The organism is Paracoccus mutanolyticus (genome assembly GCF_003285265.1).
Lineage (GTDB): Bacteria > Pseudomonadota > Alphaproteobacteria > Rhodobacterales > Rhodobacteraceae > Paracoccus > Paracoccus yeei.
In genome coordinates, this window is sequence record NZ_CP030239.1 from 1964756 (window position 1) to 2018232 (window position 53477).

Sequence of the window (53477 nt, forward strand, 5' to 3'; positions counted from 1 at the left end):
GGGACTATCTGGACGGAGCCATCGGCACCCGCGTCGGGACCGGCCGGTCCAAGGCGGCGCAATACGCGTCCACGCTGGCCGCCATCGAGGCGCGCTACGGCGTCCCGCGCGAGATCGTGCTGGCCGTCTGGGGGATGGAATCGAACTTCGGGGCGGGCCGGGGCAGCACGCCCATCGTGCCGGCCCTGGCCACGCTGGCCTATGACGGGCGGCGGGGCGAGTTCTTTGCCGGCGAACTGGTCGCCGCGCTGCGCATCATCCAGGCGGGCGACGTGGACAGCGCCCATATGGTGGGCAGCTGGGCGGGCGCCATGGGGCACACCCAGTTCATGCCCAGTTCCTTCCTGTCGCATGCGGCCGACTTCAACGGCGACGGGCGGCGCGACATCTGGTCGGACGATCCGACCGACGCGCTGGCCTCGACCGCGCATTACCTGCGCCAGAACGGCTGGCAGCCCGGCCAGCCCTGGGGGGCCGAGGTGATCCTGCCCTCGGGCTTCGACTACAACCAGGTCAGCAAGTCGGTCGAGAAATCGGGCAGCCAGTGGACCGCGATGGGGGTCAGGACGGCAAGCGGCCGGCCGGTGCCCTCGGGCGCGATCATCGCGCCGGCGGGGGCGCGGGGGCCGGCCTTCCTGATCACGCGAACTTCCGGGCGATCCTGAAATACAACGCCTCGGACAGCTATGCGCTGGCGGTCAGCTTCCTGGGCGACGCGATTGCCGGGCGCCCGGGCATCCAGGCGCCTGGCCGCGCGGCGACCGCACCCTGTCGCAGCGAAAAGGCCGAGATCCAGCGCCTGCTGATGGCGCGCGGCTTCGACACCGGCGGCGCCGACGGCAAGCTGGGCGCGAAGTCGGTCGAGGCGGTCAAGGGCTTCCAGCGCTCGCGCGGGATGGTGCCGGACGGCTATGCCGACGCAAACCTGCTGGCGCTGCTGCGCGGATAAGGCGCGCACCACCGTCGCCCGGTTTTCGGCCATCTGCATCCGGCATGGACCAAAAACCGGGCAACTAACAAAGCCTTGCGCGCAAACTGCCCCGGAACGTGGCAGCGCCGCCCGTTTCCTGCCCTGATCCCCTTGCCGTCATGCGGCACCAACAAGAGGGAAACAGGGATGAACACGTTCACCAGTGCCTGCGCCGGTCTTGCCATTCTGGCCGGTTGCGCGGGCGCCGCCTGGGCACAGGACGACACGATCAAGATCGGCGTGCTGCATTCGCTGTCGGGCACGATGGCGATTTCGGAAACCACGCTGAAGGACACCGTGCTGATGATGGTCGACCAGCAGAACGCCAAGGGCGGCGTCCTGGGCAAGAAGATCGAGGCGGTCGTGGTGGACCCGGCCTCGGACTGGCCGCTGTTCGCGGAAAAGGCGCGCGAGCTGATCTCGGTGACCGGCGTGGACGCGATCTTTGGCTGCTGGACCAGCGTCAGCCGCAAGTCGGTCCTGCCGGTCATCGAGGAATTGAACGGGCTGCTGTTCTATCCCGTGCAATACGAGGGCGAGGAGTCGTCCAAGAACGTGATCTATACCGGCGCCGCCCCGAACCAGCAGGCGATCCCGGCGGTCGATTACATGATGGAGGAACTGGGCGTCGAGAAATGGGCGCTGCTGGGCACCGACTACGTCTATCCGCGCACCACGAACAACATCCTGGACGCCTATCTGAAGGGCAAGGGCGTTGCGGCGGGGGACATTTTCGTCAATTACACCCCCTTCGGCCATTCCGACTGGTCCAAGATCGTCGCCGACGTGGTGGCGCTTGGCGCGGATGGCAAGAAGGTCGGCGTGGTCTCGACCATCAACGGCGACGCGAACATCGGCTTCTACAAGGAACTGGCGGCGGCGGGTGTCTCGGCCGACGACATCCCGGTCATGGCGTTTTCCGTGGGCGAGGAGGAACTGGCGGGTCTGGATACCGCGAACCTGGTCGGGCACCTGGCGGCCTGGAACTATTTCGAATCCGCTGACACCCCCGAAAACAAGGCCTTCATCGATGGCTGGCACACGTTCACCGGCGACGACAAGCGCGTGACCAACGACCCGATGGAGGCCACCATGATCGGCTTCAACGCCTGGGTCGCGGCGGTGGAAAAGGCCGGCAGCACCGACACCGACAAGGTGCTCGATGCCATCGTCGGCGTCGAGGTGCCGAACCTGACCGGCGGCACGGCCAAGGTCCTGCCGAACCACCACCTGACCAAGCCCGTGCTGATCGGCGAGATCCGCGAGGATGGCCAGTTCGACATCGTCAGCCAGACCCCCGAGGTGCCGGGCGACGCCTGGACCGACTTCCTGCCCGAAAGCGCCAAGCTCGACAGCGACTGGCCGGGCAAGCAATGCGGCATGTGGAACACCGAAACCAACGCCTGCGTGCAGGTCAAGTCGAACTACTGACCGCTGACGGGGCGGCGCCCGCCGCCCCCCTTTCCGGGTCGCGAGGATTTCATGCGCTTCATTTTCATTGCCCTGGCGCTCATGGCGCTGGCCTTGCCGGCTGCGGCCCAGGCCCCCGACCTGGGGGCGGTGATCGCCCAGCATCGCGGCCAGATCGAAAAGCCCTCGCGCCAAAGCATCGGCCCGGTGGTCCAGGCCATCGCCGCGACCGGCCGGCAGGGCACGGTGCTATGCGCCTGTGTCATCGACGTCTGGTCGCGCAAAATCCGTCGGGCGTCTCGACGTCGATGGCGACCGGCTGACCGATGCCGCGACCGGGGCCGACCTGCCCTCGGCCGAAGTGACGCTGCTGCGGCCGAACTCGGGCGTGCGGGGGGTGATCTCGGACGCGCTGGCGGGGGCGGCGCTGTCGGACCCCGATCCGGCGCGCCGGGCCCAGGCGCTGGATGCGCTGTCGCGCCGCGCCGACGCCAGCCAGCTTGCCCTGCTGCGCGCGGCGCTCGACGATCCCGACCCTGGCCTGGCCGCCCGCAAGGCGCGGCTGGAACGGTTGCTGACGATCCAGCACGACCCCGACCCGGCGGCGCGGATCGCCGCCATCGAAGGCTTTGGCGGCGACACGGGGCTTGATTTCCGCGCCGCCCTGAACCCGATCCTGGCGACCCGCCGCGTGGCGCTGGAAAGCGTCCCGCCGGGCGCCAATGTCGCGGCGGAACTGAGCCCGGGCGACGACATCTCGCGCGATGCCGCCTATGCCATGCTGGTCGAGGCCGGGCTTGCCCCCGCCCGCCTGACCCCCCAGGCCGAACGCGCCATGCTGGCCCAGCACATCCAGGGCGGCATGGTCGGCGGCGTTCCCCTGGCGCAGCTGGGCCATGATGCCGCCCGCGACCGCGCCTGGACCGCGCTGGAGAGCCAGGGCCTCGTCCAGCCCGCCGCCAGCGAGGACGAGGTGACCGCCGCGCTTGACCGCTTTCATTTCCTGGACGTCTATGCCGAGCCTGACCAGACCGTCACCGACGCCGCCCGCGCCGCCCTGCGCGGGACGCAGGCGCGCATCGGCCTGATGCAGGCCGCCGACCTGTCGCTGGACGCGCTGTCGCTCGCCTCGATCTATTTCCTGGCGGCCATCGGCCTGGCCATCACCTTCGGCGTGATGGGCGTCATCAACATGGCACATGGCGAATTCATCATGATGGGCGCCTATACCGGCTATGTGACGCAGCAGTTCATCGCCGACCGAACGTTGTCGCTGGTCGTGGCGCTGCCGCTGGCCTTTATCGTCACCTTCGCCGCCGGCGTCGCGCTCGAGCGGCTGGTGATCCGCCACCTCTACAAGCGCCCGCTGGAAACGCTGCTTGCGACCTTCGGCGTCAGCATCGCCCTGCAACAGCTGGCCAAGAACATCTTCGGCACGCAGGCGCGGCCGCTAACCGCGCCCGCCTGGCTGGACGGGGCCTGGACGTTGAACGACATCGTCGGGGTCAGCTATATCCGCATCGCGATCTTTGTCCTCGCGCTGGTGTTCCTGGGGCTTTACCTGTTCATCATGAACCGCACCCGGCTGGGGCTCGAGGTGCGGGCCGTGACCCAGAATCCCGGCATGGCGGCCAGCATGGGCATCAGCCCCGACCGCATCAACATGCTGACGTTCGGCCTGGGTTCCGGCATCGCCGGCATCGCCGGGGTGGCCATCGGCCTGTTCGCTAAGGTCACGTCCGAACTGGGCAGCGACTACATCGTGCAAAGCTTCATGACGGTCGTCGTGGGCGGGGTCGGCAACATCTGGGGCACGCTCGCCGGCGCCGCGCTGATCGGCTTCCTGCAGAAGGGGATCGAGTGGCTGAACCCCGCCAACACGCTGGCCGCGCAGACCTACATGATCCTGTTCATCATCATCTTCATCCAGTTCCGGCCGCGCGGCATCATCGCCGCCCGGGGCCGCGCCGCCGTGGGGGCCTGACATGCGCAAACCCTTGGTGCTTCGCCATCCCTCGATCCTGGTGTTCCTGGCTGTGCTCGCGGTCTTTACCCTGGCCGTCACCATGCTGTCGGCGGGCTATGGCACGGGCGCCGATTTCCACCAGCATGGTCAAGACGCTGGGCAAGACCCTGTGCCTGGCGCTGGCCGCCGTCGCCATGGATCTGGTCTGGGGCTATGTCGGCATCCTGTCCCTGGGCCAAATGGCGTTCTTTGCGCTTGGCGGCTACATGATCGGCATGTGGCTGATGGTCGCCCGGACCGAGGGCATCGTCACCGGATCGCTGGCGAACCTGCCGATCCCGCCGACCGAGGCCGAGATTTCCCAGGCCGTCGCCACGCAGATCTTTGGCGTCGTGGGCTCGGACCAGTTCCCGGCGATCTGGGCGCTGTCGGGCTCGCTCATCGGCCAGCTGGCGCTGGTCGTGCTGGTGCCGGGGCTCTTGGCGCTGGTCTTTGGCTGGCTGGCCTTCCGTTCGCGGGTGAACGGGGTCTACCTGTCGATCCTGACCCAGGCGATGACGCTGGCCCTGGCGCTTTACCTGTTCCAGAACGATTCCGGCCTGCGCGGCAACAACGGGCTGTCGGGGTTGCAGAACATCCCGGGGCTGGAGGGCGTGGGGCAGGAACGGCTGTCGGTCTGGTTCCTCTGGGCCTCGGCCCTGGCGCTGGGACTGGGCTATCTCATGATCGCCTGGGTGGCGTCCGGCAAGTTCGGCAGCGTCGCCCGCGCCATCCGCGACGACGAGGCGCGGGTCCGCTTCCTGGGCTATTCGGTCGAGGGCTACAAGCTGGTGATCTTCGTGCTGGCGGCCGTCATCACGGGCATCGCCGGGGCGCTTTACTATCCGCAGGCGGGCATCATCAACCCGGCCGAGCTTGCCCCCATCGCCTCGATCTATCTGGCGGTCTGGGTGGCGATCGGCGGCCGGGGCCGGCTTTACGGCGCGGCGATCGGGGCGGTCTTCGTCTCGCTGGTGTCCAGCTGGTTCACCGGGGGCCGCGCGCCCGACCTGAACCTGGGCTTCTATACGGTGAAATGGGTGGACTGGTGGCAGGTGCTGCTGGGCCTGTCCTTCGTGCTGGTCACGCTGTTCGCGCCCAAGGGCATCGCCGGGCTGGTCGACCTGCTGGAAGGGCTGCGTCCCCCGAAACGCGGCGGCGCCCCCCTTGGCCCCGACATGGGCGCATTGCAGGAACGCGAGGCCACGGAATGAGCGCGCTTTTGGAAGTCATCGGAATCTCGGTCAGTTTCGACGGGTTCCGGGCGATCAACAACCTCAGCTTCGCCATCGCCGAACGCGAGCTGCGCGCCATCATCGGCCCCAATGGTGCCGGCAAGACCACCTTCATGGATATCGTGACCGGCAAGACCCGGCCCGACGAAGGCCAGGTCCTGTGGGGCGAAACGTCGCGCAGCCTGCTGAAGATGAACGAGGCGCAAATCGCCCGAGCCGGCGTCGGCCGCAAGTTCCAGCGCCCCACGGTCTTCGAGGACCAGACCGTGGCCGAGAACCTGACCATGGCGCTGAAGGCGGCGCGGGGCCCGTTCAGCGTGCTGTGGTGGAAACCATCGGCCGACAGCGTGGCGCGGGTGGCGGAGCTGGCCGCCGAGGTGGGGCTGGCCGACCAGCTTTCCCGCAAGTCCGGAGAGCTGTCCCACGGGCAAAAACAATGGCTTGAGATCGGGATGCTGCTGGCGCAGAAACCGCGCCTGCTGCTGGTCGACGAGCCGGCCGCCGGCATGACCCTGGCCGAGCGGGAACAGACCACGACCCTGCTGCGCCGGCTGGCGCAGCGGCACGCGGTGGTGGTGGTCGAACATGACATGGATTTCGTGCGGCGGCTGGAGTGCAAGGTCACCGTGCTGCATGAAGGCTCGGTCCTGGCCGAGGGCAGCCTGGACCACGTCACCGCCAATCCACAGGTTGTCGAAGTCTATCTGGGAAGGGGCTGACATGCTGGAAGCGACCGGAATCACGCTGCATTACGGCGGCAGCCAGATCCTTTACGGCGTCGACCTGATTGCCCGGCCGGGCGAGGTCACCTGCGTCATGGGCAACAACGGCGTCGGAAAGACCAGCCTTCTCAAGGTCCTGTCCGGCAGCCACCCGCGGTCGGGCGGCAGCCTGCGGCTGAATGGCGAGGAGCTGGGCCGCGTCAACGCCCAAGCCATGGCGGCGCGCGGCCTGGCCTATGTGCCGCAGGGGCGGATGATCTTTCCGCTGCTGACCGTGCGCGAGAACCTCGAGACCGGCTTTGGCCTGCTGCCGCGCGGCGAACGCCAGGTGCCCGAGGAGATTTTCCAGCACTTTCCGGTGCTTGCCGAGATGAGCCACCGGCGCGGTGGCGATCTGTCGGGCGGCCAGCAGCAGCAGCTGGCCATCGCCCGGGCCCTGGTCACGCGGCCGCGCGTCCTGCTGCTGGACGAGCCGACCGAGGGCATCCAGCCCAGTATCATCCAGCAGATCGGCCGCGTCATCAAGGGCTTGCGCGACAGGGGCGACATGGCGATCGTGCTGGTCGAGCAGTTCTTCGACTTCGCCTATGACCTGGGCGACCGCTTCCTGATGCTGGAGCGGGGCCGGGCGGTTATCTCGGGCAGCCGCGCGGAGGTGGCGCGCGACACGCTCAAGGCGCGGCTGGCGGGACTGGGCGCGGCGGCCTGAGGGCGCGCAACAAGCGTGCGCCGGGGGCGCAACGCCCCCGGCCCAAGCCATTCAAATGCAACGAAAACCGCCTGTGACATGCGTACACCGCGCGTACACAGGGCGTACACCGTGCGTCGGACGCGTCAGGGGCTAGACAGCTTCATCATCGCGATCCCCGCAACGATCAGCGCCGCCGCCAGAACCCGTCCGGGGCTCAGCCCCTCGCCCAGCAGCAGGACGCCCAGCACGAAGGCGCCGACCGCGCCGATGCCGGTCCAGACCGTATAGGCCGTCCCCAGCGGCAGCGAGCGCATCGCCAGCGCCAGCAGGCCGAAGCTGGCCACCATGCCGACCAAGGTGACGATGCTGGGCACCAGCAGGGTGAAGCCCGCCGATTTCTTCATGGCGAAGGCCCAGACGATTTCCAGGATGCCTGCGGTGAAAAGATAGAACCAGGCCACGACACAATCCTTGTCCTGCCGGGCCGTCCCGCGCGTTTGACCGTGATGGTGGGGCCGTCCCCGCCGCCACTATGAAACAGGCCGGGGCCAAGGACAAGCGCCGCCGCCACGCGCGCGCCACGCCCTCCGGCGAGACGATCCCAGGGCTTCTTTCGTGCGCAAATATCCTTGAGGGCTTCCGAGTGCCCGGAAAAAGGTGTGGCGCGCCTTTTTCAGCGAGGAAGGGGCCGACAGGTCTGATCGGGGGGCAAGGCGCCCCGGCCCGGCGCGGGCCGACAGGCCAGAGCCCTCAGGCCAGCGTCCCCAGACTTGGACCTTCAGGCCAGATAGTCGCGGAAATCCGCGAAGACCTGTTCATAGACGGCGCGCTTGAAGGGCACGATGGCGCCGATCAGGTCGCCCGCGCGCATCCATTGCCAGCGCAGGAACTCGGGTTCCTCGGTCTTGATGTCGACCTGCGAATCCTCGCCCAGGAAGCGCATGGCGAACCATTTCTGCTGCTGGCCGCCGTAGCGGCCCTTCCAGATCTTGCCCAGAAGCTCGGGCGGCAGTTCATAGGTCACCCAGCGGGGCGATTCGGCCAGGATCTCGACCAGGTCGGGGTCGGTGATGCCGGTTTCCTCGCCTAGTTCGCGCAGCGCGGCGTCGCGCGGGGTCTCGCCCCGGTCGATGCCGCCCTGGGGCATCTGCCAGGCGCCGCCCGGCTCGCCGCCGCCCTGGTCGATGCGCTGCCCGGCAAAGACCAGGCCCTGGTCGTTGATCAGCAGGACGCCCGCGCAGGGCCGATAGGGCAGGCCCGAGGGGCCCACCATCAGGTTGTCGTGGATCGGGTCGGTCATTGCCGCGACGCGCCCCCGCTGTCCTGGTCCTGCGTCCCGCCGGGGGCGTCGCCATCGGCCGCGCCCTCGCCGGTCACGGCGGGCTTGACGCTTTCCGGCACGGCATCGGCGCGGAAATCGACCGCGGACAGGCCCTTGAGGATATCGACCGCATAGGCGAGCTGGTAGTCCTCTTCGCGCAGCTTGGCGGTGGCCTCGACCTGGCGGGCCTCTTCCTCGATCTGCTTCTTCTCCTCGTCCGACACGGCGTCGTTGTTCAGCGCGCCGCGCAGGTCGGCTTCCGAGTTCGAGAATTTCGAGGCGCTGCGCGGGGTGTCGGCGTCCTCCTCGTCCTTGGGCTTGGGCGCGGGCTGTTCGACGATGATGTCGGGCTGGATGCCCAGCGCCTGGATCGACCGGCCCGAGGGCGTGTAATAGCGCGCCGTGGTCAGGCGGATGGCGCTGTCGGGTGTCACCTGCATCACCGTCTGGACCGAGCCCTTGCCGAAGGATTTCGTCCCCACGACGATGGCGCGGCGGTGGTCCTGGAGCGCGCCGGTCACGATTTCGGACGCGCTGGCCGAGCCCCCGTTGATCAGCACGACCATCGGCTTGCCTTGCGCAAGATCGCCCAGCTTGGCGTTCCAGCGTTCCGATTCCTCGGGCTTGCGGCCGCGGGTCGACACGATCTCGCCCTTGTCGAGGAAGGCGTCGGACACTTCGATGGCCTGGTTCAGAAGGCCGCCGGGGTTGTTGCGCAGGTCGAGCACGAAGCCCGTCACCTTGTCGATGCCGCCGGCCTGCTGGATCGCCTTTTCCATCTCGGTCCGCAGGGTCGACATGGTTTCGTCGTTGAAGGTGGTGACACGCAGGACGACCGCATGGCCTTCGATGCGGGTCTTGACCACGGTCAGCTTGATGATGTCGCGGGTGATGGTCAGGTCGAAGGGCTCTTTCTCGCCCTCGCGCAGGATGGTGATCTTGATTTCGGACCCGACCGGGCCGCGCATCTTCTCGACCGCCTCGTCGAGGTTCAGCCCCATCAGCGATTCGCCGTTGACATGGGTGATGTAGTCGCCGGCCTTGACGCCGGCTTCGGCCGCCGGGGTGTCGTCGATGGGCGAGATGACCTTCACCAGGCCGTCCTCCTGCCCGACCTCGATGCCGAGGCCGCCGAAGCTGCCGCGGGTCTGGGTCTGCATGTCCTCGTAGTCGCGGGCCGACAGGAACGAGCTGTGCGGGTCGAGCGAGGTCAGCATGCCGTTGATGGCGGATTCGATCAGCTTCTTGTCGTCGACCTGTTCGACGTAATCCGAGCGCACGCGTTCGAACACGTTGCCGAACAGGTCGAGCTGTTCATAGACCGAGGCGTTCTTGCCGGTTTCCTGCGCGATCAGCGGGCCGGCCAGCTGCGTGGCCGCGACCGCGCCTGCAAGGGTGCCGATCGCGCCGGCCAGAAGATAATGTTTCATTCGGTTGCGTCCTGCGCGGTTGCGTCGCCTGTCTGGGCCACAATGGGATTCATCACGAACCATTCCGCCGGGTCCAGTGTTTCCTTGCCCTTGCGGAGTTCAACATACAGTGTTTCGGTCTGTCCAGCGCCGGTGCCGGTGGCGGCGTCGGCGACGAACTGGGCGCCGAACTCCTGCGCGGGGGGCTCGGTGCCGCCCATCAGGCCGACCGGCTCGCCCGCCACCAGCACGTCGCCGGTTTCGCCGAAGACCTGCGCCAGCCCGGCGAATATCATCAGATAGCCGCGCGCGGGTTCAACGATCATCACATTGCCGTAATCCAGCAGCGGGCCGCGATAGCGGATGGTGGCGGCCCAGGGCGTGGTGACCAGCGCCGCGGGGCCGGTCGCGATGACCAGGCCGGGCCGGGCGACGCCGGCCGCGTCGGGTTCGTTGTAGCGCCGCAGCACGGTTCCGATCACCGGCAGGGCCAAGCTGCCCTGGGCCCCGTCGAAATCGGCCATGGGGGCGCCGACGTCGTTTTCCATGCGGCGATTCCCGAGCGAAGGCGTCGAGCGTGTCGGCCGACTGCACCAGCTGGCGCAGCTCCTCGGGGTCCTCGCCATAGCGGGCGGGCATGTCCGAGCGGTCGGTGGTGGCCGAGGCCAGCAGGCGGCGCGCCTCCTGCACCTGGCCACGGCCCTGGGCCAGGGTGTTCGCGGCGTTCAGCTGGATGGTGCGGACGGTGCGGATTTCCTGCAGCTTGTCCTGCATGGCCTGCGCCTCGGCCTGCAGCCCCGGCGCGACCGAGGACAGGATCATCCCCGCCCGGGCCGAGGATTCGGGCCCCGAGGGGTGCAGGAGCAGCATGGTTTCGGGCGAGCGCTGCATCGAGGTCATCACCCCCAGCACACGGCCCAGGCTGTCGCGGCGGGCGTCGAACTCGGCGCGGATCTCCTGTTCGCGGACGCCGGCGCGGCGCAGCCCCTCGCGCAGGGCGGCAAGGCCCTGTTCATAGGCGCGGATCATCTGCGTCAGCGAGGCGACCTGATCCTCCTTGGTCAGGGCCTGGTCGAGCTGGCCGGTGGCCTGGCGCAGCATCTCGGCGGCGCGGGCGGCCTCGTCGGCGGCCTGGCCCAGCGGCTCGGCCGGCTCGGCCGGCTGGGCGGGGACGGCGGGGGCGGCCAGGCCCAGGGATGCGGCCAGCAGCAGGGCAAGGGCGGGACGGCTCATCGGACGATCAGCGACCGGCCGGTCATCTCGGGCGGGAGCGGCAGGCCCATCAGGTCGAGGACCGTCGGCGCGACGTCGGCCAGGCGGCCGTTGCGCAGGCTGGCGCCCTGGGGGCCGCCATAGACGATGACCGGCACCGGGTTCACGGTATGGGCGGTGTGCGGGCCGCCGGTTTCCGGGTCGATCATGGTTTCGCAGTTGCCGTGGTCGGCGATGACCACGGCCGCGCCGCCCGCGCGCTCCAGCGCGTCCAGCATCTGGCCGAGGCCGCGGTCCACCGCCTCGCAGGCGCGGACGGCGGCGGGCAGGCTGCCGGTATGGCCGACCATGTCGGGATTGGCGTAGTTCACCACGATCAGGTCGTAGCCCGCCTCGATCGCGCCGACCAGGCTGGCGCTGACCTCGGGCGCGGCCATCTCGGGCGCCAGGTCATAGGTCGCGACCTTGGGGCTTTGCGGCATGAAGCGGTCCTCGCCGGGTTCGGGCGTCTCCTTGCCGCCGTTCAGGAAGAAGGTGACATGGGGGTATTTCTCGGTCTCGGCCAGGCGGAACTGCCTGAGGCCGCGCTGCGCGACCCAGGCGCCGAGCGTGTTTTCGACCTGCCGCTTGGGATAGGCGGCCTGCATGTATGCGTCGTGTTTCGCCGAATAATCCACCATGCCCAGCAGCGCCGCCCATTGCGGCCGGGTGCCGGTGTCGAAGGCGTCGAAGCCCGGCTGGCCGATGGCGGCCAGGATCTCGCGCGCGCGGTCGGCGCGGAAGTTCAGGCAGAAGAAGCCGTCGCCGTCGCGCGCGCCTGCGTAATCGCCGATCACGGTGGGCTGGATGAATTCGTCGGTTTCCTCGCGCGCATAGGAGGCGGTCACGGCCTCGACCGGATCGGCGGCCGAGAGCCCCTCGGCCCGGACCATGGCGGCGTAGGCGCGGGCCACGCGCTCCCAGCGGTTGTCGCGGTCCATCGCGTAGTAGCGCCCGATCACGGTGCCGATGCGCGCGCCTTCGGGCAGGGCGGCCCGCAGTTCCTTGACGAAGGCCAGGGCGGAACTCGGCGGCACGTCGCGCCCGTCGGTGACGGCATGGACGACGACCGGCACGCCCTTGTCGGCGATGGCGCGGGCGGCGGCGATGACGTGCTGGATATGCCCGTGCACGCCCCCGTCCGACACCACGCCCATCAGATGCGCCGTGCCGTGGCTGGCGCGCAGCTTGCGCACGAATTCCCGGATCGCGGCGTTTTCGTAGAAGCTGCCATCCTCGATGGCGAGGTCGATCTGGCCCAGGTCCATCGCCACCACCCGGCCGGCGCCGATGTTGGTGTGGCCGACCTCGGAATTGCCCATCTGGCCGCGCGGCAGGCCCACGTCCGGCCCGAAGGTCACCAGCGTCCCATGCGGGCAATCGCGCATCAGCCGGTCGAAGTTCGGCGTCCGGGCCTGGTCCGGCGCGCTCTGGTCGGGGCGGTTGGAAATGCCCCAGCCATCGAGGATGCACAGGACGACGGGTTTCGGATGGGTCATGGGTGCCTCGTTCGCGGGTCGGCGCTTTCTACGCCCGTGCGGCGCGCGGGGCAAGTTCGGCGCACAGCCTGGGGGCGGTTCGATGCCGGATCAGGCCAGCGCCGGATCAGGCCTGCGGCGTGATCGTGACCGGGATGCCCCGGGCCAGGGTCAGGGCGATGCTGCGTGCGCTGTCGCCGGGAAGACGGCTGCTGTCGCAAGCTATCAGCGTTCTAGGACGATGGTCCGACCGGACGCACGCCATGCCAGCAATCGGCGGTGATCCCTTCGGCGTTGGCCGGTGCTTTTCGACCACCTGCTGGGTGACGCTGGCCCAGCGCGGCATCCGACCCTCTGCCGGTTCTCGAGGGTGCGCCGCCAATGACCCCGAGGAGTAAGGCCAGATGACGCCGATTACCAACCGCTATGACTTCGTCTTTCTCTTCGACATCAAGAACGGCTCAAGAACGGCAATCCGAACGCGATCCCGACAACGGCAACATGCCGCGCATCGACAATGACACGCAAAAGGGTCTGGTCACCGATGTCGCGATCAAGCGCAAGATCCGCAACTATGTCGAACTGAAGCACGACGGCGCGCCGCCCTACCGCATCTACATGCGCGAAACCCGCAGGATCGGCGAGATCGAAAGTCTCCAGAAGCCGCAGAACCTGGACATATTCGCGTCGGCCATGGCGGTTCGCGCCTCCATCAGCCGGCGCAACGTGGCGAACTCCTCTATCCCAGATCCCGAAACGGTCGGACTGGTGCGGCAGTTCTGCGAAGATTGGCGCACCCTGCGAGTTTCTCTGCAGAGCGGTGCCTGCCAGCGGCAGTCCGGCCTCGCGCGCGATCTGCTCCAGCAGCCTCGTGTCGCTGATGTTCTCGGCGAAGATGACCGCGGCCTTGCGGTCCCGGACCGAGGTCCAGGCCGGATCAGGCCCGCGGCGTGATCGTGACCGGGATGCCTCGGGCCAGGGTCAGGGCGACCATCGAGCTGCCCCGCGCCTCGTCGATCAGGGCAAGGCCGAGGCTGCCGTCCGCCAGCCGGCAATCGACCGTGAGTTCCGCCGAGGTCGCGACGACCGGATCGCCGTCCAGCTGCAGCGCGACGCGGACCGACAGCGCGGCGATGGCGACGCCCCGGCGTTGCGCCAGATAGCGCAGGTCGTTGCACAGGCAGGCCCCCAGCGCGAGCGCCAGCAGCTGGGCGCCGTTGAAGCCCAAGCCCGCGCCCCCCGCCGCGCCCTCGGGGCGGTCGGCCACGACGACATGCCCGCCCGACCGGCCCACGGCCGCCTGCGTTCCGGGCAGATCGGTGAACTCGGCAAGGACCGTCGGCATCGCAAACATCCCGGGCTGGGGCTTGCGTCGATGCTAGCAGGAATGGCGGCTTCTGTCAGCCGGTCAGGCCGGGGCGGCACCCGCGGCCTCGGCCGCGATCTCGGCCCGCGATTTCCTGCCGCGTTCGGTCGCGGATTTCAACTGGCCGCAGGCGGCCATGATGTCCTCGCCCCGCGGCGTGCGGATGGGGCTGGCATAGCCGGCCTTGTGGATGATGTCGGCGAATGCCTCGATCCGCTCCCAGCTTGAGCGCTTGTAGGCCACGCCCGGCCATTCGTTGAACGGGATCAGGTTGATCTTGGCCGGGATGCCGCGGATCAGCCTGACCAAGCGGCGGGCGTCCTCGTCGCTGTCGTTCACGCCGTCCAGCATGACGTATTCGAAGGTGATGCGTTCGCTGTTCGACAGGCGCGGATAGTCGCGCAGCGCGTTCAGCAGCGTCTCGATGTTCCACTTGCGGTTCACCGGCACCAGCATGTTGCGCGTCTCGTCGGTGGTGGCGTGGAAGCTGACGGCCAGCAGGCAGCCGATCTCCTCGGCCGTGCGGGCGATTTCGGGCACGATTCCGCTGGTCGACAGCGTGATGCGGCGGCGCGACAGGCTGAGGCCTTCGCCGTCTATCACCACCTTCATGGCGTCGCGGACGTTCTCGAAATTGTAAAGCGGCTCGCCCATGCCCATCAGCACGACGTTGGAGACCAGCCGGGTTTCGTCCTTGGGCGCGCCGGGCTGCGGCCATTCGTCCAGGTCGTCGCGGGCGACCATGACCTGACCCACGATTTCCCCCGCCGTCAGGTTGCGGACCAGCTTCTGCGTGCCGGTGTGGCAGAAGGAACAGGTCAGCGTGCAGCCGACCTGGCTGGAAATGCACAGCGTGCCGCGGTTTTCCTCGGGGATGTAGACGGTCTCGACCTCGTGTCCGCCGCTGATGCGCAGCAGATACTTGCGGGTGCCGTCGGCGCTGATCTGGCGGGTCACGATCTCGGGCAGGGCGATCTCGAACCGCTGGGCCAGGAAGGCGCGGTAGTCCTTGGCCAGGTTCGTCATCTGCGCGAAGTCGCGCACACCCCAGTGATAGACCCATTGCCAGATCTGGCCCACGCGCATCTTGGCCTGCTTTTCCGGCGTGCCGGCGTCGATCAGCGCCTGGCGCAGCTGGTCGCGGGTCAGGCCGACGATGTTGGTCAGCGCCGTGTCGGGCAGCTTGCGCGGAATGGTCAGAAGGTCTTGGGTGATCGGGGCGTTCATGGCTGGGCGAGGTCCGGGCGGATGGGGGGCGAAGGCGTCTATATAAGGTAAAACGCCCCAAAAGAAAACAGGGGCCGAGGCCCCTGTCCGCACCGCCCCGGTCCGGCGCCTTACTTGCAGGCGGCCTGGGCCTTGTTCGTCATGGCGGTGATGCCGGCCAGGCTGAACGTGTCCTTGGTCACGGTGCCGCGCGCCGAACGCCCGGTCACGATGGCCGAGGAGCCGCCGCGCAGCGCCGAGATCAGCTTGCCATCCTCGGACGGCGATCCGGTCCAGGCGCTTTCGCCTTCGGTGAACAGCTTGAAGACATTGCCGCCCACATTGACCTCGACCGTGGAATCGGGCGCGAAGGGATAGCCGCCTGCGAAGGAGACCTCGCCCGACTGGCCGGGGCGATAGGCGACGTAAAGCCGGATGTCGCCGCGCGTCACTTCGCGCGGATTGCCGTTCGCGTCGGTGTTCTGCGTCGATTTCGGCGCCGAGACGGCCCAGCATTCCTTGGGGCTGGCGGCCGAGAACGCGGTCCAGTCCCCTTCGGACCCGATGGCGTTCGTCGATTCCTGCGCCATCAGGGGGGTGGAAAGCGCGATTGCGAATGCGGTGGCTGCGGCCGCCACACGCGGCGCGGATGTGAACATGCTCTGGCCTCCTGCCATGGTCCGGTTTGTCCGGGCTGTTGCTGATCGTGGTGGCGCATGGCAAGCCCCCGCCACGTTGAAAAACCCGGCGGGAAAATCCATTCAGAAAACGCGCGATTCAGTCAGAGGAAGACGACCCATGACGGCGGCCAGACTTGTGGAATTGTGGCGCGGCGGCCTGTGCGAAAGCGCGCATCTGGGCCATGCGGTGATCGCCGACGCGGGCGGCATCGTCGAGGCCTGGGGCAATCCGGCGGCCGTGATCTATCCGCGCTCGTCCTGCAAGATGATCCAGGCGCTGCCGCTGGTGGAAAGCGGTGCGGCCGATGCGGCGGGGCTGTCCACCGAGCATCTGGCCCTGGCCTGCGCCGCCACCAGGGCGGGGCGGCGCATGTCGGGCGGGTGCGGGCCTGGCTGGCGGGGCTCGGGCTCGAGGACGAGGACCTGCGCTGCGGCGCGCATCTGCCGGCCGACCCGGCCGAGCGCAAGCGCCTGGTCTGTTCGGACGAAAGCCCCTGCCAGGCGCACAACAACTGTTCGGGCAAGCATGCGGGCTTTCTGACGCTGGTGCGGCATGTGAAGGCCGGGCCGGAATATGTCGCGATCGACCATCCCGTGCAGCGCGCCGTGCGCCGCGCCTTCGAGGAGGTGACGGGCGAGACCGCCGCGGGCTGGGGCATCGACGGCTGCTCGGCCCCGAACTTTGCCTGCACGCTGGAAGGTCTGGCGCGCGCGATGGCCGCGTTCGCCCGGCCCGGCCCCGGCCGGCGGGGCGAGGCGCAGGCCCGGCTGGTCCAGGCGATGATCGCCCATCCCGACCTGGTCGCGGGCGAGGGGCGGGCCTGCACGACCTTGATGCGCGCCCTGCGCGGGCGCGCCGCCGTCAAGACCGGGGCCGAGGGCGTCTTCGTCGGCATCGTGCCCGAGCGCGGCCTGGGGATCGCGCTGAAGATCTCGGACGGGGCCACGCGCGGGTCCGAGGCCGCGATCACCGCGCTTCTGCTGCACCTGGGGCTGCTCGACGCCGGGGATCCGGTGGTCGATGCGCTGCTGACCGGGCCGCAGCGGAATGGCGCGGGCTGGTCACGGGCGGGCTGCGCCTGGCGGCGGGCTTTCCGGCCTGATCAGCGACGGCCGCGTCGAAAATCCGCCCATTCGGCGATGCGCGTCGCCGCGCGCTTGGAGTTGCTTGAATGTCTGGATGATTCTTCCGGCATGGCGGAATCCCATGGCGACCCTGTCCTACAAACATTACGCCGACATCTATGCCGACGCGGTGGCCGACGCCACCCGCAGCTGGCCCGGCAGATGGCCGGCTGAGCGATCTGAACCGGCTGACCGGCACACAACGCAATGACGTTCTGCACGGCTCGGCGCAGGACGACGGCATCCTGGGCCTGGCCGGCAATGACACGCTTTACGGCGGGGCCGGCTCGGACTTTCTGCTGGGCGGCACCGGCGACGACAGCCTGCTGGGCGGTGCTGGCACGGACTTCCTGTTCGGCGCGACCGGCAACGACCGGCTGTGGGGCCAGGCCGGTCAGGATGTCCTGGACGGCGGCACGGGCAACGACACGCTGTGGGGCGGTCAGGGCAACGACCGGCTGTACGGCTTTTTCGGCAACGACCGCCTGCTGGGCGAGGCGGGCAACGACCCTGGCGGCGGGCTACGGCAACGACCTGCTCGAGGGCGGGGCCGGGCGCGACACGCTGCGCGGCGACTTCGGCGACGACACCCTGTCGGGCGGGGCGGGCAACGACCTGCTGTCGGGCGGCTGGGGCGCGGACGCCTTTGTCTATGACGGTGGCGCGGACCGGATCATCGACCTCGAGACCGGCCTGCGCGCCGACGGGACCGCGACCGGCGCCCCGGCCGAGCATGTCACCATCGCCGTGGACGGCATCGACGATTACGCCGACCTGATGGCGGTCGCGCGCCAGGTGGGCGGGAACGTGGTGTTTTCCTTCGGCGCGGGCGACAGCCTGGTGCTGGAGGGGGTGCCGCTGTCCCAGCTCGGCGCCTCGATGTTCGACTTTACCTGAACCGGAGCGAGCTTGCCATATTGTGCCAGAACCGCGCGCCGGCTTCGTCGGTGACGCGGGCCCTAGGCGTTTGGGAAAGGACGAAGGCGAAATCCGTCTTTGCCTTCTGCGCAGCGCCCAGCGTGGCCCCGCGACGGGCCACGGCCATCGCCGCGCCCAGAAGCCACAGCGGCTTGCCCACCGCGGCAAAGGCCACCAGCCCGCCCAGGTTCGAGGCGAAGTTCAACAGCTTGGTATGCGCCGTCGCCTTGAGGATGCCGTAGCCCGCCAGCATGACGAAACCCAGCATCAGGAAGGCCCCGGTCCCGGGCCCGAGCAGCCCGTCGTAAAAGGCGATCAGCGGCACCACGCTGGCGGTGAAAAGCCCCGGAGAAAGCCGCCGCGCGCGGTCAAGGTCGTTCAGCCCCGGCTTCAGGGCAAAGAACACCGCGATGGCGATCAGAAGGACCGGCAGGAGATAGCGCAGCAGGTCGGTGGGGATCGCCGCGACGCAGAGCGCGCCCGCCAGCCCGCCGGCGAAGGCCACGGCCGCCGCGCCCTTTTGCGCGCGCAGGTCCACCAGGCCGCGCCGGGCATAGGAGATCGCCGCCGTCGCCGCGCCGAAGGCGCCCTGCACCTTGTTCGTGGCCAGCGCCTGCGCCGGAGGAATGCCCGCCAGCATCAGCGCGGGCACGGAGATCAGCCCGCCGCCGCCGGCGATGGCATCGACGAAGCCGGCGGCAAAGGCCGCGGCCACCAGCATCAGGACAAGATCAAGGGAAAGCTCGAACATGGCCGGGGCGTGATGCGGCGGGGGCGCGGAATTGTAAAGGGCGGCGAGGATGGCGCGGTCGCATGGGTATTTGGAAAACGGTGAAAACCCCTGGGCGGCCCTGATGTCTGCAAGGGCGGCGGAAGGGCTCTCTTTCACTGTTTTCCAAGTACCCATTGCGGCGCCGGCCACGGGCGGGCCGCGCGGGGTGCCTAGCGCCGGGGGTGGGCCGCGCGGTAGACGGCCAGCAGATGGGCGTTGTCCACCCCGGTATAGACCTGCGTGGTCGAAAGGCTCGCGTGACCCAGCAATTCCTGGATCGTGCGCAGATCGCCCCCGGCGGCCAGAAGGTGGGTGGCGAAGGAATGGCGCAGCGCATGCGGCGTCGCCGTGTCCGGCAGGCCCAGGGACTGGCGCATCAGGCTCATGGCCTTGGCCATGACCGAGGCGTTGAGCGGGCCGCCGCGCGCGCCGCGAAACAGCGGCTGGTCCGGCGCGCGGGGATGGGGGCAGAGCTCCAGATAGGCCGCGACCGCCTGGCGCGCGACCGGCAGGACGGGGACCTGGCGTTCCTTCTTGCCCTTGCCGCGGATGGTCAGCGCCTCGCGGAAGGGCCAGTCGGCGCCGGTCAGTCCCAGCGCTTCCGAGATGCGCAGGCCGCAGCCGTAAAGCAGCGTCAGCACCGCCGCGTCGCGGGCCGCGATCCAGGGCTCGGGGTGGGTATGGCCGGCAAGGTCCAGCAACTCGCGGGCCTGATCCACCTCGAGCGGGCGGGGCAGGGACCGGGTAAAGCGCGGCCCGCGCGAGGCGAGCGCCCTGGAGGCGTCGAACCCATGCCGGTCCGACATCCAGCGCAGGAAGCTGCGCACCGCCGACAGCCGCCGCGCCAGCGAGCGCGCGCCCAGGCCCCGCGCCCGCTCGGACGCGGCAAAGGCGCGCATGTCCGTTTGCGTCAGGCTGCCCAGCGTCGCCGGCAGGGCGGGCCCGCCCTGGTGGCGGCCGAGGAAGGACAGGAAAGCCAGCAGGTCGCCCTGATAGGCCTTGATCGTATGGTCCGAGCGGTCGCGCGCGCCCCGTTCGCTGTCCAGCCAGCGCTGCAGCTGGTCGGCCATCAGCGGGGCCAATGCCAGGGGCTGCTCGGGGCCGGTCATGCCCTGGCCCCTTACTCGCGCAGCCACGAGATCAGCACCAGCCGGAACACTTGCCCGAAGAAGCGCAGCAGGTCCGTGCCCTGGGCCGGGGTGAAGCGCCCCGCCTCGGCCGAGCCCATCAGCAGCAGCGCGGGGAAGCGCTGCGGCCCGAGGTCGATGGGCAGCAGCGCCTCGGACCGGATGGGCGCGCGGGCGCCCTCGTGATAGGGCAGGGTTTCGGCGGCCGCGGCGCGCAGCACGATGTCGTCGCCGCGCGGCGTGCGGCGGCCGGCGCGAATCAGCTCGGCGATACGGCCGGCGGGGGTGATGACCAGGGGCCCGGACAGGTCCGCGGCCGGCGCCGCCCCCGATTCCATCAGCAGCCGCAGCGTGTCGATGCGCAGGATCGGCGCGACCGAGCTGCCCAGGTTTTCCAGGAAGCCGTCGAAATCGACCGGCTCGAGCAGCGAGATCACCGCCCGGTGGATGGTGTTCATGCCCGACTGGTTCTCGTAGGCGGCCGAGATCACCGATTCATGGGCCGATTCCAGCCGGTCGAGCCGGCTTTCCAGGGCCTGCATGGCGCGGCCCCGGATGTCGATGACATTGTCGCCCAGGTCCGCGTCGCGCGCGCCGATCAGCGCCCGCATCAGGTCGCGGTCGCCGAGGATCAGGTCCGGGCGGGCCAGCAGGCGGGCGCGGTCCTCGGGGGACAGCGCCTCGGGCGCGGTTTCGGATGTGGGCGCGGGGGCGGCCCCGGGGTCGGCGGGTGCGCCGCTCATCCGATCTTCTGCCCCGTCTTGGCCCAGTCGGCGTTGAACTGGTCGAGCCCCTTGTCGGTCAGCACGTGGCTGGCCATCGCCTTGATGACGGCGGGGGGCGCGGTGATCACGTCGGCGCCGATGCGGGCCGCGTCGGTGATGTGGTTCACCGAGCGGATCGAGGCCGCGAGGATCTGCGTCTGGACGTCGTAGTTGTCGTAGATCGTGCGGATGTCCTCGATCAGCTGCATGCCGTCCAGGTTCAGGTCGTCGAGCCGGCCGATGAAGGGGCTGATGAACGTGGCCCCCGCCTTGGCCGCCAGGATCGCCTGCGCGGCGGAAAAGCACAGCGTGACGTTGACCATGTGGCCCTCGGAGGACAGCGCCTTGCAGGCCTTGAGCCCGTCCCAGGTCAGCGGCACCTTGACCGCGATATTGGGCGCGATCTGCGCGAGGTGCTTGCCTTCGCGGATCATCTCCGGCGCGTCGGCGGCCACCACCTCGGCGCATGACGGGGCCCTGGCCATCTCGCAGATCTCGCGCGTCACCTCGGCGATGGCGCGGCCCGACTTCAGGATCAGCGAGGGGTTGGTGGTCACGCCGTCGACCATGCCCAGGTCGTTCAGCTCTCGGATGGCGGCGGTGTCGGCGGTGTCGACGAAGAATTTCATGCTCGGGCCCCTCCATAGGCTTTGCCCAGGGGTTTAGCGCAAAACCGGCAGGGCGGAAAGTCCGCAGGGGGCCGCTTGCGGGGCCTGTCGCGCCCGTGGCACAGTCCGCCCCTGTCCAGTTTCCTCGGAGACCGCCTTGACCGCCAGACCCCAGCCGCGCCCGCTGCCCTGATGAACCGGCCGCCGTTCTATCCCCAGGGCGCCCGCATCGCCGTGCTGACGCAGGAGGTGGTGGGCATCCTGGACTACCTGGCGCCCGAGGGCGGCGTGCGGCTGGGCCAGCTGGTCGTCGTGCCTCTGGGCCCGCGCCGGGTCATGGGCGCGGTCTGGGGGCGGGGGGTGGGCGATTTCGACCTGGCCCGGCTGCGGCCCGTGGCGCGGCTGATCGACGCCCCGCCGCTGGCGCCCGGGATGCTGGAGTTCATGGCCCGGATGGCGGAATACACGCTGACGCCGCTGCCCGCGATGCTGCGCATGGCGACGCGGGCGCCGGACCTGGACCAGCCGCCCGGGGCCCGGCGCATCGTCCATCGCGCGGGTCCCGCGCCCGAGCGGATGACCGACGCCCGCGCCGCCGTGCTGCGGGTGATCGAGGACCACGGCGGGGCAGGGTTCGCCCCGGGCGAACTGGCGCAGCTGGCCGGGGTCGGCGCCTCGGTCGTCCACGGGCTGGTCAAGGCCGGCACCCTGACCGAGGTGCTGGCGCCGCGCGATCTGCCCTATCCGCGGCTCGACCCCGCGCTGCCCGGAAAGCCGCTGGCGCCCGACCAGGCCGAGGCCGCGGCCGCGCTGCAGGGGGCGCTGCGGGGCCGGGGCATGGCACCACGCTGCTGCGCGGCGTCACCGGCTCGGGCAAGACCGAGGTCTTCTCGAGGCCGTCGCGGAATGGCTGCGCCAAGGCCGGCAGGCGCTGGTCCTGCTGCCCGAGATCGCGCTGTCGGCCGAGTTCCTGGACCGGGTCGAGGCGCGCTTCGGCGCGCGGCCCGGCGAATGGCATTCGGGCATCACCCGGGCCGAGCGGCGGCGGCTGTGGACCATGGCCGCGACGCAGAACGTGGGCCTGGTCGTCGGCGCCCGCTCGGCCCTGTTCCTGCCCTTTGCCGACCTGGGCCTGATCGTCGTCGATGAGGAGCACGATTCGTCCTACAAGCAGGAGGACGCGGTCTATTACAGCGCCCGCGACATGGCCGTGCTGCGCGCCAGCATCGAGGGGGCGCAGGTGGTGCTGGCCTCGGCCACGCCGTCCCTGGAAAGCTGGGTCAATGCACAGGCCGGGAAATACGCGCGCATCGACCTGCGCGCGCGCTATGGCAGCGCCGAACTGCCCGAGATGGGCACCATCGACCTGCGCGCGCAGGAGACCGAGCGCGGCCGCTGGATCAGCCCGCGCCTGGCGGCCGAGGTGGCGGCGCGCAGGGAGCGCGGCGAACAGTCGCTTTTGTTCCTGAACCGGCGCGGCTATGCCCCGATCACCGCCTGCCGGGCCTGCGGCCAGCAGATCGGCTGCGACCAGTGCGACGCCCGCATGGTCGAGCACCGCTTCCAGAACCGCCTGGTCTGCCACCAGTGCGGCGCGACGAAGCCCATCCCCACCGCCTGCCCGAGCTGCGGGACCGAGGGCAAGATGACCGCCATCGGCCCCGGCGTCGAGCGCCTGGCCGAGGAGGTGGCCGAGCGCTTCCCCGAGGCGCGGGCGGCGGTGCTGTCCCGGACCTGTCAATTGCCTGCGCGCTGAAGGAGGCTGATCGCCCTGATGCGCGGGCGAACCGACATCATCATCGGCACCCAGATCGTCGCCAAGGGCCACGACTTCGCCCGTTGCACAGTGGAGCGGCTGATGAAGGTCATGGGGTTGCAAGGCGTTGTGCGCGGCAAGAAGGTCGTCACGATGCAGCCAGATCGCGGGCCCAGCCGGGCGCGAGGGGGACGAGGCGCGGGGGCTGGCGCTTCTGCAGACTATCAGCCCGACCACCCGGTGATCCGCGCGATCCTGTCGGGCGAGGACGAGGCGTTCTGGGATGCCGAGGCGGCGCAGCGGCAGGCGGCGGGGATGCCGCCCTTCGGCCGGCTGGCGGGCATCATCCTGTCCCACCCCGACCAGCCCGTGGTCGAGGATTACGCCCGCGCCCTGGCCCGCCGCGCCGCGCCCCTGCAGGCGGTGGGGGCCGAGCTTTGGGGGCCCGCGCCCGCGCCCATCGCCCGCATCCGGGGCCGTCACCGCGTGCGCATGCTGATCCGCGCGCCGCGCCAGGCGCCGGTGCAGCAGGCCATCGCCGAATGGCTGGCCGGGGCGCCGAAGCCGCCCACCAACCTGCGCCTGTCGGTGGACATCGACCCGCAAAGCTTTTTCTGACGGGCAGGGCCCGCGCGCGCCCCGGTCAGGACGCCCATTCGGGGTCCGTGGTGAAGGCGATGGTCAGCCAGCGGTCGGGGCCTTCGTCGCCGATCTGGTCCCCGACCTCGTCCCGGATCGCGTCCCATTCCTCCAGCGTGCGGGCGGGGGCGCCCTGGGGCACGATGAAGAACAGCTCGATCTGGCGGCCCCGGCCGACCCGCGCGACATAGGCGCGGTGGCCCAGGAACCCGTGCCGCGCGGCGGCGGCCCGGGCGACGCGGTCGACATGGCTTTTCAGGTCCTGCGGCGTGACCAGCAGGATGTCGGCCAGCGCCTGGCGCACGGTCGGGATCGGCATCGGCAGCACGACCAGGCTGACCACGGCCAGCATCGCCGGTCGACATCGGGCGACATCCAATCCCAGGCCGTCCCCTGGATCGCCCAGCCGAAGCCGAAGGCCGTCAGCAGCGCCCCGGTCATCGCGGCCGAAATGGCCCAGGCCTTGGCGTCGAGTTCCAGAAACATCGACCCGATGCGCCGGTTCGCCCGGCGGCCGTAAAGCGCCATGGCCGCCGCCGTGACGACGGTGATGACGGCGTAAAGGATGGCCTGACCGAACGCAGGTCGCGCCCGCCGGCCATCAGGCTGCTGACCGCCGTGACCAGCGCATAGCCTGCCGCCCCGATCAGCAGGCTGCCGCTGAGCCCCAGCACCATCGGCTCCAGATGCCAGAAGCCCATGGTGAAATGCGGCCGCAGCCGGGCCTGGGTCCGCTCGGCCAGCGATTGCGTGATCAGGCGCGAGACCAGCAGGGCCAGCATGGTCATGCTGGCGTCCATGGCCGAATAGATGCCGTCGAAGATGATCGAGGACGAGCCGGTCAGCACGCCGAAGATCACCCCGAACCCGGCCAGCGCAAAGGTCACCGCGATGGACAGGCGCAGGATCGACTGCTCGGACCGCATCCTAGACCCCGCAGCGTTCCAGGAACCCGTCCATCACCCCGGCCAGGCGCTCGGCCCACAGCTCCTGGCCGGCCTCGTCCTCGATCAGGTCGTTCCTGACCTCGATCAGCACGTTGGGGCGGCCGTGGGCGATGGCGTGGCGGTCGATGGAATCGCCCGCCAGATGCCCGGCGTAGGGTTCGTTGTCGCCGGTGATCCAGCCCTGCGCGCGGCATTCGCGGATCAGGGCGGGGCCCAGCCGCGCGTCGTCGTGGGAATAGAGCACGCCGACCGACCAGGGCCGGCGCGGGCGGCCGCGCAGCTGGCGGGTAAAGCTGTGGACGGCGCAGATCGCCCGGTCCGGACGCCGGGCGGCCAGCGCGGCATAGGCGGCGTGATAGGGGCGGTAAAGCCGGTCCAGCCGGCGTTCGCGCTCGGCCGCGTCGGCGTGGCGGTTCGCGGGGATGACGGTGCCGTCATAGATCCGCATCAGCAGGGTGGGGTCGTCCTCGCCCCGGTTCGGGTCGATCACCAGGCGCGAGAAATCCGACAGGATCGCCGGCGCCCCCATCCGCTGGGCCAGCTTTCGCGTCAGCCCCGCCGCGCCCACGTCATAGGCGATGTGGCGGGCCATGTCCTCGGGCGGAAGCCCCAGATCGCCGCCCCCGATCCAGTCGGGAACGCGGTTCGTGGCGTGATCGCAGGTGATCAGCCAGCGCGAGGGGCGGTCCTCGCCCAGGATGGAAAATGGTTCTGCCGTCATGGTCCCTTTGCCTTGCATGGGGCAGACATTAGTGCAAGCCATGTCCACGGGGCCAGTTGCCGCGGGGCGGGGCCTGACGTAAGACAGCGCAGGTGATAGCGCAAACAGTCCGGGGGATCAGGGATGAGACGGCATCGCAAGGTCAAGATCGTGGCAACGCTGGGACCATCCTCCAGCGATTTCGCCACCATCCGCGCGCTTTTCGAGGCCGGGGCGGACGTGTTCCGCCTGAACATGAGCCACGGGACCCACGACGAACAGCGCGCCCGCTATGACATCATCCGCCGGGTCGAGGCGGAATCGGGCCGCCCCATCGCGGTGCTGGCCGACCTGCAGGGGCCGAAGCTGCGCGTCGGCACATTCGCCCAGGGGCCGCACGACCTGCACGACGGCCAGAGCTTCCGCTTTGACCTGGACCCGGCGCCGGGCGACACGGCGCGCGTGCAGCTGCCCCATCCCGAGATCTTCGCCGCGCTGGACGCGGGCGCCGAGCTTCTGGTCAACGACGGCAAGATCCGGCTGCGGGTCGAACGCTGCGGGCCGGATTTCGCCGATTGCGTGGTGACGGCGGGCGGGCCGATCTCGAACCGCAAGGGCGTGAACGTGCCCGACGTGGTGCTGCCCCTGGCGGCGCTGTCGGACAAGGACCGCGACGACCTGGAATTCGCCTGCCAGCTGGGCGTGGACTGGCTGGCGCTGTCCTTCGTCCAGCGCCCCGAGGACGTGATCGAGGCCCGCGAACTGGCCAAGGGCCGCGCCGCGATCCTGAGCAAGATCGAGAAGCCGGCCGCCGTGCGGGCCTTTCCCGAGATCCTGAAGGTCTCGGACGGGATCATGGTGGCGCGGGGCGACCTGGGGGTGGAACTGCCGGTCCATTCCGTGCCGCCGATCCAGAAGCGCCTGACGCGGGCCTGCCGCGCGGCCGCCAAGCCGGTGATCGTCGCCACCCAGATGCTGGAATCCATGATCGAAAGCCCGATGCCCACCCGGGCCGAGGTCAGCGACGTGGCGACCGCGATCTATGAGGGGGCGGACGCGATCATGCTGTCGGCCGAAAGCGCCGCCGGCAGCTATCCGGTCGAGGCGGTGGCGACCATGGACAATGTCGCGCGCTCGGTCGAAAGCGATCCGACCTATCGCGAGATCATCGAAAGCTCGCGCCAGGCCAAGCGCCAGACCGTGGCCGACGCCATCGTCGCCGCCGCGCGCGAGATCGCCGAGACGACCGACATTTCCGCGATCTGCGCCTTCACCTCGTCCGGCACCACAGTCAGCCTGGTGGCGCGCGAACGCCCGCGGGTGCCGATCATCGCCATGACCGCCGAGGAAACCACCCTGCGCCGGCTGTGTCTGACCTGGGGCACGCATTGCGTGCTGACGCCCGAACTGGTGCGCTTCAAGCAGGCGGTGGTCAACGCGGCCAAGGCGGCGCGCGATTTCGGCTTTGCCGACGAGACGAACCAGATCGTCGTGATGGCCGGCGTGCCCTTCAACCAGTCGGGCACGACCAACATCCTGCGCATCGCGCCCTGCGACGAACGCTTGATCTATCGCACCGATCCGGAATAAGTCCCGGAGCCAAGAGATTTAGCAAGGAAAGGGTGGCCCCGATGATCGACCTTCTGCTGCTGGCGGGGGTGGCGCTTTGCGCGCTCTCGGCGTGATGGCCGTCGTTTCGGTGGCGCGCACGCGCGCGCCGCGCGGGGCTGCGCTGGCCCTGGTGCTGGGCATCGTGGCGCTGTTCGCGGCAAGCTGGCTGGACGAGCGGCCCTTTGGCTGGCGCAGCGTCTGCGACGCCTGGGAGCGGCTGGTCAGCGGGAAAAGCTTTGGCGCCGACCCGGTGCTGCCGCCGGCCGAGCCGACCGCCGAACCCGCGGCGCCTGTGGCCGAGCCCGCGCCGGCGCCGGAACCTGCCCAGGAATCTATGCCGGCCCCGGTGCCGGAACCCGCTCCGGCTCCGACGTCCGCTGGGGCGCCCCTGACCCCGGCTCCAGCCCAATAAGGCTTGCCAATTCGCCGGCGCGGCCTTATAGGGCGCGCTTCCACCCGCGCGGCCGGCCGATATGGCATTGCCGAGTCGCGCGTTCACTCTGACCGCAAGGAGAGTAAAATGCCGAAGATGAAGACCAAATCGGCCGCGAAAAAGCGGTTCTCGATGACGGCCTCGGGCAAAGTGAAAGCTGGTCCGGCCGGCAAGCGCCACGGCATGATCAAGCGCTCGACGAAATTCATCCGCGACGTGACCGGGACCATGATCCTGTCCGACGCGGACGCGAAGATCGTCAAGAAATACATGCCCTATAACCGCTAAGGAGAACCGGACATGGCACGAGTCAAATCGGGTAAAGTCACCCACGCCCGCCACAAGAAGGTTCTTGACGCGGCGAAAGGCTATTATGGCAACCGGTCGCGCAACTTCCGCACCGCGACCCAGGCGGTCGACAAGGCCAACCAGTACGCGACCCGCGACCGCAAGACGCGCAAGCGCAACTTCCGCGCGCTGTGGATCCAGCGCATCAACGCCGCCGTCCGCGCCGTCGATGCCGAGATGACCTATTCGCGCTTCATCGCCGCGCTGGCGAAAGCCGGGATCGAGGTGGACCGCAAGGTCCTGGCCGACCTGGCCGTGCACGAGCCCGAGGCCTTTGCCGCCGTGGTCGCGCAGGCGAAAGCCGCCGCCTGATTGCCGGCAGGCTTGCAGGAATACGGAAAAACCCGCGCCTCGGCGCGGGTTTTTTGCTTTGCGTTCGGGGGGCGCTGCCCCCACGCCGGGCAGGCCCGGCACCCCCGGGGGTATTTGGGAAACGGTGAAAACACGAGGAACCGGGCGAGGCCGCGGCGGTTTTGAAGGCATGAGCCGTTATCCCGCCCGCGTTCCCCTGCACCGCAAGCCCCTGGGCGTGATCGGCAGCGCCCTGGTCGCGCGGCGCAATGTGCTGGAGTTGATCCCCGAGATCGCCGTGCGCCAGCCCATGGTCTCGGGCAAGGTCGGCAAGCGTTGGCACATGGTCATGGACCCCGACGCCCTGCGCGTGGTGCTGAAGGACCGGGTCGAGGATTACCCGAAGTCGCTGGTCACCAAGCTGCTGCTGGAGCCGGCGGTCGGAGAATCGCTGTTCGTGGCCGAGGGCGCGCATTGGCGCTGGCAACGCCGCGCCGCCGCCCCGGCCTTTGCCCAGCGCCATGTCGAGGCCCTGGCGCCGGTGATGACCGCCGCCGCCGAGGCGAGCGCCCGGCGGCTGTCGGCAGCGGCTGGCGGCACGGTCGACGTGTTCGCCGAAACCGTCGCCGCGACCTTCGAGGTGATTTCCGACGTGACCTTTTCCGGCGACGAGGGCTTTGACCGCGACGCGGTGCACCATGCCATCGACGCCTATATCGAGAGTACGGCGCGGATCTCGGTCCTGGACATCCTGGGCCTGCCGGGCTGGATCCCGCGCCCGGGGCGGCTGCGGTCGGGGGGCGACCTGCGGCGGATGAAGCGGGTGGCCGACGATGCGATCGCGCTCGCGCCCGGTCAGGGCCGCGCCCGGTGCCGGATCTGCTGGATCTGCTGCGCGCGGGCGAGGACCCCGAGACGCATCGCCGCATGACCCCGGGCGAGCTGCGCGACAACCTGCTGACCTTCATCGTCGCGGGCCACGAGACGACCGCCCTGACGCTGGCCTGGGCGCTTTACCTGCTGGCTTTCGCCCGGCCGGAGGTCCTGGCTCTCCGCCGGCTCCGACCGCGGTGGTGATCGCGCCGCCACGGATGGATTTCCAGGCATAACAATCTCCGCCAGATCGTGGACGAGGCGCTGCGGCTTTACCCTCCGGCCGCGTTCCTGTCGCGCACCGCCCGCATCCACGACAGCCTGGGCGGGCGCGAGGTGCTGCCGGGGGACACGGTGATGCTGCCGATCTATGCGCTGCATCGCCACCACCTGCTGTGGGACGATCCCGACGCCTTCGACCCGGACCGCTTTGCCCCCGGCGTGACGCGCGACCGCTTTGCCTTCCTGCCCTTCGGCGCCGGTCCCCGCATCTGCATCGGCGCGAGCTTTGCCCTGCAGGAGGCGGTGATCATCCTGGCCACGCTGGTCGCCCGGCTGCGGTTCGACCTGACCGCCCGCCAGCCGCAGCCGCGCATGATCCTGACGCTGCGCCCGCATGGCGGGCTGTGGCTGTCGGTTCGCGCGCGGGCTTGATCCCGGCGCGTGGGGCGCTAAGGTCGCGGCCATGATCGTCATCCATCACAAGCCGAACTGCTCGACCTCGCGCAAGGTCCTGCAGATGATCCGCGATGCGGGGTTCGAACCCCTGGTCATCGACTATGTCCGCGAGGGCTGGACCCGCGCCCAGCTGCTGGGCCTGTTCGCCGCCGCCGGCGTGACCCCGCGCGGGGCGCTGCGCGTCAAGGGCACCGACGCGGCCGAGCGCGGCCTGCCCGATGCCGGTGACGAGGCGATCCTGGCCGCCATGGTCGAGAACCCCGTCCTGGTCGAACGTCCCTTCGTCTGCGGTCCCGGCGGGGTGCGTTTGTGCCGCCCTGCCGAGCTGGTCCGCGAAAGCCTGTCCCGCCAGGCTTTTCCCTGATCCCCGGCCGTGCTAATCGGCGGCGGAACCGCAAGGAAAGCCTGCCATGTCCGACCTGACCAGCCTTCGCCAGACCTATCTTGACCGCATTTCCGGCGCCGCCGACAGCGACGCGCTGGAACAGGTGCGGCTGGCCGCCCTGGGCAAGAAGGGCGAGATCAGCGGCATGATGAAAGAACTGGGCCGCATGACGCCCGAAGAGCGCCAGACCCGCGGCGCCGCGCTGAACCGCCTGAAGGACGAGGTCGATGCCGCGCTGCGCGCCCGCAAGCAGGGGCTGGAGGATGCGGCGCTGGACGCCCGGCTGCGCGAGGAATGGCTGGACGTGACCCTGCCCGGCCGGCCGCGTCCGCAGGGCACCATCCATCCCGTCAGCCAGGTGACCGATGAGGTCACCGCGATCTTCGCCGACATGGGCTTTCGCGTGGCCGAGGGGCCGCAGATCGAATCCGACTGGTTCAACTTCGACGCGCTGAACATCCCGCCCGAGCATCCGGCACGGCAGGAGCACGACACCTTCTTCATGGCCCGGGCCGAGGGCGACCCGCGCCCGCCGCACGTCTTGCGCACGCATACCTCGCCGGTGCAGATCCGGGCGATGCAGGCGACCGGCGCGCCGATCCGGGTGATCGCGCCGGGCCGGGTCTATCGCATGGACATGGACCAGACCCATGCGCCGATGTTCCACCAGGTCGAGGGGCTGGCGCTCGGCCGCGACATTTCCATGGCGAACCTGAAATGGACGCTGGAGGAATTCTGCCGCGCCTTCTTCGAACTGGACGAGGTCGAGCTGCGCTTCCGCGCCAGCCATTTCCCCTTCACTGAACCGTCGGCCGAGGTCGACATCCGCTGTTCCTGGGAGGGCGGCAAGCTGACGCTGGGGCAGGGGAATTCCTGGCTGGAGATCCTGGGCTCGGGCATGGTGCACCCCAAGGTGCTGGCCGCGGGCGGGATCGACCCGGACCAGTGGCAGGGCTTTGCCTTCGGCATGGGCATCGACCGGATCGCCATGCTGAAATACGGGATCCCGGATTTGCGGGCGTTCTTTGAGAGCGATCTGCGGTGGCTGAAGCACTACGGCTTTGCGGCGGGGGATGTGCCGAGCGTGGCGGGCGGGTTGTCGCGGTGATCGGGGGGCTGCCCTCCCTCGTCGCTGACGCTCCTCGCTGACGCTCCTCTCCCCCCGGGATATTTCAGGCACGAAAAAATTTGGCCGACAACATCTCAACTCTGCGAGAACTGGAAGGTGTGCGTGTGCGTAATTTGGGAGGTCTGTGGATCTCTGGCGGACATCGATGATTGCGGCGAACTTTTGCGCATCTTCTTTCACAATGTCCATTAATTTATTTCCGCGCGCGACATTGGCTCGCCAAAAAGCCCCATCCAATGCAGTCAGTAAACTTTCGTTGATTCTCTTGAACTCGACTCTCGATGCATATAACCAAAACAGCGTAAACAGCTCATAACGACGACATCTATAGAAATGCAACGATGCCTTTCCATGGTAAAAGAGTGCCTCGATGTGACAATGTCGTTTCCCTACTGATGAATTCGAGTATCAAGGAAAAGAAATTCGATCAGCATCTGTTGGGAATCCGTGTAAAGAAACAATATCCCTGAAAATAGCCCCTGCCGTCCCAGCGCAAAACGGCTGATCGGGTTTGTGGTTAACGGTCGGTCGACCGCCCCCTCACAATGCCCCCTGGATCATCAGAAACCCCGGTAGCCAGCCGGTAAACACCCCCGCCAGCAGCGTGACCCAGCCGGCCTGCCGCGTGACCGGGAAGCGCACCGCGAGCATCAGGAAATACAGGAACCACAGCCCCGCCCAGGCCAGCCAGTTGGCGGCCATCCAGGCTTCGCCGGTGTTCAGGGCGTCGCGGAAGGCCAGCACGGAAACCGGCAGGGCCGTTACCGCGACGAACAGGCTAAACCAGCCCAAGCCGCGGCCGTCGGCGCCCGAGAGGCGGTTCCAGGCGACCCACAGGTAGGTCGTGCAGAACAGCAGGGACAGCGTGGCGTTGCGGATGGACTCGGCGTCGGCCTTGGGGCCGAAGGCGTCGTGCAGCACCACGGCGCCGGAGACCAGCGCGGTGACGATGTTGATGACGACGATTTCGCGCCCGTCGATCCGGTCCAGAAGCCACAGCCCGTTGATGACCAGGACGGCGCCCACATAGAACAGAACGAAGCCGGTCAGCATGTTTCCCCCATCGCAGCCGGAAGGCTGGGCGAGGCTCTAGCCGGGCCGCCGCCCCGGCACCATGGGCCGGCGCGGATAATCAGCATCAGGAAAATCGATGCAATCGCCGCAGGTTATGAGGGATCAGTACAGGCCCGAGCCGAGCCGGCGGCGGATCTCGTCCTTGTCCTCCTGGATCATGCCGGGGATCAGGAACAGGTCGATCACCGCCCAGACCCAGACCAGGCCCAGGAGCGGCCAGCCGATCAGGATGGGCGCGGTCAGCCAGCCCAGGCCCGACATCGCCAGCATGATCAGACCGCTGACCCAGCGGCCGAGATACATCCGGTGTGCGCCGAAACCCCACAGCAGGATCGCCAGCAGATAGGCGACCAGAGGGGATTTCGCGTCATTGGCTGATGCGTTGTTCGATCAGCATCTGTTGGTGTATCATTGGCTCCCTTGCCCATGTTAATGTCCCTTAATATAGGGCGCGCCGGGTTTCCTGCAAGCGCCGGGCCGTGACGGGCGTACACCGCGCGTACACAGGCCGTACACCGGCCGTCGGACCGGTGGGCAGGGGGGAGGGGGGCAGGGGGCGCCCGCGCGCCCCTACCATTCCGCCGCGCCATGCGCTAAGGGAGCCCGAACCTGCCGATCCCCATGGACCGCCCGAACCCGACGGAGCCGCCGCAATGAAATTCACCCTCTCCTGGCTGAAGGAGCATCTCGAGACCACCGCCACGCTGGACGAGATCACCGAGGCGCTGACCGACCTGGGCCTTGAGGTCGAGGGGGTGACGGACCCGGCCGCGAAACTTGCCCCCTTCACCATCGCGCGCGTGACCGAGGCGGTGCAGCACCCGGACGCCGACCGGCTGCGGGTCTGCAAGGTCATGACGGACGAGGGCGAGAAGCAGATCGTCTGCGGTGCCCCCAACGCGCGGGCCGGCATCACCGTGGTCCTGGCCAAGCCCGGCGACTATGTTCCCGGCATCGACACCACGCTGGGCGTGGGCAAGATCCGCGGCGTCGAGAGCCATGGCATGATGGCCTCGGAACGCGAGCTGCAACTGTCGGACGAGCACAATGGCATCATCGAGCTGCCTTCGGGCGAGGTCGGCGAGAAATTCGTCGACTGGCTGGCCGCGAACCGCCCCGAGGCGGTCGATCCGGTCATCGAGATCAAGATCACCCCGAACCGCCCCGACGCGCTGGGCGTCCACGGCATCGCCCGCGATCTGGCCGCGCGGGGCCTGGGCACGCTGAAGCCCGTTCCCGAGGTCACGGTGTCGGGCGGCTTCGCCTCGCCCATCGGGATCCGCATCGCGCCCGAGGTGGCGGACAAGGCGCCGTTCTTCAGCGGCCGGCTGATCCTGGGCGTGAAGAACGGCCCGTCGCCCGACTGGCTGCAAAAGCGGCTGACCGCCATCGGGCTGCGGCCGATCAATGCGCTGGTCGACATCACGAATTTCTTCACCTTCGACCTGAACCGGCCGCTGCATGTCTTTGACGCGGCCAAGGTCCGGGGCGACCTGGTGGTGCGCCCGTCGCATGAGGGCGAGGAACTGCTGGCGCTGGACGGCAAGACCTATGCCTTTGCCCCCGGCACCATGATCATCGCCGACGAAACCGGGCCCGAAAGCATCGCCGGGATCATGGGCGGCGAGGCCTCGGGCTGCGACGAGGGGACCACGGACGTGTTCCTGGAAAGCGCCTATTGGGATCCGATCGCCATCGCGACGGCGGGGCGCGCGCTGAAGATCACCTCGGACGCGCGCTATCGCTTCGAGCGCGGTGCGGACCCGGCCTTTACCCAGAAGGGCCTGGAACTGGCAACGCGGATGATCCTGGACCTGTGCGGCGGCGAGGCGTCACAGGTGGTGACGGCGGGCGCCATCCCCGACACGACGCGCAGCTATCCGCTGGACCCGGCCAAGGTGTCCAGCCTGGTCGGCATGGAAATCCCCGAGGACAGGCAGCGCGCCACGCTGGAGGCGCTGGGCTTCCGCCTGGACGGCAACCAGGCCTTCGTCCCGAGTTGGCGTCCCGACGTGCAGGGCGCGGCCGATCTGGTCGAGGAGGTGGCGCGCATCGCCAGCCTGAGCGGCTTGCAGGGCCAGCCCCTGCCGCGCCCGCAGGCGGGCGTGCCGGCCCCGGTACTGACCCCCTTGCAGCGCCGGGAGTCGGCGGCGCGGCGCATGGCGGCGGCCTTGGGCTATAACGAATGCGTCACCTACAGCTTCATCGACCAGCCGCGGCGGCGCTGTTCGGCGGCGGGTCCGATGCGGTGCGGATCGAGAACCCGATCAGCAGCGAGATGACGCATATGCGCCCCGACCTGCTGCCCGGCCTGCTGGCGGCGGCGGCGCGCAACCAGGCGCGCGGCTTCATGGACCTGGCGCTGTTCGAATGCGGGCCGGTGTTCAGCGGCGGCGAGCCCGGAGAGCAGGACCTGCACCTGACCGCGATCATGGTCGGCCATACCGCGCCGCGCGATCCCTTCGCCTCGCGCCGCAAGGTGGCATCTATGACGCCAAGGCCGATGCCGAGGCGGTGCTGGCCCAGATCGGCGCGCCGGCGAAAGCGCAGATCAACCGCAAGCTGGACGGCTGGTGGCACCCCGGCCGGGCGGGCAACATCGCGCTGGGTCCGAACACGCTGGCAACCTTCGGCGAGATCCATCCGCGCGTGCTGCGCCATTTCGGGATCAAGGGCGCGGCGGTGGGCTTTACCCTGCGCATCGCGGCGGTGCCGCTGCCCAAGGTGAAATCGCCCTCGCGCCCGGCGCTGGCGCTGTCGGACCTGCAGGCGGTCGAGCGCGACTTTGCCTTTGTCGTCGATCCGCAGGTCGAGGCGCTGGCCCTGGTCAACGCCGCCGCCGGTGCCGACAAGGCGCTGATCGAGCGGGTGACGGTGTTCGACCAGTTCACCGGGCTGGAGGACGGCCGCAAGTCCATCGCCATCACCGCCCGCCTGCAACCCAGGGACAAGACCCTGACCGACGCCGAGATCGAGGCGGTTTCGGCGAAGATCGTCGAAAAGGTCGGCAAGGCCACCGGGGGCGTGCTGCGGGGGTAAGACGAGCCGGCGTGCCGTCGTCGTCTGGATTGTATGCTCCTGAGGGGAGGTTCGCAGGAGCGCGCGACCATCCCCGTTCCGGTTCGCAGGAGCGCGCGACCATCCCCGTTCCGCCGCGCGAAGGCGGCCGGCAGGCGTCGGATCGTAAACGCAGGTCGATAAGAGGCAGGTAGAAGATGGTGGCTAGTGTATCTGGCATGATACGGCCACCCCCGAGATCATCAGCGACTACAGCTCTGCTCCAGCTAGCGCCACGATCGCGATCTCTTCCGATCTTAAGATCTAGCAGAACATCCAAAGTTGCTGCCATGCATCGCTCGTATGCGATCCCGGCCTAGACCTGATTGTGCATTTCAATGAAGTCGGCATCAGGAAGCGTCGAGATCGCCTCCATCCTGGAAATCTCTCGGCGCACGGTGGATTACCATGTCGCCGAGATCCTGCGAAAGCTGAACGTGTCGAACCGCGCCCAGGCGGCGGCGATCTACATCGGGCGCTAGGCGCCGACCTCGATGCCGCGCTGCACGGCCGGGCGGGCGAGGAAGCGGTCCAGGTAGTCCTGCACATTGGCGAAGCCGTCCATGCCGGTTTCCGCCTCGGCCTCGTAGTTCACGCGCACGGTGCGCAGCCAGGGGGCGATGGCCATGTCGGCGATGGAGTAGTCGCCGGTGACCCAGTCGCGCCCCTCGAGCTGGCGGTCGAGCACGCCCAGCAGGCGCCGCGCCTCGGTGTAATAGCGGGTGCGGGGGCGCGGATCCTCGATTTCCTTGCCCTTGTAGCGGTGGAAGAAGCCGACCTGGCCCAGCATCGGGCCCAGACCGCCCATCTGCCACATCAGCCACTGGATCGTGTGATAGCGCGCCGCGCCCGAGGCGGGCAGGAACTGGCCGGTCTTGTCGCCCAGATAGATCAGGATCGCGCCGGTCTCGAAGATGCCGATGGGCTGGCCGCCCGGGCCGTTCGGGTCAATCATCGCCGGGATCTTGTTGTTGGGGTTCAGCGACAGGAACTCGGGCGTCATCTGATCTTCGGGATCGGTGATGGAAATGCGGTGCGCGTCGTAGTCCAGCCCGCATTCTTCCAGCATGACCGAGGTCTTGATGCCGTTCGGCGTGTTCAGCGTGTAAAGCTGGATCACATCGGGGCGGACAGGCGGCCAGCGGCGGGTGATCGGGAAATCGGCACGGTCGGTCATGGCATGTCCTGACTGTCTGGGCTGGATTCCGGGGGACTCTATGGGCAAGATCGCCCCACGTGCGACAGGAAAGGTAAGTCCATGTTCAAGGAATTCAAGGAATTCATCGCCCGCGGCAATGTCGTGGATCTGGCCGTCGGCATCATCATCGGCGCCGCCTTTACCGCCATCGTCAATTCGCTGGTGGCCGACCTGATCAACCCGATCATCGGCCTTTTGACCGGCGGCACCGATTTCAGCGGCCATTACCTGGTCCTGAAGGGCACCGTCCCCGAGGGCGCGAGCCTGGCCGCCGCGCGCGATTCCGGCGCCTCGGTCTTTGCCTATGGCGCCTTCCTGTCCTCGGTCATCAATTTCCTGATCATCGCCTGGGCGGTGTTCCTGCTGGTCAAGGCGGTGAACAAGATCCAGAGCACCGCCGTGCGCAAGAAAGAGGCCGAAGCCGCCCCCGCTGGCCCGACGCAGGAAGAGCTGCTGATGCAGATCCGCGACGAGCTGCGTGGCCTGCGCGCCTGAGCCCATGCCAAGGGATGCGTCATGATCGAGCTTGACCCGACCGACCGGCGCATCCTGGCGGTGCTGCAGCGCAACGGCCGCATCACCAATGCGGAACTGGCGGCCGAGGTCGCGCTGTCGGCCAGCGCCTGCCACCGCCGCGTGCAGCGGCTTGAGGAGACCGGCCTGATCCGGGGCTATGTCGCGCTGCTGGACGCGCGCAAGCTGGAGCGCCCGACCACCGTCTTTGTCGAGATCACCCTGTCGGGCCAGGCGGACGAGCTGCTGGATGCGTTCGAGCGCGCCGTGCGCCAGATCCCCGACGTGCTGGAATGCCATCTGATGGCGGGATCGGCCGACTATCTGCTGAAGGTGGTGGCCAAGGACACCGACGATTTCGCCCGCATCCATCGCCAGCGGCTGGCCAAGCTGCCGGGGGTCCAGCAGATGCACAGCTCGTTCTCGCTGAAGACGGTGGCGCAGACGACGGCGCTGCCGGTCTGAGCCGGGCAAAAGAAAACCCCCGCCGGAGCAGGGGTTTTCGGAAAACGAACGTGCCGCTCGTCTTACAGCGCGCCTTCGCGTTGGGCCTTTTTACGGGCCAGCTTGCGGGCGCGGCGAACGGCCTCGGCCTTTTCACGGGCCTTCTTGACCGAGGGCTTCTCGAAATGCTGCTTGAGCTTCATTTCCCGAAACACCCCTTCGCGCTGAAGTTTCTTCTTCAGAGCACGAAGCGCCTGTTCGACGTTGTTGTCGCGAACACTTACCTGCATGTGGTTGTCACCACCTTCCTAGGTTAAAGTTGAGCTGAATTGCAGGACGCGGCCTTCTAGCAAGGCGAATCGCGTTTGTCCAGAAATTCCGGCAAGACGGGGAAAAGCCATGACGAGCGAACGGGAAAAGCTGATCGACGCGGCGCTGAACCATGTCGTCTTCGAAGGCATGAACGACAAGGCCGTGGCGGCGGGCGCGCGCGACCTGGGGATGTCGGCGCAGATGGCGCGGGTGCTGCTGCCGCGGGGGGGCGCGGACCTGGCGGCCGCCTATCACCGGCGCGGCGACCAGGAACTGCGCGACTGGCTGGACCGGCACCCGCCGCAGGGCCGCTTCCGCGACCGCATCCTGGCGCGGTGATGCACCGCCTGGCGCTGTCCGACCGCGAGATGGCCCGCGCCGGCGCCGTGGTCCTGGCGCTGCCCCAGCACGCGGCCCTGGGCGCGCGGCTGCTGTGGGAAACCGCCGACACGGTGTGGGAGGGGCTGGGCGAAGCGCGCGTGAAGGGTTCGGACGGCGAGGTGCCGCTTTTGGTTCCGCGTGACCGGGACGGCAGTTTCGAGCCGGAGCTGGTGAAGAAAGGCCAGACCCGGATCGACGGGGTGGATGACAAGATCATCGGGCTTATGCGCCGGCTGTCGGGCGATTCCCGGCGTCTCGACCCTGACGGGGCTGGCGGCCGGCTGGATCCGGGCGCCCGGCCCGCGCACTGCGCCGGGCGGCACGGGCCGCCCCCCCAGGCCCGCGCCGGGCGGGGCCGACGCATGATCCCCGACCTGATGCGGGCGGTCGAGATCACCGCCCCGGGCGATGCCGATGTGCTCAAGCTCGCGCGCCGCCCGGTTCCTGTCGCGGGCCACGGCCAGATCCTGATCCGGGTGGCCTGGGCCGGAGTGAACCGCCCCGACGTGCTGCAGCGCGCCGGCGCCTATGCGCCGCCGCCCGGGGCCTCGGACCTGCCGGGCCTGGAATGCGCGGGCGTGGTGGCTGCGGTCGGCCCGGGCGTCACCCGCTGGAAGCCGGGCGAGCGGGTCTGCGCCCTGCTGCCGGGCGGAGGCTATGCCGAATACGCGCTGTGCTGCGCCGATCACGCGCTGCCCATCCCCGAGGGCCTGTCCCTGCGCGAGGCCGCGGCCCTGCCGGAAACCGCCTTCACCGTCTGGTCCAACGTGGTCGAGCGCGGCGGCCTTCGCGCCGGCGAACGCTTCCGGCCATGGCGGGTCGTCGGGCATCGGCACCATGGCGATCCAGATCGCGCGGGCGCTGGGCGCCCGGGTCTGGGCCACAGCCGGCTCGGACCCGAAATGCGCCGCCATCGCGGGCCTGGGCGCCCAGCCCGTCAACTATCGCGAGGAGGACTTCGTGGCCGTCCTGCAGCGGGCGGGTGGGGCCGACCTGATCCTGGACATGGTGGGGGGCGATTACATCGCGCGCAACCTCAAGGCGCTGGCCGACGACGGGCGGCTGGTCTTCATCGCCTTCCTGGGCGGGCCCAAGGCCGCGATCAACTTTGCCCCGATCATGACCCGGCGGCTGACGGTGACGGGATCGACCCTGCGGCCGCAATCCGACGCCGCCAAGGCCCGCATCGCCGAGGCGCTGTGCCGCGCGCTCTGGCCCCTGGTCGAGGCCGGCGCGGTCCGGCCGCTGATCGACAGCACCTATGCCCTGGACGAGGCCGTCGCCGCCCATCGCCACATGGAATCCAGCACCCATGTCGGCAAGATCCTGTTGCAGGTGGCGCCCGAGGATTGAGAGGGCGGGCCTGGCAGCGCGGCCCGGTGCCTCCGGCGGGGATATTTAGACAAGAAAGAAAAGCACACACCCCGCCCGCCGGAGCAAAGGGCTAGGGTGTGGCTTCTTCCTTGACGGCCATCGGCGTCCCCGCCTGTTCCGTAACCTCAAGCTGCCAGTAAATCCTTGCGATTCGATTAACGGCTTCTTTCTTGCTAAAATATCCCCGCCGGAGGCACCCGAGCGTGCCGTCAGCGCGGCGCCGGGATCAGGATGCTGCCCTTGCAATCCCGTTGCGCATCCGGCCCGCAGGCGCGGGGCGTCAGATCCTTGCTCAGGCAGATGCGGATCTCTTGCAGGGAGCGGCTCCGGCAGGTGACGGTTATCCCGTCGCGGCGGAGGGCCGGATTGGCCTCGATGAAGGCATCCTCGATCACGCTTGCGGGCACGGTGATGTCGCGCGGCAGGCGCGCCAGGGTCTCCGGCAGGCGGATCGCCGCGGCGGCGCGGCGCGTCAGGGCGAAATAATCCTGCGCCGGCAACCCGCTGCAGCGGCCATGCTTTTTCCACTGGTACCAGGCCAGCCCGCCCGACCCCATCAGGTCGGCCATCGCGGCTGTCTCGCGCCGCGACGGATCGGGCCGGGCCGAGGGGCAATCCGCCGGCCAGCCGGTTTCGTGTTGCGGCCACAGCCCATGGACGGTGAAGCCCAGCCGCCGGCCCGGCGCACATTGCCGGGCGCCGCTTTCCGCGCCTTCGCGGGCGCACCAGGCGGGCGACCAGCTCAGCGACAGGACATAATGGTCGAACCGGCCGGCCACGTCCTGTCGGTCCAGATCCGGGGCCGCGGTCTGGGCCAGGGCGGGCGGGCAGGCCAGGGCCGCCAGCGCGGCGGCAAGGACGATCAGCGGTCTCATGCCGGCATGATTAGCTCGCCGCCCCGGTCGCCGCCACGAAATTCAGGCTTTATTCCGGACCCGCCCCGGCCTATATAGGCCGTCAATCCCCCCTGAAAATGGAATGGCGCCCGCCACCAGCCGTTTTCCCGGCCGAAGAAGATATTTGTCAAGGAGAAGGTCATGAACAAGCCGCTGATGGCCAAGGCCACCGCAGTCTGGCTGGTCGACAACACCACGCTCAGCTTCAAGCAGATCGGCGATTTCTGCGGCCTGCACGAGCTCGAGGTCCAGGGCATCGCGGACGGCGACGTGGCCGCCGGCGTCAAGGGCTTCGATCCGGTCGCCTCGAACCAGCTCGATGCGTCCGAGATCGCCAAGGGCGAAAAGGACCCGCGCTACAAGCTCAAGCTCAAGCACAACCCCGCCGCCGAGGGCGAGGAGAAGCGCCGCGGTCCCCGCTATACGCCGCTGTCCAAGCGCCAGGACCGGCCGAACGCCATCCTGTGGCTGGTCAAGTTCCACCCCGAACTGGCCGATGCGCAAATCGCCAAGCTGGTCGGCACCACCAAGCCCACCATCGCCTCGATCCGCGAGCGGACGCACTGGAACATCCAGAACATGCAGCCCATCGACCCGGTGGCGCTGGGCCTGTGCCGGCAGACCGAGCTTGACGCCGCGGTGCAGAAGGCGGCCAAGAAGAAGGCGGCCGAGGGCGGCGCCATGACCGACGACGAGCGCCGCAAGCTGCTGTCGACCGAAAGCTCGCTCGCCATGCCGGACGAGCCGCGGATGCCGTCCTCGATCGCCGGGCTCGAGAACTTCAGCCTGACGCGCGACGAGGAGAAGCCCGCGCCGGCCGAGGACCTGGATGCCGACAGCTTCTTCAACCTGCCCGATGCGGGCGAGGATGACGAGGACGAGGACCGCTGAACGCAGAACCCCGGGCACGCCGCCCGGGGTTCTTCGTCAGATCGACAGGCAGATGTATTTGATCTCCAGGTAATCCTCGATCCCGTGGCGCGAGCCTTCGCGTCCCAGGCCCGACTGCTTGACCCCGCCGAAGGGGGCGACCTCGGTCGAGATGATGCCGGTGTTGACGCCGACCATGCCGTATTCCAGCGCCTCCGCACACGCGATCACCCGGCCGATGTCGCGGGCGTAGAAATAGGCGGCGAGGCCGAAGATCGTGTCGTTGGCGCGCGCGATCGCCTCGTCTTCGGTGTCGAAGCGGAACAGCGGCGCGAGCGGCCCGAAGGTCTCCTCGGTCGAGACCTTCATGGAATCGGTGATCCCCGTCACCACGGTGGGCTCGAAGAACAGCCCCTCCTTGCGTTTGCCGCCGGTGACGATGGTGGCGCCGCCGTCCAGCGCGTCCTGGATATGCTCCTCGACCTTCTCGACGGCCTTGGCGTTGATCAGCGGGCCGGTCGTGACGTCCTCGCTCAGCCCGTCGCCGACGCGCAGCTCGTCGACCGCCGCCGCCAGCTTCCTGGCAAAGGCGTCATAGACCCCGGCCTGGACATAGAACCGGTTGGCGCAGACGCAGGTCTGGCCGTTGTTGCGGAACTTCGAGGCCATGGCGCCCTCGACCGCCGCATCCAGATCGGCGTCGTCGAAGACGATGAAGGGCGCGTTGCCGCCCAGTTCCATCGAGCATTTCAGCACCTGGTCGGCAGCCTGGCGCAGCAGGATGCGGCCAACCTCGGTCGAGCCGGTGAAGGTCAGCTTGCGGATCAGCGGATTCTCGCAGAACTCCTTGCCGATGTCCGAGGACCGCGACGAGGTCACGATGCTGAACAGCCCCTTGGGCACGCCGGCGCGTTCGGCCAGCACCGCCAGCGCCAGCGCGGACAGCGGCGTTTCCGCCGCGGGCCGGCCAACGAAGCCGCAGCCCGCCGCCAGCGCCGGGCCGCATTTGCGGGTGATCATGGCATTCGGGAAGTTCCAGGGCGTGATCGAGCCCACCACCCCGATTGGCTGGCGGATCACGGTCAGCCGCTTGTCGGGCAGGTGGCCGGGGATCGTCTCGCCATAGATGCGCTTGGCCTCTTCGCCGAACCATTCGATGAAGCTCGCGGCATAGGCGATCTCGCCCTTGGCCTCGGCCAGCGGCTTGCCCTGTTCGGCGGTCATGATGCGGCCCAGGTCGTCCTGGTTCGCCATCATCAGGTCGAACCAGTTGCGCAGGACCTGGGCGCGGTCCTTGGCGGTGCGGGCGGCCCAGCCCTTCATGGCCTGGGCCGAGGCGGCGATGGCGCGACCGACCTCGGCGCGCGACAGGTCGGCCACCCGCGCGATCACGTCGCCACGCGCGGGATTCACCACGTCAAAGGTCGCGCCGTCCGCGGCGTCGATCCATTCGCCCGCGACATAGGCGCGGGTCTGCAAAAGCGAGGGGTCTTTCAGAAGCATCCCCAGGTCGGTGGCATGTCGGGTCATGGCCGTGCTCCTTGGTTCTCGGGTCGCCGGCAGGCTTGCGCGTTCGGCCCGCGAAGGCAAGCCCAAGGCGCGCCGCCCCCGATCACGGAAAATGTGATGGAGCCCCCGGCCGCCCGCGCGCGTTCACCAGATATCGTCAGGTTTTCCCTCTTGGCGTATCAGACTGCGGGGCGGCGGATCTCTCTCCTGCCGCCCCATTTTCTTTCGTGCCCCAATATCCCGGGGGGCACGCCGTCAGGCGTGGGGGGCAGAGCCCCCCTGCCGCGCGCTCCAGCACGGCTGCAGATCGCCCGGACGCGCCTCGGCCTCGCAGACACCCCGGGCGATGGCGCGGGCCAGCGTACAGGCCGCGGCATGGCCCAGCAGGAACGGCGTCAGCGCCGGATCGGGCAGGGGGTGGGCGCCGGTCGAGACGGCAAAGACCAGGTCGCCGTCATGGGGCGTGTGGCTGGGGACGATGGCGCGGGCCATGCCGTCATGGGCGGCGGTGGCCAGCCGCGTCAGCCCGGCCTTGTCCAGGCCTGCGTCGGTCGCGATGATGGCAATCGTCGTGGCCTCGCCCAGGCGCTTGGCCATCGCCGGCTCGGCCCCGCCGTCGAAGGGGCCGGACAGGCCCAGGCCCCCGAACTCGTCGCCGATCTCCCAGGGCGCGGCCCAGAACTGCCCGCTGGGTGCCGTCACCGACCCCAGCGCATTGACCGCGACCAGCGCCCCCACCGTCACCCCGCAATCCAGCACCGCCGAGGCCGAGCCGAGCCCGCCTTTCCAGCGATGCGTCATTGCGCCGGTGCCCGCGCCTTCGCTGCCCAGGGCGAAATCGGGGCCAACTGCTGCCAGCGCCGCCCGGCCGAGCGCCGGATAGGGGTTCTCGGCCCAATCCTTGTCGCCGCCGTTCAGCAGGTCGAACAGGATCGCGCCGGGCACGATCGGGACCCGCACCGGGCCGACCGCAAAGCCCCGGCCCAGGGCGCGCAGGCCGCCCGCCACCCCGTCGCAGGCCGCCAGCCCGAAGGCCGAGCCGCCCGACAGCACCAGCGCATCGACGCCGCCGACCAGCCGGTCGGGCGCCAGCAGGTCGGTTTCCCGCGTGCCCGGCGCGCCGCCCATGACATGGACGCCGCAGGCCAGGGGGCGGTCCGCCGTCAGCACGCTCACGCCCGACCGCAGCCGGTCGTCGCGCGCATTGCCGACGAGCAGCCCCGCGACATCGGTGATCAGGTTCCGCGATCCGGCCTGCATGGCGTTTCCTTTCCCTGGCGCCCGAACCGGGGACGACCCCTGCGTGTTGTCACGGGCGGCGGCGTTGCAGGACGCTAGGCCCGCGCCTAGATTGACTGCAACCGCTTTCCAAAGGGAGACGACCCATGACAGCCCCCATCCACCGCATTTTCGGCCGCCCGATGGACGGCGAGATCCCCAAGGGCTTCGACCAGGCGATTTTCGGCATGGGCTGCTATTGGGGGGTCGAGCGCCTGTTCTGGCAGCTTGACGGCGTCTGGCTGACCGAGGTCGGCTTCGCCGGCGGCACGGTCGAGAACCCGACCTACAAGCAGGTCTGTTCCGGCACGACCGGCCATGCCGAGGTGGTGCGCGTGGTCTATGACAGTTCGCGCATCAGCTATGAACGGCTGCTGCAGGTGTTCTGGGAAAACCACGACCCGACCCAGGGCAATCGGCAGGGCAACGACGTCGGCAGCCAGTATCGCAGCCTGATCATGTATTTCACCGACAGCCAGCGGGCGGCGGCGGAACTCAGCAAGGCCGATTACAACAACCGCCTCGCGGTCGAGGGCTATCCCGCGATCACCACCCAGATCCTGCCGGCCGCGCCCTTCTATCCGGCCGAGGAGGATCACCAGCAATATCTGGACCGCTATCCCGACGGCTATTGCGGCTTGCGCGGCACCGGCGTAGAGGCGCCCCTCACAAGCCCCGCCGAGGAGAACTGATGTCCACCTGGACCGCGCTGACCCAGACCGCCGGGCGCGGCGGACAGGCCCGAGCGATGGCCGAGAGACCTCGTCCGCCGAGCGCGAGGGCACCGGCACTTCGAGATCGAGAACGGCCGCGGCCGCTGGGAGGTGGGACGTATTTCACCGAAAGGCCCGACGAGTTGGCGCTTGCGCTGATGGCGGCGGCCTGGGGGGCCGACCCTTTCGTCCTGTCGGAACTGCCCGAGGTGGACTGGGTCGCCCATGTCCGGCGCGAACTCTCGCCGGTCGAGGCGGGGCGCTTCTTCGTCCACGGCAGCCATGACGCCGACCGCGTGCCCGAGGGCGCCGAGGCGCTGCTGATCGAGGCGGCGATGGCCTTCGGCACCGGGCACCACGCCACCACGCGGGGCTGCCTGCTGGCGCTGGACCGGCTGGTGTCCGAAGGCTTCCAGCCCCGGCGCATCGTCGACGTGGGCTGCGGCACCGCGGTCCTGGCTATGGCGGCGGCGCGGGTCTTTCCGGTGATCGTGCTGGCGGGCGACATCGACCCGCAGGCGGTCGACGTGGCGCGCGCCAATGTCATCGCGAACGGCCTGCTGGGCCGCGTCGAATGTGTCGAGGCCGTGGGCTTCGACCATCCGCTGATCGAGGGCGCGGCGCCCTTCGACCTGGTCTTCGCCAATATCCTGAAGCAGCCGCTGATCGACCTGGTGCCGGACATGGCGCGCTATGTCGCACCGGGCGGCCATGCGATCCTGTCGGGGATCCTGGCGACCCAGGCCGACGCGGTGGTCGCGGCCTATGCCGCGGGGGGCTTGCGCTTGAGACGCGCGAGGATCACGGCGAATGGACGACCCTGGTGGTGCGGCGCGGCTAGGTCCGGTCGGTCCCTCGGGGAATGTGGACCCGAACCTGAGGGAGGAACCGGATGAGCATTGCCAAAAACACGATCTGCCTGTGGTTCGACCGCGAGGCGGAACAGGCGGCGCGGTTTTACGCCGAAACCTTTCCCGACAGCGCCGTGGACGAGATCGTCCGCGCCCCGGCCGATTTTCCGTCGGGCCGCGCGGGCGACGTGCTGACGGTGCGCTTCACCGTGCTGGGCATCCCCTGCCTGGGGCTGAACGGCGGGCCGAGCTTTCGCCACAGCGAGGCGTTCTCGTTCCAGGTCACGACCGAGGACCAGGCGGAAACCGACCGCTACTGGAACGTCATCGTCGGCAACGGCGGGCAGGAAAGCGAATGCGGCTGGTGCAAGGACCGCTGGGGCATCTCCTGGCAGATCACGCCCCGGGCGCTTAGCGAGGCGCTGTCCGCCGGCGGGGACGAGGCGCGGCGCGCCTTCGTCGCCATGATGGACATGCGCAAGATCGACGTGGCCGCAATCGAGGCCGCGCGCCGGGGCTGACGCGCCAGGGCGGCGGGCATGAAAAAGGCCCCGCCGGGATCGTCCCGAGGGGGCCTGTTTCGCATCATTTCCGCCAAATCAGCGGGCGTGCGCGATCCGGTCGATATCGCCGCGGCACAGACCGATATCGTCCAGCTCGCGGTCCGTGAGACGGCTCAGCGCGTTCTTCGTCACGCGCGCGTCATTCCACGCGGCCAGCGCCGCGAAGATCGAGCCAATACCGAAAGATCCCGCCCCGCCATGGACGCGGTTCGTGTCAATCGCCGACATAGTTTTCACCTGCTTGAAAGTGCCCCGCCTTGGGGCGTTGTCTGATGCACAAGCATATAGTTCGGGCAGTTTGGAAACTCTACGTCCGTGCGGGCATTGCAGCCATGCAGCGCATGCATAAGGCGCCGTTATCATTAAGTTTTTGTGTCAAACGGGTTTTCCGGGGCCGATTCTGCAAGAAACCGACGCTTGGCGCGCGAAAAGCGGCACGGGATTGCGGCGAAATCGCGCAACCCCATCAGCCCCAATCGCCCAGGGCGGCCTGCCACAAGGCAAGTGACGCAACGGCCGCCGTGTCCGCGCGCAGGATCCGGGGCCCCAGAGAGACCCGCGTGACATGCGCCAGACGCCGCCAACCGGGCGCGTTCCGATTCGGACCAGCCGCCTTCGGGACCGATCAGGATGGCCCAGGGGCCGCGGGGCAGGGCGGCCAGGGTGGCTGCGGGACCGGCCAGCGCCTCGTCCGCCCACAGGATGCGCCGGGCGGGTCCCAGCCGTCCAGCAGGCGGCCCAAGGGCGTCAGGTCGGCCACCTCGGGGACGAAGGTGCCGCCGCATTGCTCGGCCGCCTCGACGGCATGGGCTTGCAGGCGGTCCTGGCGGATGCGTTCGGAATTGGTGTGGTCGGTCTGCACCGGGACGATGCGCGCGGCGCCCATTTCGGCCGCCTTTTCCACGATGAAATCGGTGCGCGCCTTCTTGATCGGCGCGAACAGCAGCCACAGGTCGGGCGGGTTTCGTTGCGGCGCGGTCTGCCGCAACGCCACCAGGTCGCCGCCGCGCTTGGCCAGCCGCTCGATCCGCGCCAGCCATTCGCCGTCGCGCCCGTTGAAGACCAGCAGCGCGTCCCCCGGACCCTGCCGCATGACCGAGCCCAGGTAATGCACCTGATCGGGCGTCAGCGCGACGCCTTGTCCTTGGGCCAGTGGGTGATCTATGAAAAGCCTGATTTTCGCCATGATGGGGCGCAGCTTATGCAGACCGACCGCCTGACGCCAGAGGCGCATCGCAGCGTCGCCGACGCGCCCCCCGACAACTGGGTGGACCGCCATGCCCCGCCGGGCTGGAGACCCTGGCTGCGCCTGTCGCGCGCCGATCGGCCCATCGGCACCTGGCTGCTGCTGCTGCCCTGCTGGTGGGGGATCGGGCTGGCCATGATCGCCGACGCGCCCCTGTGGCGCGACCTGTGGATCGCCGTCGCCTGCGGCCTGGGCGCGATCCTGATGCGGGGCGCGGGCTGCACCTGGAACGACATCACCGACCGCGACATCGACGACAAGGTGGCGCGGACGCGGTCGCGGCCCATCCCCTCGGGACAGGTGACGGTGCGGGGCGCGGCGCTGTGGGTGGTGGCGCAGTCGCTGGCGGGCTTCGTCATCCTGCTGACGCTGGGGCCGGCGGCGATCTGGCTGGGCGTCGCCTCGCTGGCGCTGGTCGCGATCTATCCCTTCGCCAAGCGCTTCACCTGGTGGCCGCAGGTGTTCCTGGGGCTGGCCTTCAACTGGGGGGCGCTGCTGGCCTGGGCCGCGCATATGGGCAATGTCGCGCCCGCGCCGGTGCTGGCCTGGCTGGCGGGGATCTGCTGGACGATCTTTTACGACACCATCTATGCCCACCAGGACGCCGAGGACGATGCGCTGATCGGCGTCAAGTCGACCGCGCGCCTGTTCGGCCGCGATTCGCGGCGCTGGCTGGCGGGCTTTGGCGCGGGGGCCGTGGCGCTGCTGGTGCTGGCGGTGCTGGCCGCGCGCCCGGACGGTCTGGCGCTGCTGGTCGCGCTGGTCGGCATCGCGGGTTTTGCCGCGCACCTGGCCTGGCAACTGCGGCGCTTTGACATGGACGACCCTCGGGGCTGCCTGCGGCTGTTCCGTTCAAATCGCGATGCCGGATTGTTGATGGCCCTGGGGCTGGCCGTGGCGGGGCTGGTCTGATTGCACAGCGGGGCGCTTGGGTTTAGACCCGCCCAACCGGAAACAGCCCTAAGGTCCCCCTGATGGCCAATCCAGAACGCCGCCGCGGCCGCGCCGTGGCCGCCGCCAGCCTGATCGCGCTTGCCGCCGCCGGCGGCCTTTCCTATCTGGCCGCACGCGAGGCCGCCGACTTCATCGAGACGCGCTCGGCCGCCGATGTCGCGCAGGCCATGGCGGGCGGCGGGTTCGACTGGGCTCGGGTTTCGACGGATGGGCTGATCGTGCGCCTGACCGGCACCGCGCCCGACGAGGTGCAGCGGTTCCGCGCCAAGTCCCGGGCCGAGGCCGTCGTCCAGCCGGGCCGCGTCGTCGACGACATCGAGGTCGCCGCCCGCGCCGCGCTGGAGCCGCCGGATTTCGGGATCGAGCTTTTGCGCAATGACGATGGCGTGTCGGTGCTGGGGCTTCTGCCCCGCGCCCAGGACCGTGCCGCGCTGGTGGCGGGGCTGCGGCGCGCCACGGGCGGCAAGCCCGTCTCGGACCTGGTCGAGACGGCGGATTATCCCGTCCCGCCCGGCTGGGACGATGCGCTGGCCTTTGGGCTGCGGGCCACCCAGCTTGCGCCGCGCGCCAAGGTCTCGGTGGCGCCGGGCCGGGTCGTGGTGCGCGCCGTCACCGACAGCGCCGGCGCCCGGGCCGATCTGGAAGCCGCGCTGAACCGCGCCAGGCCCCAGGGTGTCGCGCTGGACCTGGACGTGACCGCGCCGCGGCCCGTCATCGCCCCCTTTACCCTGCGCTTCGTCAAGGACATGGCGGGGGCGCGCTTCGACGCCTGCGCCGCCGACAGCGAAACGGCACGGGACGCGATCCTGACGGCCGGAACCCGCGCCGGCATCGCGGGGACGCCGCGCTGCACGCTGGGCCTGGGGGCGCCAAGCCCCGACTGGGCGCAGGCCGCCGTCGCGGGCATTCGGCGGTCGATGCGCTGGGGGCGGGGGCGGTCACGCTGTCGGATGCCGATGTCGCGCTGTTCGTCCCGGCCTCGGTCCCGGCCGCCGAATTCGACAGGGCGGCGGGCCGCCTGCAGGCCGCGCTACCCGAGGGCTTCGCCCTGACCGCCGAGCATGAGAAGGCCGCCCTGCCGCAGGGCCCGGCCGAGTTCCTGGCCACGGTGAACGCCGGCACCGTGTCGCTGCGCGGCCGCGTGGCGGATGCGCGGATGCGCGAGGCGGTCGAAAGCCTGGCCCGCGCCCGCTTTGGCGACGTGGACAGCGCCCTGCGGCTGGACGACGACCTGCCGGAGGGCTGGACCTTGCGCGCCATTGCCGCGCTCGAGGCGATGGGCGGGCTCGACCGGGGGCGGGCCACCGTCTCGCCCGACCTGATCCGCATCACCGGGGTGGCGGGCAGCCAGACCGCCTCGGACAATGCGGCGGCGCGGCTGGCCGAGCGGCTGGGCGCCGGCGCCCGCTATGAACTGGCGATCCGCTATGACCGGCGGCTGGACCCGGTGCTGGGCCTGCCGTCGGGGGTGGAATGCGTGGACGGGCTGAACGCGGCCATGCGCGAATCCGAGATCGGGTTCGAGCCCAGCCGCTCGGTCATCGCGGGCGACCCGAGCCCGACGCTGGACCGCATCGCCGCGATCATGGCCGACTGCGCCGAATACCGCATCGAACTGGGCGGCCATACCGATGCCCAGGGGTCCGAGGAGCTGAACGCCGAACTGTCGCGGGCGCGCGCCCAGGCCGTGTTCGAGGCGATGCGCGCGCATGGCGTGGATGTGTCGAACATGACGGTGCGCGGCTATGGCGAAAGCCGCCCGGTTGCCGACAACGACACCGAGGCCGGGCGCGAGGCGAACCGCCGGATCGAGTTCACGCTGACTGCCGACGAACCCGTGGTGCGCGAACCGCCCGCTCCCGCCCGCACCGTGGCGGGCGTGACCGACGCGCCCGAGGTCGTGCGGGCCCGTGCGGAACAGGCCGCGCTGGCCGCCGCGACCGGGGCCCTGGCGCCGGTGCTGCGCCCCGACCCTGCGCCCGCACTGCCCCCCGCGATCGCCGCCGCGTCCGAGCCGGCGCTGGCGGCGGTGCAGGGGGCCATCTCGCTGCAGGTGATCGACGCGCTGACCGTCCCCGCGATCGAGGCGGCCTTCCCCGACAATGGCGAGGCGCACGGCGAAGGGGCGGCGGAATGAGGATCAGCGGAAAGGACCGGCCATGAACCGCAACGAATTCATCATCGCGACCGCGATCATCCTGTTCGCGGCCTTCCTGCTGGGCTGGTTCGCAAGCTGGGTGGTCCATCGCCTGGGCCGCAGCAGCAAGGCCGACCTGGGCGCGCTGGAGGGCATGGCCCGGCAGCTGCACGATGCCGAAGACGCGCGCGACCGCGCGATTGGCACGCTGGAGGCGCGCGAGGCGGACCTGGTCGCCCGGCTGGGCGCCGTCGAGGCCGAGGCGAGTGCCGCGCAGGATGCGCTGAAGGAGGCCCGCGCCGAGATCGAGGACCTGCGCGCCTATATCGAGCGCAAGCTGGGCCCCCGGTCCTGACCGGCAGGAAACGGGCCGCCGGCCTTGCGGCGGCGGCCCGCACCGCAGGGCGTCAGACGCCCGCTTCGATGATGGCGCGGGCGAGGACCGGGATGGTGGACTCGTTCAGTCCGGCGATGTTCAGCCGCGAATCGCCCACCATGTAGATGCCGAAGTCCTCTTTCATCCGGGCGACCTGCTCGGGCGTGGCGCCCAGGCGCGAGAACATGCCGCGGTGTTCGGCGATGAAGCCGAAGCGATCCGAGCCCGACAGGTCGCGCAGTTCGCGGGCCAGCTGCTCGCGCAGCTTCAGCATGCCGCCCCGCACTTCCTCAAGCTCTGCCATCCAGTCGGCGCGCAGATCGGCGTCGGTCAGGATGGTCGAGACGATCTTGGCGCCGTGGAAGGGCGGGAAGGAATAGGTCTGGCGGTTCAGGAAGGCCATCGCGCCCTGCGCCAGGTCCTTGGTCGCCTTGTCGGTGCACAGCGCCAGAAGGCAGCCGGTGCGTTCGCGATAGATGCCGAAGTTCTTGCTGCACGATGCCGCGATCAGCACCTCGGGGATGCGGGATGCGATCAGCCGGGTGCCGGCCGCGTCCTCTTCCAGCCCGTCGCCGAAGCCCTGATAGGCCAGGTCGATCAGGGGCGTCGCGCCGGTCTTTTCCAGGATCGCGGCGACCTCGGCCCATTGCTCCAGCGTCAGGTTGGCGCCGGTCGGGTTGTGGCAGCAGCCGTGCAGCAGCACCACGTCGCCCTTTTTCGCATCCGAGATGTCGGCCTTCATCGCCTCGAAATCGACGCCGCGGGTGTCGGTGTCGAAATAGCGGTAGCTGACCTGCGGCAGGCCCATGAAGTTCATGATCGAGATGTGGTTCGGCCAGGTCGGATCGCTGACGAAGACCCGCAGGTCCGGGTTCGCCATCCGCGCCAGTTCCAGCGCCTGCCGGATCGCGCCGGTGCCGCCGACGGTCGCCAGCGCGGCGGTGGTCTCGGCCTTGTAGCCGTCGCCCAGAATCAGTTCGGCCATGGCCTTCTGGAACTCGGGCTCGCCGGCGAGGCCGGCATAGGTCTTGGTCGTTTCGGTTTCCAGCATGCGGCTCTCGGCGGCGCGGACGGCGCGCATGATGGGGGTGTGGCCGGTCGCATCCTTGTAGACGCCCACGCCCAGGTCGATCTTGCCCTGGCGGGGATCGGCCTTGAACTCGCCCATCAGGGCCAGGATCTTGTCGGGGGCCTGCGGTTTCAGATTGCCCAGCATTCACGCATCTCCGGTTGCGATTTTAAGGTCCGGGAAGCTGCCCCATTCGGCCCAGCTTCCGTCGTAAAGCGAATGGTCCCGGTGCCCGATCCGGTCGAGCGCCAGGAACAGGATGGCCGCGGTCACGCCCGATCCGCAGGTGGTGATGACCGGCCGCGTCAGGTCGACCCCGGCGGCGGTGAATTCGGCGCGCAGCGCGTCGGGGTCCTTCATCGTGCCGTCGTCGCGAAACAGCCGGCCGAAGGGCAGGTTGCGCGCGCCCGGGATATGGCCCGACGCAGGCCGGCGCGCGGCTCGGGCGCCTCGCCGCGAAAGCGCGCCTCGCCCCGCGCATCGACGATCTCGTGGCTGCCAAGCTTGCTGGCGGCGGCGACCTGGGTCACGTCGCGCACCAGCCCCGCCTGGCGCTGCACGGTGATGTGGCGGTCGCGCAGGACGGGGGGCATGTCCTCGGTCTCGCGGCCCTCGGCCAGCCATTTGGCAAGCCCGCCGTCCAGCACCGCGACATCCTGCTTGCCCATCAGGCGGAAGGTCCACCAGACCCGCGCCGCCGAATGCACCGGCGAATTGTCATAGACCACGACCTGATGGCCGTCGCCGATGCCCATGGCGCGCATCCGGCTGACGAACATCTCGGGCTGGGGGGCCATGTGCGGCAGGCCGCTGCGGCCGTCGGCGATGGCGTCCAGGTCAAAGAACCGCGCGCCGGGGATATGGGCGGCCTCGTATTCCGCGCGGGCGTCGCGGCCGGGTTCCAGGAACCATGTCGCGTCGATCACCCGCAGGTCGGGATCGTTCAGATGCGCCGCCAGCCATGCGGTCGAGACCAGCGTCCTGGGATCGTCTGAATCGGTGGTCATGGCCCCTCCCTCCGGTAGACGCGAAAGCGCCCCCCATGTAACCGGCGGGGCAGGCCCCTGCAATGGTCGGAAGGTCTAGCCCTGCTTCAGAAGCCGCTGTTTCTGGCGGTTCCAGTCGCGCTTGGCGTCGGTTTCGCGCTTGTCGTGGTTTTTCTTGCCCTTGGCGACGCCGATCTTCAGCTTCACCATGCCACGGTCGTTGAAATACATGACCAGCGGCACCAGCGTCATCCCCTCGCGCCCGATGGCCTGCCACAGCCGCGCCAGTTCCTTGCGCGACACCAGCAGCTTGCGCCGCCGCCGTTCTTCGTGGCCAAAGACGCCGGCCTGCTTGTAGGCGGCGATATAGGCGTTGATCAGCCACAGCTCGCCCCCCTCGACCGAGGCATAGCTTTCGGCGATGTTCGACTGGCCCGTGCGCAGGGATTTCACCTCGGAGCCGGTCAGGACGATGCCGACCTCGAGGTCGCTTTCGATGAAGTAATCGAACCGCGCCCGGCGGTTTTCGGCGATGATCTTGTAATTGGGATCGGATTTCGTGGCCATGATCGGGCAGAGATAGGGGGCGGGCCCCGCAAAGTAAAGTCAGCGCCCCCCGGCCATTTCCCCGGCCAGCCGTTCCAGCAGCGCCTCGACCCCCAGGGTCACGTCCTGCCAGGTCGCGTCGAACCCGGCCGCATCGCCGAAATAGGGGTCGGCGACGGGCTGGCCTTCGCGGCCGGGGACATGGTCCATCAGCAGGGACAGCCGGGCCCGCGCATCGGAAGGGGCCACGGCCCGCAGCCCGGCCAGGTTTTCATTGTCCAT

At 69.2% G+C, this 53477-nt stretch carries 54 protein-coding genes and 13 pseudogenes (2 of these 67 running past the window's edge); 38 read left to right on the forward strand and 29 right to left on the reverse strand.

What is annotated here, in order from left to right; all coding sequences use genetic code 11:
* The 3 genes from DPM13_RS10650 to urtA all read left to right on the forward strand — a co-directional run.
* Positions 1 to 665: the 3' portion of a lytic murein transglycosylase gene (locus tag DPM13_RS10650; RefSeq protein ID WP_223251949.1), read on the forward strand. 301 nt of this gene lie to the left of the window's left edge; only the last 665 of its 966 coding nucleotides appear in the window; its start codon lies off the left edge, out of view; it ends in the stop codon at positions 663 to 665.
* A gap of 140 nt (positions 666 to 805) precedes the next feature.
* On the forward strand, positions 806 to 949 hold the full coding sequence (locus DPM13_RS23085) for a peptidoglycan-binding domain-containing protein (RefSeq protein ID WP_262983343.1): 144 nt from the start codon (positions 806 to 808) through the stop codon (positions 947 to 949).
* A 168-nt stretch (positions 950 to 1117) separates the two neighbouring features.
* Positions 1118 to 2401, forward strand: coding sequence for an urea ABC transporter substrate-binding protein (urtA, locus tag DPM13_RS10655; protein WP_112887993.1), 1284 nt, complete (start codon positions 1118 to 1120; stop codon positions 2399 to 2401).
* On the opposite strand, the gene DPM13_RS23090 is transcribed toward urtA, so the two are convergent.
* Positions 2395 to 2646 carry a hypothetical protein gene (locus DPM13_RS23090; protein WP_223252653.1) on the reverse strand — a complete coding sequence of 84 codons (252 nt, stop codon included), beginning with the start codon at positions 2644 to 2646 and terminating at the stop codon, positions 2395 to 2397. The two genes, urtA and DPM13_RS23090, sit on opposite strands and share 7 nt — an antisense overlap.
* Here DPM13_RS23090 and urtB point away from each other — a divergent pair.
* The 4 genes and pseudogenes from urtB to urtE all read left to right on the forward strand — a co-directional run bounded on the left by urtB (position 2531) and on the right by urtE (position 7051).
* Positions 2531 to 4364 (forward strand): annotated as a pseudogene (gene urtB, locus DPM13_RS10660) (urea ABC transporter permease subunit UrtB). The gene DPM13_RS23090 and the pseudogene urtB sit on opposite strands and share 116 nt — an antisense overlap.
* A gap of 1 nt (position 4365) precedes the next feature.
* Positions 4366 to 5599 (forward strand): annotated as a pseudogene (gene urtC, locus DPM13_RS10665) (urea ABC transporter permease subunit UrtC).
* On the forward strand, positions 5596 to 6339 hold the full coding sequence (urtD, locus tag DPM13_RS10670; protein ID WP_112887994.1) for an urea ABC transporter ATP-binding protein UrtD: 744 nt from the start codon (positions 5596 to 5598) through the stop codon (positions 6337 to 6339). The pseudogene urtC and the gene urtD overlap by 4 nt, the downstream one beginning before the upstream one ends.
* A 1-nt stretch (position 6340) precedes the next feature.
* Positions 6341 to 7051 carry an urea ABC transporter ATP-binding subunit UrtE gene (gene urtE, locus DPM13_RS10675; protein WP_112887995.1) on the forward strand — a complete coding sequence of 237 codons (711 nt, stop codon included), beginning with the start codon at positions 6341 to 6343 and terminating at the stop codon, positions 7049 to 7051.
* Between the two features lie 125 nt (positions 7052 to 7176).
* On the opposite strand, the gene DPM13_RS10680 is transcribed toward urtE, so the two are convergent.
* From DPM13_RS10680 to gpmI, 5 genes and pseudogenes are all read right to left on the reverse strand, one after another.
* Positions 7177 to 7494 (reverse strand): DMT family transporter, encoded by a 318-nt coding sequence (locus DPM13_RS10680; protein WP_028721145.1) that lies wholly within the window; start codon positions 7492 to 7494, stop codon positions 7177 to 7179.
* Positions 7495 to 7811: 317 nt separating this feature from the next.
* Entirely contained in the window at positions 7812 to 8333 is a 522-nt protein-coding gene (locus DPM13_RS10685; protein WP_223251950.1) for an RNA pyrophosphohydrolase, read from the reverse strand.
* The gene (locus DPM13_RS10690; protein ID WP_112887996.1) at positions 8330 to 9784 is read right to left on the reverse strand and encodes a S41 family peptidase; all 1455 of its coding nucleotides are present in this window, start codon (positions 9782 to 9784) and stop codon (positions 8330 to 8332) included. Before DPM13_RS10690 ends, DPM13_RS10685 begins: the two co-directional genes overlap by 4 nt.
* A pseudogene (locus DPM13_RS10695) lies at positions 9781 to 10996 on the reverse strand (murein hydrolase activator EnvC family protein). The gene DPM13_RS10690 and the pseudogene DPM13_RS10695 overlap by 4 nt, the downstream one beginning before the upstream one ends.
* Entirely contained in the window at positions 10993 to 12513 is a 1521-nt protein-coding gene (gpmI, locus tag DPM13_RS10700; protein ID WP_112887997.1) for a 2,3-bisphosphoglycerate-independent phosphoglycerate mutase, read from the reverse strand. Before gpmI ends, DPM13_RS10695 begins: the two are co-directional and overlap by 4 nt.
* 480 nt (positions 12514 to 12993) lie before the next feature.
* On the opposite strand from gpmI, the gene DPM13_RS26965 reads away from it, so the two are divergent.
* Complete coding sequence (locus DPM13_RS26965) at positions 12994 to 13446, forward strand: type I CRISPR-associated protein Cas7 (RefSeq protein WP_397244223.1); 453 nt, start codon at positions 12994 to 12996, stop codon at positions 13444 to 13446.
* Here the strand turns inward: DPM13_RS26965 and DPM13_RS10710 are convergent.
* The 3 genes from DPM13_RS10710 to DPM13_RS10720 form a co-directional block, all read right to left on the reverse strand.
* Complete coding sequence (locus DPM13_RS10710; RefSeq protein WP_112888756.1) at positions 13430 to 13837, reverse strand: OsmC family protein; 408 nt, start codon at positions 13835 to 13837, stop codon at positions 13430 to 13432. The genes DPM13_RS26965 and DPM13_RS10710 overlap by 17 nt on opposite strands.
* Before the next feature lie 63 nt (positions 13838 to 13900).
* Positions 13901 to 15085, reverse strand: a complete 1185-nt coding sequence (gene rlmN, locus DPM13_RS10715; protein WP_112887998.1) for a 23S rRNA (adenine(2503)-C(2))-methyltransferase RlmN — start codon at positions 15083 to 15085, stop codon at positions 13901 to 13903.
* Positions 15086 to 15195: 110 nt separating this feature from the next.
* The gene (locus tag DPM13_RS10720; RefSeq protein WP_028721140.1) at positions 15196 to 15723 is read right to left on the reverse strand and encodes an invasion associated locus B family protein; all 528 of its coding nucleotides are present in this window, start codon (positions 15721 to 15723) and stop codon (positions 15196 to 15198) included.
* Positions 15724 to 15862: 139 nt separating this feature from the next.
* Between DPM13_RS10720 and DPM13_RS10725 the strand changes: the two are divergent.
* The 3 genes and pseudogenes from DPM13_RS10725 (at position 15863) to DPM13_RS20815 (ending at position 17766) form a co-directional block, all read left to right on the forward strand.
* Positions 15863 to 16847 (forward strand): annotated as a pseudogene (locus DPM13_RS10725) (asparaginase).
* A gap of 141 nt (positions 16848 to 16988) precedes the next feature.
* Positions 16989 to 17330 (forward strand): annotated as a pseudogene (locus DPM13_RS26970) (calcium-binding protein); the annotation flags it as partial.
* Positions 17269 to 17766, forward strand: coding sequence for a calcium-binding protein (locus DPM13_RS20815; protein WP_262983109.1), 498 nt, complete (start codon positions 17269 to 17271; stop codon positions 17764 to 17766). The pseudogene DPM13_RS26970 and the gene DPM13_RS20815, both read left to right, overlap by 62 nt.
* On the opposite strand, the gene DPM13_RS10735 is transcribed toward DPM13_RS20815, so the two are convergent.
* The 4 genes from DPM13_RS10735 to fsa all read right to left on the reverse strand — a co-directional run bounded on the left by DPM13_RS10735 (position 17759) and on the right by fsa (position 21079).
* Positions 17759 to 18538, reverse strand: coding sequence for a TSUP family transporter (locus DPM13_RS10735; protein WP_112888000.1), 780 nt, complete (start codon positions 18536 to 18538; stop codon positions 17759 to 17761). The genes DPM13_RS20815 and DPM13_RS10735 overlap by 8 nt on opposite strands.
* 191 nt (positions 18539 to 18729) lie before the next feature.
* Complete coding sequence (locus tag DPM13_RS10740; RefSeq protein ID WP_028721137.1) at positions 18730 to 19668, reverse strand: tyrosine recombinase XerC; 939 nt, start codon at positions 19666 to 19668, stop codon at positions 18730 to 18732.
* An 11-nt stretch (positions 19669 to 19679) separates the two neighbouring features.
* On the reverse strand, positions 19680 to 20429 hold the full coding sequence (locus DPM13_RS10745) for a DUF484 family protein (RefSeq protein WP_080621693.1): 750 nt from the start codon (positions 20427 to 20429) through the stop codon (positions 19680 to 19682).
* Positions 20426 to 21079 carry a fructose-6-phosphate aldolase gene (gene fsa / locus DPM13_RS10750; RefSeq protein ID WP_112888001.1) on the reverse strand — a complete coding sequence of 218 codons (654 nt, stop codon included), beginning with the start codon at positions 21077 to 21079 and terminating at the stop codon, positions 20426 to 20428. The genes DPM13_RS10745 and fsa overlap by 4 nt, the downstream gene beginning before the upstream one ends.
* 171 nt (positions 21080 to 21250) lie before the next feature.
* On the opposite strand from fsa, the pseudogene DPM13_RS23100 reads away from it, so the two are divergent.
* The 4 genes and pseudogenes from DPM13_RS23100 to DPM13_RS23110 form a co-directional block, all read left to right on the forward strand.
* A pseudogene (locus tag DPM13_RS23100) lies at positions 21251 to 21499 on the forward strand (primosomal protein N' family DNA-binding protein); the annotation flags it as partial.
* 508 nt (positions 21500 to 22007) lie between these two features.
* A complete protein-coding gene (gene priA / locus DPM13_RS23105; RefSeq protein WP_262983344.1) occupies positions 22008 to 22814 on the forward strand; it encodes a replication restart helicase PriA in 807 nt (268 codons plus the stop codon).
* Between the two features lie 75 nt (positions 22815 to 22889).
* Positions 22890 to 22967: pseudogene (locus DPM13_RS26975) on the forward strand (IS3 family transposase); the annotation flags it as partial.
* Positions 22968 to 23129: 162 nt separating this feature from the next.
* Positions 23130 to 23432: a hypothetical protein gene (locus DPM13_RS23110; protein ID WP_223252576.1), complete on the forward strand. Its 303-nt coding sequence runs from the start codon at positions 23130 to 23132 to the stop codon at positions 23430 to 23432.
* A gap of 25 nt (positions 23433 to 23457) precedes the next feature.
* On the opposite strand, the gene DPM13_RS23115 is transcribed toward DPM13_RS23110, so the two are convergent.
* The 3 genes from DPM13_RS23115 to DPM13_RS10765 form a co-directional block, all read right to left on the reverse strand.
* A complete protein-coding gene (locus DPM13_RS23115) occupies positions 23458 to 23805 on the reverse strand; it encodes a hypothetical protein (RefSeq protein WP_223252654.1) in 348 nt (115 codons plus the stop codon).
* 85 nt (positions 23806 to 23890) lie between these two features.
* Positions 23891 to 24379 carry a cation transporter gene (locus tag DPM13_RS10760; protein ID WP_262983110.1) on the reverse strand — a complete coding sequence of 163 codons (489 nt, stop codon included), beginning with the start codon at positions 24377 to 24379 and terminating at the stop codon, positions 23891 to 23893.
* A 1-nt stretch (position 24380) separates the two neighbouring features.
* A complete protein-coding gene (locus tag DPM13_RS10765; RefSeq protein ID WP_112888757.1) occupies positions 24381 to 25121 on the reverse strand; it encodes an N-formylglutamate amidohydrolase in 741 nt (246 codons plus the stop codon).
* A 123-nt stretch (positions 25122 to 25244) separates the two neighbouring features.
* Between DPM13_RS10765 and pyk the strand changes: the two genes are divergently transcribed.
* The 8 genes and pseudogenes from pyk to pheS all read left to right on the forward strand — a co-directional run bounded on the left by pyk (position 25245) and on the right by pheS (position 30827).
* A complete protein-coding gene (pyk, locus tag DPM13_RS10770) occupies positions 25245 to 26690 on the forward strand; it encodes a pyruvate kinase (protein ID WP_028721131.1) in 1446 nt (481 codons plus the stop codon).
* Between the two features lie 109 nt (positions 26691 to 26799).
* Positions 26800 to 27123, forward strand: coding sequence for a hypothetical protein (locus DPM13_RS10775; protein ID WP_223251952.1), 324 nt, complete (start codon positions 26800 to 26802; stop codon positions 27121 to 27123).
* 108 nt (positions 27124 to 27231) lie between these two features.
* Entirely contained in the window at positions 27232 to 27432 is a 201-nt protein-coding gene (gene rpmI, locus DPM13_RS10780; protein WP_024843601.1) for a 50S ribosomal protein L35, read from the forward strand.
* A 12-nt stretch (positions 27433 to 27444) separates the two neighbouring features.
* On the forward strand, positions 27445 to 27804 hold the full coding sequence (gene rplT / locus DPM13_RS10785) for a 50S ribosomal protein L20 (RefSeq protein WP_028721130.1): 360 nt from the start codon (positions 27445 to 27447) through the stop codon (positions 27802 to 27804).
* 169 nt (positions 27805 to 27973) lie between these two features.
* Positions 27974 to 28714 (forward strand): cytochrome P450, encoded by a 741-nt coding sequence (locus DPM13_RS26980; protein ID WP_397244238.1) that lies wholly within the window; start codon positions 27974 to 27976, stop codon positions 28712 to 28714.
* A pseudogene (locus tag DPM13_RS26985) lies at positions 28711 to 29310 on the forward strand (cytochrome P450). Before DPM13_RS26980 ends, DPM13_RS26985 begins: the two are co-directional and overlap by 4 nt.
* Positions 29311 to 29341: 31 nt before the next feature.
* Positions 29342 to 29698 (forward strand): arsenate reductase family protein, encoded by a 357-nt coding sequence (locus DPM13_RS10795; RefSeq protein ID WP_112888002.1) that lies wholly within the window; start codon positions 29342 to 29344, stop codon positions 29696 to 29698.
* 46 nt (positions 29699 to 29744) lie between these two features.
* Positions 29745 to 30827: a phenylalanine--tRNA ligase subunit alpha gene (gene pheS / locus DPM13_RS10800; RefSeq protein ID WP_105291521.1), complete on the forward strand. Its 1083-nt coding sequence runs from the start codon at positions 29745 to 29747 to the stop codon at positions 30825 to 30827.
* A gap of 561 nt (positions 30828 to 31388) precedes the next feature.
* Here pheS and DPM13_RS10805 read toward each other — a convergent pair.
* On the reverse strand, positions 31389 to 31901 hold the full coding sequence (locus DPM13_RS10805) for an AmiS/UreI family transporter (RefSeq protein WP_112888003.1): 513 nt from the start codon (positions 31899 to 31901) through the stop codon (positions 31389 to 31391).
* A 123-nt stretch (positions 31902 to 32024) separates the two neighbouring features.
* Positions 32025 to 32192: a hypothetical protein gene (locus tag DPM13_RS10810; RefSeq protein ID WP_397246449.1), complete on the reverse strand. Its 168-nt coding sequence runs from the start codon at positions 32190 to 32192 to the stop codon at positions 32025 to 32027.
* A gap of 383 nt (positions 32193 to 32575) precedes the next feature.
* On the opposite strand from DPM13_RS10810, the pseudogene pheT reads away from it, so the two are divergent.
* Both pheT and DPM13_RS10820 read left to right on the forward strand, forming a co-directional pair.
* A pseudogene (pheT, locus tag DPM13_RS10815) lies at positions 32576 to 34961 on the forward strand (phenylalanine--tRNA ligase subunit beta).
* Between the two features lie 356 nt (positions 34962 to 35317).
* Positions 35318 to 35461: a helix-turn-helix domain-containing protein gene (locus tag DPM13_RS10820; protein WP_112888004.1), complete on the forward strand. Its 144-nt coding sequence runs from the start codon at positions 35318 to 35320 to the stop codon at positions 35459 to 35461.
* Here DPM13_RS10820 and DPM13_RS10825 read toward each other — a convergent pair.
* Entirely contained in the window at positions 35458 to 36156 is a 699-nt protein-coding gene (locus DPM13_RS10825; protein WP_112888005.1) for a glutathione S-transferase C-terminal domain-containing protein, read from the reverse strand. The genes DPM13_RS10820 and DPM13_RS10825 overlap by 4 nt on opposite strands.
* 81 nt (positions 36157 to 36237) lie before the next feature.
* Between DPM13_RS10825 and mscL the strand changes: the two genes are divergently transcribed.
* Entirely contained in the window at positions 36238 to 36672 is a 435-nt protein-coding gene (gene mscL / locus DPM13_RS10830; RefSeq protein WP_112888006.1) for a large conductance mechanosensitive channel protein MscL, read from the forward strand.
* 24 nt (positions 36673 to 36696) lie between these two features.
* Entirely contained in the window at positions 36697 to 37155 is a 459-nt protein-coding gene (locus DPM13_RS10835; RefSeq protein WP_028719925.1) for an Lrp/AsnC family transcriptional regulator, read from the forward strand.
* Positions 37156 to 37217: 62 nt separating this feature from the next.
* On the opposite strand, the gene rpsU is transcribed toward DPM13_RS10835, so the two are convergent.
* Positions 37218 to 37424, reverse strand: coding sequence for a 30S ribosomal protein S21 (rpsU, locus tag DPM13_RS10840; protein ID WP_011748553.1), 207 nt, complete (start codon positions 37422 to 37424; stop codon positions 37218 to 37220).
* Positions 37425 to 37533: 109 nt separating this feature from the next.
* Here rpsU and DPM13_RS10845 point away from each other — a divergent pair, with 109 nt between their 5' ends.
* The 3 genes and pseudogenes from DPM13_RS10845 (at position 37534) to DPM13_RS10855 (ending at position 39180) form a co-directional block, all read left to right on the forward strand.
* On the forward strand, positions 37534 to 37785 hold the full coding sequence (locus DPM13_RS10845) for a hypothetical protein (protein ID WP_223251953.1): 252 nt from the start codon (positions 37534 to 37536) through the stop codon (positions 37783 to 37785).
* 155 nt (positions 37786 to 37940) lie between these two features.
* Positions 37941 to 38051: pseudogene (locus DPM13_RS20825) on the forward strand (transposase); the annotation flags it as partial.
* 138 nt (positions 38052 to 38189) lie between these two features.
* Positions 38190 to 39180, forward strand: a pseudogene (locus tag DPM13_RS10855) (NAD(P)H-quinone oxidoreductase).
* A gap of 230 nt (positions 39181 to 39410) precedes the next feature.
* Here the strand turns inward: DPM13_RS10855 and DPM13_RS10860 are convergent.
* The gene (locus DPM13_RS10860) at positions 39411 to 40076 is read right to left on the reverse strand and encodes a ribonuclease T2 family protein (RefSeq protein ID WP_112888007.1); all 666 of its coding nucleotides are present in this window, start codon (positions 40074 to 40076) and stop codon (positions 39411 to 39413) included.
* Between the two features lie 162 nt (positions 40077 to 40238).
* Between DPM13_RS10860 and DPM13_RS10865 the strand changes: the two genes are divergently transcribed.
* Entirely contained in the window at positions 40239 to 40988 is a 750-nt protein-coding gene (locus DPM13_RS10865; protein ID WP_028719921.1) for a DUF1013 domain-containing protein, read from the forward strand.
* 36 nt (positions 40989 to 41024) lie between these two features.
* Here DPM13_RS10865 and DPM13_RS10870 read toward each other — a convergent pair whose 3' ends face one another.
* A complete protein-coding gene (locus tag DPM13_RS10870; protein WP_112888008.1) occupies positions 41025 to 42497 on the reverse strand; it encodes an NAD-dependent succinate-semialdehyde dehydrogenase in 1473 nt (490 codons plus the stop codon).
* 234 nt (positions 42498 to 42731) lie between these two features.
* Entirely contained in the window at positions 42732 to 43736 is a 1005-nt protein-coding gene (locus tag DPM13_RS10875) for a P1 family peptidase (protein WP_112888009.1), read from the reverse strand.
* Between the two features lie 125 nt (positions 43737 to 43861).
* Here DPM13_RS10875 and msrA point away from each other — a divergent pair, with 125 nt between their 5' ends.
* Genes msrA through DPM13_RS10890 form a run of 3 tightly spaced genes read left to right on the forward strand, consistent with a single transcriptional unit; the run spans position 43862 to position 45839 of the window.
* On the forward strand, positions 43862 to 44446 hold the full coding sequence (msrA, locus tag DPM13_RS10880) for a peptide-methionine (S)-S-oxide reductase MsrA (protein ID WP_036762870.1): 585 nt from the start codon (positions 43862 to 43864) through the stop codon (positions 44444 to 44446).
* A complete protein-coding gene (locus DPM13_RS10885; RefSeq protein ID WP_397244256.1) occupies positions 44446 to 45363 on the forward strand; it encodes a 50S ribosomal protein L11 methyltransferase in 918 nt (305 codons plus the stop codon). The genes msrA and DPM13_RS10885 overlap by 1 nt, the downstream gene beginning before the upstream one ends.
* Complete coding sequence (locus DPM13_RS10890) at positions 45360 to 45839, forward strand: VOC family protein (protein WP_112888010.1); 480 nt, start codon at positions 45360 to 45362, stop codon at positions 45837 to 45839. Before DPM13_RS10885 ends, DPM13_RS10890 begins: the two co-directional genes overlap by 4 nt.
* A gap of 78 nt (positions 45840 to 45917) precedes the next feature.
* Here the strand turns inward: DPM13_RS10890 and DPM13_RS10895 are convergent, their stop codons facing one another.
* Positions 45918 to 46109, reverse strand: coding sequence for a DUF1127 domain-containing protein (locus tag DPM13_RS10895; RefSeq protein WP_028719916.1), 192 nt, complete (start codon positions 46107 to 46109; stop codon positions 45918 to 45920).
* 238 nt (positions 46110 to 46347) lie between these two features.
* Positions 46348 to 47067: pseudogene (locus DPM13_RS10900) on the reverse strand (16S rRNA (uracil(1498)-N(3))-methyltransferase).
* Between the two features lie 15 nt (positions 47068 to 47082).
* On the opposite strand from DPM13_RS10900, the gene ubiA reads away from it, so the two are divergent.
* From ubiA to DPM13_RS10915, 4 genes are all read left to right on the forward strand, one after another.
* The gene (gene ubiA / locus DPM13_RS10905) at positions 47083 to 48039 is read left to right on the forward strand and encodes a 4-hydroxybenzoate octaprenyltransferase (protein WP_112888011.1); all 957 of its coding nucleotides are present in this window, start codon (positions 47083 to 47085) and stop codon (positions 48037 to 48039) included.
* Between the two features lie 62 nt (positions 48040 to 48101).
* Positions 48102 to 49133: a BON domain-containing protein gene (locus DPM13_RS23120; protein WP_223251954.1), complete on the forward strand. Its 1032-nt coding sequence runs from the start codon at positions 48102 to 48104 to the stop codon at positions 49131 to 49133.
* A 56-nt stretch (positions 49134 to 49189) separates the two neighbouring features.
* Positions 49190 to 50218, forward strand: coding sequence for an OmpA family protein (locus tag DPM13_RS23125; RefSeq protein WP_223251955.1), 1029 nt, complete (start codon positions 49190 to 49192; stop codon positions 50216 to 50218).
* A 22-nt stretch (positions 50219 to 50240) separates the two neighbouring features.
* A complete protein-coding gene (locus tag DPM13_RS10915) occupies positions 50241 to 50573 on the forward strand; it encodes a hypothetical protein (protein WP_028719913.1) in 333 nt (110 codons plus the stop codon).
* Positions 50574 to 50625: 52 nt separating this feature from the next.
* On the opposite strand, the gene DPM13_RS10920 is transcribed toward DPM13_RS10915, so the two are convergent.
* The 4 genes and pseudogenes from DPM13_RS10920 to DPM13_RS10935 form a co-directional block, all read right to left on the reverse strand.
* Complete coding sequence (locus tag DPM13_RS10920) at positions 50626 to 51810, reverse strand: amino acid aminotransferase (protein WP_112888012.1); 1185 nt, start codon at positions 51808 to 51810, stop codon at positions 50626 to 50628.
* A pseudogene (gene sseA, locus DPM13_RS10925) lies at positions 51811 to 52670 on the reverse strand (3-mercaptopyruvate sulfurtransferase).
* A 75-nt stretch (positions 52671 to 52745) separates the two neighbouring features.
* Positions 52746 to 53216 (reverse strand): SsrA-binding protein SmpB, encoded by a 471-nt coding sequence (smpB, locus tag DPM13_RS10930; RefSeq protein WP_028719910.1) that lies wholly within the window; start codon positions 53214 to 53216, stop codon positions 52746 to 52748.
* A gap of 39 nt (positions 53217 to 53255) precedes the next feature.
* A protein-coding gene (locus tag DPM13_RS10935; protein ID WP_112888013.1) for a low molecular weight protein-tyrosine-phosphatase crosses the window boundary here: on the reverse strand, positions 53256 to 53477 show its final stretch. 261 nt of this gene lie beyond the right edge of the window; the window shows 222 of its 483 coding nt (coding positions 262-483); its start codon lies off the right edge, out of view; the stop codon is at positions 53256 to 53258.

Bases quoted from the DNA above. Each gene is read 5' to 3' on its own strand.
- DPM13_RS23085 (WP_262983343.1), top strand. From the start codon at position 806: ATGGCGCGCGGCTTCGACACCGGCGGCGCCGACGGCAAGCTGGGCGCG.
- urtA (WP_112887993.1), top strand. From the start codon at position 1,118: ATGAACACGTTCACCAGTGCCTGCGCCGGTCTTGCCATTCTGGCCGGT.
- DPM13_RS23090 (WP_223252653.1), bottom strand. From the start codon at position 2,646: ATGACACAGGCGCATAGCACCGTGCCCTGCCGGCCGGTCGCGGCGATG.
- urtD (WP_112887994.1), top strand. From the start codon at position 5,596: ATGAGCGCGCTTTTGGAAGTCATCGGAATCTCGGTCAGTTTCGACGGG.
- urtE (WP_112887995.1), top strand. From the start codon at position 6,341: ATGCTGGAAGCGACCGGAATCACGCTGCATTACGGCGGCAGCCAGATC.
- DPM13_RS10685 (WP_223251950.1), bottom strand. From the start codon at position 8,333: ATGACCGACCCGATCCACGACAACCTGATGGTGGGCCCCTCGGGCCTG.
- DPM13_RS10690 (WP_112887996.1), bottom strand. From the start codon at position 9,784: ATGAAACATTATCTTCTGGCCGGCGCGATCGGCACCCTTGCAGGCGCG.
- gpmI (WP_112887997.1), bottom strand. From the start codon at position 12,513: ATGACCCATCCGAAACCCGTCGTCCTGTGCATCCTCGATGGCTGGGGC.
- DPM13_RS26965 (WP_397244223.1), top strand. From the start codon at position 12,994: ATGCCGCGCATCGACAATGACACGCAAAAGGGTCTGGTCACCGATGTC.
- DPM13_RS10710 (WP_112888756.1), bottom strand. From the start codon at position 13,837: ATGCCGACGGTCCTTGCCGAGTTCACCGATCTGCCCGGAACGCAGGCG.
- rlmN (WP_112887998.1), bottom strand. From the start codon at position 15,085: ATGAACGCCCCGATCACCCAAGACCTTCTGACCATTCCGCGCAAGCTG.
- DPM13_RS10720 (WP_028721140.1), bottom strand. From the start codon at position 15,723: ATGTTCACATCCGCGCCGCGTGTGGCGGCCGCAGCCACCGCATTCGCA.
- DPM13_RS20815 (WP_262983109.1), top strand. From the start codon at position 17,269: ATGTCCTGGACGGCGGCACGGGCAACGACACGCTGTGGGGCGGTCAGG.
- DPM13_RS10735 (WP_112888000.1), bottom strand. From the start codon at position 18,538: ATGTTCGAGCTTTCCCTTGATCTTGTCCTGATGCTGGTGGCCGCGGCC.
- DPM13_RS10740 (WP_028721137.1), bottom strand. From the start codon at position 19,668: ATGACCGGCCCCGAGCAGCCCCTGGCATTGGCCCCGCTGATGGCCGAC.
- DPM13_RS10745 (WP_080621693.1), bottom strand. From the start codon at position 20,429: ATGAGCGGCGCACCCGCCGACCCCGGGGCCGCCCCCGCGCCCACATCC.
- fsa (WP_112888001.1), bottom strand. From the start codon at position 21,079: ATGAAATTCTTCGTCGACACCGCCGACACCGCCGCCATCCGAGAGCTG.
- DPM13_RS23110 (WP_223252576.1), top strand. From the start codon at position 23,130: ATGCCGCCCTTCGGCCGGCTGGCGGGCATCATCCTGTCCCACCCCGAC.
- DPM13_RS23115 (WP_223252654.1), bottom strand. From the start codon at position 23,805: ATGCTGGCCGTGGTCAGCCTGGTCGTGCTGCCGATGCCGATCCCGACC.
- DPM13_RS10760 (WP_262983110.1), bottom strand. From the start codon at position 24,379: ATGCGGTCCGAGCAGTCGATCCTGCGCCTGTCCATCGCGGTGACCTTT.
- DPM13_RS10765 (WP_112888757.1), bottom strand. From the start codon at position 25,121: ATGACGGCAGAACCATTTTCCATCCTGGGCGAGGACCGCCCCTCGCGC.
- pyk (WP_028721131.1), top strand. From the start codon at position 25,245: ATGAGACGGCATCGCAAGGTCAAGATCGTGGCAACGCTGGGACCATCC.
- rpmI (WP_024843601.1), top strand. From the start codon at position 27,232: ATGCCGAAGATGAAGACCAAATCGGCCGCGAAAAAGCGGTTCTCGATG.
- rplT (WP_028721130.1), top strand. From the start codon at position 27,445: ATGGCACGAGTCAAATCGGGTAAAGTCACCCACGCCCGCCACAAGAAG.
- DPM13_RS26980 (WP_397244238.1), top strand. From the start codon at position 27,974: ATGAGCCGTTATCCCGCCCGCGTTCCCCTGCACCGCAAGCCCCTGGGC.
- DPM13_RS10795 (WP_112888002.1), top strand. From the start codon at position 29,342: ATGATCGTCATCCATCACAAGCCGAACTGCTCGACCTCGCGCAAGGTC.
- pheS (WP_105291521.1), top strand. From the start codon at position 29,745: ATGTCCGACCTGACCAGCCTTCGCCAGACCTATCTTGACCGCATTTCC.
- DPM13_RS10805 (WP_112888003.1), bottom strand. From the start codon at position 31,901: ATGCTGACCGGCTTCGTTCTGTTCTATGTGGGCGCCGTCCTGGTCATC.
- DPM13_RS10810 (WP_397246449.1), bottom strand. From the start codon at position 32,192: ATGCTGGCGATGTCGGGCCTGGGCTGGCTGACCGCGCCCATCCTGATC.
- DPM13_RS10820 (WP_112888004.1), top strand. From the start codon at position 35,318: ATGAAGTCGGCATCAGGAAGCGTCGAGATCGCCTCCATCCTGGAAATC.
- DPM13_RS10825 (WP_112888005.1), bottom strand. From the start codon at position 36,156: ATGACCGACCGTGCCGATTTCCCGATCACCCGCCGCTGGCCGCCTGTC.
- mscL (WP_112888006.1), top strand. From the start codon at position 36,238: ATGTTCAAGGAATTCAAGGAATTCATCGCCCGCGGCAATGTCGTGGAT.
- rpsU (WP_011748553.1), bottom strand. From the start codon at position 37,424: ATGCAGGTAAGTGTTCGCGACAACAACGTCGAACAGGCGCTTCGTGCT.
- DPM13_RS10845 (WP_223251953.1), top strand. From the start codon at position 37,534: ATGACGAGCGAACGGGAAAAGCTGATCGACGCGGCGCTGAACCATGTC.
- DPM13_RS10860 (WP_112888007.1), bottom strand. From the start codon at position 40,076: ATGAGACCGCTGATCGTCCTTGCCGCCGCGCTGGCGGCCCTGGCCTGC.
- DPM13_RS10865 (WP_028719921.1), top strand. From the start codon at position 40,239: ATGAACAAGCCGCTGATGGCCAAGGCCACCGCAGTCTGGCTGGTCGAC.
- DPM13_RS10870 (WP_112888008.1), bottom strand. From the start codon at position 42,497: ATGACCCGACATGCCACCGACCTGGGGATGCTTCTGAAAGACCCCTCG.
- DPM13_RS10875 (WP_112888009.1), bottom strand. From the start codon at position 43,736: ATGCAGGCCGGATCGCGGAACCTGATCACCGATGTCGCGGGGCTGCTC.
- msrA (WP_036762870.1), top strand. From the start codon at position 43,862: ATGACAGCCCCCATCCACCGCATTTTCGGCCGCCCGATGGACGGCGAG.
- DPM13_RS10885 (WP_397244256.1), top strand. From the start codon at position 44,446: ATGTCCACCTGGACCGCGCTGACCCAGACCGCCGGGCGCGGCGGACAG.
- DPM13_RS10890 (WP_112888010.1), top strand. From the start codon at position 45,360: ATGAGCATTGCCAAAAACACGATCTGCCTGTGGTTCGACCGCGAGGCG.
- DPM13_RS10895 (WP_028719916.1), bottom strand. From the start codon at position 46,109: ATGTCGGCGATTGACACGAACCGCGTCCATGGCGGGGCGGGATCTTTC.
- ubiA (WP_112888011.1), top strand. From the start codon at position 47,083: ATGCAGACCGACCGCCTGACGCCAGAGGCGCATCGCAGCGTCGCCGAC.
- DPM13_RS23120 (WP_223251954.1), top strand. From the start codon at position 48,102: ATGGCCAATCCAGAACGCCGCCGCGGCCGCGCCGTGGCCGCCGCCAGC.
- DPM13_RS10915 (WP_028719913.1), top strand. From the start codon at position 50,241: ATGAACCGCAACGAATTCATCATCGCGACCGCGATCATCCTGTTCGCG.
- DPM13_RS10920 (WP_112888012.1), bottom strand. From the start codon at position 51,810: ATGCTGGGCAATCTGAAACCGCAGGCCCCCGACAAGATCCTGGCCCTG.
- smpB (WP_028719910.1), bottom strand. From the start codon at position 53,216: ATGGCCACGAAATCCGATCCCAATTACAAGATCATCGCCGAAAACCGC.